Source organism: Streptomyces humi, from assembly GCF_001005085.2.
In the GTDB taxonomy this organism is placed as follows: domain Bacteria; phylum Actinomycetota; class Actinomycetes; order Streptomycetales; family Streptomycetaceae; genus Streptomyces; species Streptomyces humi.
The window spans coordinates 1-57,671 of record NZ_LBMU02000048.1; the positions used below are offsets into that span (position 1 = coordinate 1).

The 57,671-nt window shown below is 71.8% G+C and carries 46 protein-coding genes and 2 pseudogenes; 16 read left to right on the forward strand and 32 right to left on the reverse strand.

Features of this window, described 5'->3' with window-relative positions:
- Positions 1 to 59: 59 nt before the first annotated feature.
- Entirely contained in the window at positions 60 to 299 is a 240-nt protein-coding gene (locus tag AAW13_RS22180; RefSeq protein WP_071659643.1) for a ferredoxin, read from the reverse strand.
- Positions 300 to 615: 316 nt separating this feature from the next.
- On the opposite strand from AAW13_RS22180, the gene AAW13_RS22185 reads away from it, so the two are divergent.
- From AAW13_RS22185 to AAW13_RS22205, 5 genes are all read left to right on the forward strand, one after another.
- Positions 616 to 1,578: a cyclase family protein gene (locus AAW13_RS22185; protein ID WP_240528687.1), complete on the forward strand. Its 963-nt coding sequence runs from the start codon at positions 616 to 618 to the stop codon at positions 1,576 to 1,578.
- A gap of 114 nt (positions 1,579 to 1,692) precedes the next feature.
- Positions 1,693 to 3,273: a GMC oxidoreductase gene (locus tag AAW13_RS22190; protein ID WP_046726996.1), complete on the forward strand. Its 1,581-nt coding sequence runs from the start codon at positions 1,693 to 1,695 to the stop codon at positions 3,271 to 3,273.
- A gap of 165 nt (positions 3,274 to 3,438) precedes the next feature.
- Positions 3,439 to 4,278 carry an SDR family oxidoreductase gene (locus AAW13_RS22195; protein WP_240528688.1) on the forward strand — a complete coding sequence of 280 codons (840 nt, stop codon included), beginning with the start codon at positions 3,439 to 3,441 and terminating at the stop codon, positions 4,276 to 4,278.
- Positions 4,279 to 4,314: 36 nt separating this feature from the next.
- Complete coding sequence (locus AAW13_RS22200; RefSeq protein ID WP_046726995.1) at positions 4,315 to 5,760, forward strand: cytochrome ubiquinol oxidase subunit I; 1,446 nt, start codon at positions 4,315 to 4,317, stop codon at positions 5,758 to 5,760.
- The gene (locus tag AAW13_RS22205) at positions 5,757 to 6,797 is read left to right on the forward strand and encodes a cytochrome d ubiquinol oxidase subunit II (protein WP_046726994.1); all 1,041 of its coding nucleotides are present in this window, start codon (positions 5,757 to 5,759) and stop codon (positions 6,795 to 6,797) included. Before AAW13_RS22200 ends, AAW13_RS22205 begins: the two co-directional genes overlap by 4 nt.
- 40 nt (positions 6,798 to 6,837) lie before the next feature.
- Here AAW13_RS22205 and AAW13_RS22210 read toward each other — a convergent pair whose 3' ends face one another.
- Entirely contained in the window at positions 6,838 to 8,676 is a 1,839-nt protein-coding gene (locus AAW13_RS22210) for a glycoside hydrolase family 15 protein (RefSeq protein ID WP_046726993.1), read from the reverse strand.
- Between the two features lie 159 nt (positions 8,677 to 8,835).
- On the opposite strand from AAW13_RS22210, the gene AAW13_RS22215 reads away from it, so the two are divergent.
- Positions 8,836 to 9,426, forward strand: a complete 591-nt coding sequence (locus AAW13_RS22215; RefSeq protein WP_046726992.1) for a hypothetical protein — start codon at positions 8,836 to 8,838, stop codon at positions 9,424 to 9,426.
- On the opposite strand, the gene AAW13_RS22220 is transcribed toward AAW13_RS22215, so the two are convergent.
- Complete coding sequence (locus AAW13_RS22220; RefSeq protein WP_046726991.1) at positions 9,414 to 10,340, reverse strand: TolB family protein; 927 nt, start codon at positions 10,338 to 10,340, stop codon at positions 9,414 to 9,416. The two genes, AAW13_RS22215 and AAW13_RS22220, sit on opposite strands and share 13 nt — an antisense overlap.
- Before the next feature lie 384 nt (positions 10,341 to 10,724).
- Between AAW13_RS22220 and AAW13_RS22225 the strand changes: the two genes are divergently transcribed.
- The gene (locus tag AAW13_RS22225; protein WP_046726990.1) at positions 10,725 to 11,780 is read left to right on the forward strand and encodes a cation diffusion facilitator family transporter; all 1,056 of its coding nucleotides are present in this window, start codon (positions 10,725 to 10,727) and stop codon (positions 11,778 to 11,780) included.
- Positions 11,781 to 11,807: 27 nt separating this feature from the next.
- Here the strand turns inward: AAW13_RS22225 and AAW13_RS47635 are convergent, their stop codons facing one another.
- A complete protein-coding gene (locus AAW13_RS47635; RefSeq protein WP_240528689.1) occupies positions 11,808 to 12,512 on the reverse strand; it encodes an outer membrane protein assembly factor BamB family protein in 705 nt (234 codons plus the stop codon).
- A gap of 4 nt (positions 12,513 to 12,516) precedes the next feature.
- Positions 12,517 to 12,894: pseudogene (locus AAW13_RS47810) on the reverse strand (outer membrane protein assembly factor BamB family protein); the annotation flags it as partial.
- Here AAW13_RS47810 and AAW13_RS47640 point away from each other — a divergent pair.
- Positions 12,845 to 13,153, forward strand: a complete 309-nt coding sequence (locus AAW13_RS47640) for a hypothetical protein (RefSeq protein WP_240528696.1) — start codon at positions 12,845 to 12,847, stop codon at positions 13,151 to 13,153. The pseudogene AAW13_RS47810 and the gene AAW13_RS47640 overlap by 50 nt on opposite strands.
- Before the next feature lie 98 nt (positions 13,154 to 13,251).
- Here AAW13_RS47640 and AAW13_RS47645 read toward each other — a convergent pair.
- From AAW13_RS47645 to AAW13_RS22270, 9 genes and pseudogenes are all read right to left on the reverse strand, one after another.
- A pseudogene (locus AAW13_RS47645) lies at positions 13,252 to 13,983 on the reverse strand (serine/threonine-protein kinase); the annotation flags it as partial.
- 146 nt (positions 13,984 to 14,129) lie between these two features.
- A complete protein-coding gene (locus tag AAW13_RS22235; RefSeq protein ID WP_046726989.1) occupies positions 14,130 to 16,793 on the reverse strand; it encodes a SpoIIE family protein phosphatase in 2,664 nt (887 codons plus the stop codon).
- A gap of 110 nt (positions 16,794 to 16,903) precedes the next feature.
- Positions 16,904 to 18,547: an adenosine deaminase family protein gene (locus AAW13_RS22240; protein ID WP_046726988.1), complete on the reverse strand. Its 1,644-nt coding sequence runs from the start codon at positions 18,545 to 18,547 to the stop codon at positions 16,904 to 16,906.
- A gap of 103 nt (positions 18,548 to 18,650) precedes the next feature.
- Complete coding sequence (locus AAW13_RS22245; protein ID WP_052768434.1) at positions 18,651 to 21,782, reverse strand: FG-GAP repeat domain-containing protein; 3,132 nt, start codon at positions 21,780 to 21,782, stop codon at positions 18,651 to 18,653.
- A 113-nt stretch (positions 21,783 to 21,895) separates the two neighbouring features.
- A complete protein-coding gene (locus AAW13_RS22250) occupies positions 21,896 to 23,848 on the reverse strand; it encodes an outer membrane protein assembly factor BamB family protein (protein WP_052768433.1) in 1,953 nt (650 codons plus the stop codon).
- Positions 23,849 to 23,859: 11 nt separating this feature from the next.
- Positions 23,860 to 25,443 carry a VWA domain-containing protein gene (locus AAW13_RS22255; protein WP_046726987.1) on the reverse strand — a complete coding sequence of 528 codons (1,584 nt, stop codon included), beginning with the start codon at positions 25,441 to 25,443 and terminating at the stop codon, positions 23,860 to 23,862.
- Positions 25,444 to 25,546: 103 nt separating this feature from the next.
- On the reverse strand, positions 25,547 to 28,135 hold the full coding sequence (locus tag AAW13_RS22260) for a hypothetical protein (protein ID WP_046726986.1): 2,589 nt from the start codon (positions 28,133 to 28,135) through the stop codon (positions 25,547 to 25,549).
- 29 nt (positions 28,136 to 28,164) lie between these two features.
- Complete coding sequence (locus AAW13_RS22265) at positions 28,165 to 29,451, reverse strand: hypothetical protein (protein ID WP_052768432.1); 1,287 nt, start codon at positions 29,449 to 29,451, stop codon at positions 28,165 to 28,167.
- A gap of 198 nt (positions 29,452 to 29,649) precedes the next feature.
- The gene (locus AAW13_RS22270) at positions 29,650 to 31,521 is read right to left on the reverse strand and encodes a hypothetical protein (protein WP_046726985.1); all 1,872 of its coding nucleotides are present in this window, start codon (positions 31,519 to 31,521) and stop codon (positions 29,650 to 29,652) included.
- Positions 31,522 to 31,980: 459 nt separating this feature from the next.
- On the opposite strand from AAW13_RS22270, the gene AAW13_RS22275 reads away from it, so the two are divergent.
- Complete coding sequence (locus AAW13_RS22275; protein ID WP_046726984.1) at positions 31,981 to 33,768, forward strand: SpoIIE family protein phosphatase; 1,788 nt, start codon at positions 31,981 to 31,983, stop codon at positions 33,766 to 33,768.
- A gap of 43 nt (positions 33,769 to 33,811) precedes the next feature.
- Positions 33,812 to 34,033: a hypothetical protein gene (locus AAW13_RS22280; RefSeq protein ID WP_046726983.1), complete on the forward strand. Its 222-nt coding sequence runs from the start codon at positions 33,812 to 33,814 to the stop codon at positions 34,031 to 34,033.
- Between the two features lie 125 nt (positions 34,034 to 34,158).
- Here the strand turns inward: AAW13_RS22280 and AAW13_RS22285 are convergent, their stop codons facing one another.
- The 3 genes from AAW13_RS22285 to AAW13_RS22295 form a co-directional block, all read right to left on the reverse strand.
- Positions 34,159 to 35,568, reverse strand: a complete 1,410-nt coding sequence (locus AAW13_RS22285) for a HupE/UreJ family protein (protein ID WP_079178911.1) — start codon at positions 35,566 to 35,568, stop codon at positions 34,159 to 34,161.
- Positions 35,568 to 36,614 (reverse strand): DUF3500 domain-containing protein, encoded by a 1,047-nt coding sequence (locus AAW13_RS22290; protein WP_240528690.1) that lies wholly within the window; start codon positions 36,612 to 36,614, stop codon positions 35,568 to 35,570. Before AAW13_RS22290 ends, AAW13_RS22285 begins: the two co-directional genes overlap by 1 nt.
- Before the next feature lie 438 nt (positions 36,615 to 37,052).
- Positions 37,053 to 37,931 carry a LysR family transcriptional regulator gene (locus tag AAW13_RS22295; RefSeq protein ID WP_046726982.1) on the reverse strand — a complete coding sequence of 293 codons (879 nt, stop codon included), beginning with the start codon at positions 37,929 to 37,931 and terminating at the stop codon, positions 37,053 to 37,055.
- 632 nt (positions 37,932 to 38,563) lie between these two features.
- Between AAW13_RS22295 and AAW13_RS22300 the strand changes: the two genes are divergently transcribed.
- Positions 38,564 to 39,193 carry a response regulator transcription factor gene (locus AAW13_RS22300; protein ID WP_052768444.1) on the forward strand — a complete coding sequence of 210 codons (630 nt, stop codon included), beginning with the start codon at positions 38,564 to 38,566 and terminating at the stop codon, positions 39,191 to 39,193.
- A gap of 46 nt (positions 39,194 to 39,239) precedes the next feature.
- Here the strand turns inward: AAW13_RS22300 and AAW13_RS22305 are convergent, their stop codons facing one another.
- The 11 genes from AAW13_RS22305 to AAW13_RS22350 form a co-directional block, all read right to left on the reverse strand.
- Positions 39,240 to 39,773, reverse strand: coding sequence for a DinB family protein (locus tag AAW13_RS22305; protein WP_046726981.1), 534 nt, complete (start codon positions 39,771 to 39,773; stop codon positions 39,240 to 39,242).
- A gap of 45 nt (positions 39,774 to 39,818) precedes the next feature.
- The gene (locus AAW13_RS22310; protein WP_167391724.1) at positions 39,819 to 41,102 is read right to left on the reverse strand and encodes an MFS transporter; all 1,284 of its coding nucleotides are present in this window, start codon (positions 41,100 to 41,102) and stop codon (positions 39,819 to 39,821) included.
- A gap of 252 nt (positions 41,103 to 41,354) precedes the next feature.
- Positions 41,355 to 41,591 (reverse strand): cytochrome C oxidase subunit IV family protein, encoded by a 237-nt coding sequence (locus AAW13_RS22315; protein WP_046726980.1) that lies wholly within the window; start codon positions 41,589 to 41,591, stop codon positions 41,355 to 41,357.
- A gap of 3 nt (positions 41,592 to 41,594) precedes the next feature.
- Complete coding sequence (locus tag AAW13_RS22320) at positions 41,595 to 42,185, reverse strand: cytochrome c oxidase subunit 3 (protein ID WP_046726979.1); 591 nt, start codon at positions 42,183 to 42,185, stop codon at positions 41,595 to 41,597.
- Positions 42,182 to 42,898 carry a hypothetical protein gene (locus AAW13_RS22325; protein WP_046726978.1) on the reverse strand — a complete coding sequence of 239 codons (717 nt, stop codon included), beginning with the start codon at positions 42,896 to 42,898 and terminating at the stop codon, positions 42,182 to 42,184. The genes AAW13_RS22320 and AAW13_RS22325 overlap by 4 nt, the downstream gene beginning before the upstream one ends.
- Before the next feature lie 94 nt (positions 42,899 to 42,992).
- Positions 42,993 to 43,997 carry a DUF4331 family protein gene (locus AAW13_RS22330; protein ID WP_046726977.1) on the reverse strand — a complete coding sequence of 335 codons (1,005 nt, stop codon included), beginning with the start codon at positions 43,995 to 43,997 and terminating at the stop codon, positions 42,993 to 42,995.
- Between the two features lie 486 nt (positions 43,998 to 44,483).
- Positions 44,484 to 45,989, reverse strand: coding sequence for a GMC family oxidoreductase (locus AAW13_RS22335; protein ID WP_046726976.1), 1,506 nt, complete (start codon positions 45,987 to 45,989; stop codon positions 44,484 to 44,486).
- A gap of 250 nt (positions 45,990 to 46,239) precedes the next feature.
- Positions 46,240 to 47,109 (reverse strand): LysR family transcriptional regulator, encoded by an 870-nt coding sequence (locus tag AAW13_RS22340; RefSeq protein WP_046726975.1) that lies wholly within the window; start codon positions 47,107 to 47,109, stop codon positions 46,240 to 46,242.
- Positions 47,110 to 47,360: 251 nt separating this feature from the next.
- Entirely contained in the window at positions 47,361 to 47,498 is a 138-nt protein-coding gene (locus tag AAW13_RS45990; RefSeq protein WP_167391725.1) for a hypothetical protein, read from the reverse strand.
- A 25-nt stretch (positions 47,499 to 47,523) separates the two neighbouring features.
- Entirely contained in the window at positions 47,524 to 48,318 is a 795-nt protein-coding gene (locus AAW13_RS22345; RefSeq protein ID WP_046727137.1) for a M15 family metallopeptidase, read from the reverse strand.
- A gap of 20 nt (positions 48,319 to 48,338) precedes the next feature.
- Entirely contained in the window at positions 48,339 to 49,586 is a 1,248-nt protein-coding gene (locus AAW13_RS22350) for an MFS transporter (RefSeq protein WP_046726974.1), read from the reverse strand.
- Between the two features lie 526 nt (positions 49,587 to 50,112).
- On the opposite strand from AAW13_RS22350, the gene AAW13_RS22355 reads away from it, so the two are divergent.
- Positions 50,113 to 50,958, forward strand: coding sequence for an alpha/beta hydrolase (locus AAW13_RS22355; protein WP_046726973.1), 846 nt, complete (start codon positions 50,113 to 50,115; stop codon positions 50,956 to 50,958).
- A gap of 165 nt (positions 50,959 to 51,123) precedes the next feature.
- Here the strand turns inward: AAW13_RS22355 and AAW13_RS22360 are convergent, their stop codons facing one another.
- On the reverse strand, positions 51,124 to 52,179 hold the full coding sequence (locus AAW13_RS22360) for a hypothetical protein (protein ID WP_046726972.1): 1,056 nt from the start codon (positions 52,177 to 52,179) through the stop codon (positions 51,124 to 51,126).
- 491 nt (positions 52,180 to 52,670) lie between these two features.
- Between AAW13_RS22360 and AAW13_RS22365 the strand changes: the two genes are divergently transcribed.
- A complete protein-coding gene (locus AAW13_RS22365) occupies positions 52,671 to 53,066 on the forward strand; it encodes a hypothetical protein (protein WP_046726971.1) in 396 nt (131 codons plus the stop codon).
- A 587-nt stretch (positions 53,067 to 53,653) separates the two neighbouring features.
- Here the strand turns inward: AAW13_RS22365 and AAW13_RS47445 are convergent.
- The 3 genes from AAW13_RS47445 to arsM form a co-directional block, all read right to left on the reverse strand.
- On the reverse strand, positions 53,654 to 53,779 hold the full coding sequence (locus AAW13_RS47445) for a hypothetical protein (protein WP_276207597.1): 126 nt from the start codon (positions 53,777 to 53,779) through the stop codon (positions 53,654 to 53,656).
- Between the two features lie 222 nt (positions 53,780 to 54,001).
- The gene (locus tag AAW13_RS46885; protein ID WP_240528691.1) at positions 54,002 to 54,271 is read right to left on the reverse strand and encodes a hypothetical protein; all 270 of its coding nucleotides are present in this window, start codon (positions 54,269 to 54,271) and stop codon (positions 54,002 to 54,004) included.
- A gap of 196 nt (positions 54,272 to 54,467) precedes the next feature.
- Complete coding sequence (gene arsM, locus AAW13_RS22380) at positions 54,468 to 55,361, reverse strand: arsenite methyltransferase (protein WP_046726969.1); 894 nt, start codon at positions 55,359 to 55,361, stop codon at positions 54,468 to 54,470.
- Between the two features lie 108 nt (positions 55,362 to 55,469).
- On the opposite strand from arsM, the gene AAW13_RS22385 reads away from it, so the two are divergent.
- Genes AAW13_RS22385 through AAW13_RS22395 form a run of 3 tightly spaced genes read left to right on the forward strand, consistent with a single transcriptional unit; the run spans position 55,470 to position 57,061 of the window.
- Complete coding sequence (locus AAW13_RS22385; protein ID WP_046726968.1) at positions 55,470 to 55,862, forward strand: ArsR/SmtB family transcription factor; 393 nt, start codon at positions 55,470 to 55,472, stop codon at positions 55,860 to 55,862.
- Complete coding sequence (locus AAW13_RS22390) at positions 55,862 to 56,608, forward strand: aquaporin (protein WP_046726967.1); 747 nt, start codon at positions 55,862 to 55,864, stop codon at positions 56,606 to 56,608. The genes AAW13_RS22385 and AAW13_RS22390 overlap by 1 nt, the downstream gene beginning before the upstream one ends.
- Before the next feature lie 24 nt (positions 56,609 to 56,632).
- Positions 56,633 to 57,061, forward strand: a complete 429-nt coding sequence (locus tag AAW13_RS22395; protein WP_046726966.1) for an arsenate reductase ArsC — start codon at positions 56,633 to 56,635, stop codon at positions 57,059 to 57,061.
- The last annotated feature ends 610 nt before the right edge of the window (positions 57,062 to 57,671 follow it).

Sequence of the window (57,671 nt, forward strand, 5' to 3'; positions counted from 1 at the left end):
CGCCCCGACGACCACGATCCGGCCGTCGCGCTTGAACGCACGCAGGCTGTCGGCGCTGGTCATGACGTCGACGCCGCCACCGGTACGTCCCGCCCCGCCGGCCGTCCCTCCAGCCGGTCGACCAGGATCGCCTGCACCGGGCAGGCCGCCGCGGCGCGCAACACCCGCTCGCGCTGGGCGTCGTCGGGGTTCGGGTCGTACATCAGTGCCTCCTCACCATGCATCCGGAACGCGTCCGGAGCCAGGAACGCGCACTGCGCATACCCTTCACATCGGGAAAGATCAACGACGACTCGCATCCCGACCTCCGCGGGGTCTGCAAGCTGCGGACCCGGAAGCCGGCGCCCCGGTGGTGACGGGGCGCGTCGTGGGTCTCCGCAGGAAGAAACGGGGCATCGCGCTCAGCGCGACCGGGGGCGGCCGGACCCGCCCGCACCTGCTGGCATTCCTCGCGTTCAGGCTATTCCGCGCGCACGTCACCCGCACTCCGGGGCACCGCGTCCGGCGTTCCGCCGATCGGCGCAGTGCGCCCCCGCCCGGCGTGTGGCGCGGCCGTCCCGGTGGTTCGGTGTCGGGAGGAACGTCGACGCACCGACCGGAGCAGGAGGTGTCCCGGTGGCCCCGGACCCGCCCGTACCCTCGCCGCCCGCGACCGGGCGGACCCTGACCGAAGCGGCCTTCCGCGACCTGTACCGCCGGCTGCGGAGCCGGGCCCGGGACGGCGGCGCGGGACCTCGGGGCGCCCTGGACCGGCTGACACCGGAGCACGTCGTCGCGGCGGCCGCCGAAGTCCGGTGCGGGCGGACCGTGTCGCTGGCCGCGCCCGTCGAGACCCGCACCGCCCCGGACAGTTCGCAGCCCGCCACCCACCGGATGATCGCTCCCACCCACGACGAGGCCGGCGCCCCCGGGCTCGTGTTCGCCCGCGACCGGTTCGCCATGAACGTGCACAACGACGTCGACAGCCACCTCGACGCGCTCTGCCACGTGATCTTCGACGGCGAACTGTACGGCGGGGTCCCGTCGAGCACGCTGACCCCGGACGGTGCCGGAGCGCTCTCGCTCGACCTGGTGCGGGACGGTCTCGTCGGCCGTGGTGTCCTGCTGGACGTCCCGCGGCTGCGCGGGGTGCGCTGGCTGGAGCCCGGCGACCAGGTGACCGCCGGGGACCTGGCCGCCGCCGAGGCCGCCCAGCAGACCACGGTCGGACCGGGTGACCTGCTGTTCGTGCGGGTGGGCCACCGCCTGCGGCGCCGCACCCTCGGCCCCTGGGACGTGACACGGGACCGGGCGGGCCTGCATCCGACGGCGATGGACTTCCTCGCCGAGCGGGGCGTGGCGGCGCTGGGCTCGGACGGCAACAGCGACGCCGCGCCCAGCCCGGTCGCCGGGGTCGGGTTCCCCGTGCACGTGCTGGCCGTCAACGCCATGGGGCTGCACCTGCTGGACTGGCTGGACTTCGAGGAACTGGTACCGGTCTGCGAGGAGCAGGGGCGCTGGCACTTCCTGTGCGTCGTCGCCCCGCTCAGGCTCCCGGCCGCGACCGGCTCACCGGTGAACCCGGTCGCCGTCATGTGACGGCCCCGGGGGCGCGGCCCCGCTCCGGGTGCCGCGCCCCGGTACGGCGCGTACGTTCGGAGGAAGGGAGAGCCGCACCGGCCGCGGACCAGGCGAGCAAGGACGGTGGTTGCCATGGACGCCCTGCCCCCGTACGACGTGATCGTCATCGGTACCGGTGCCGGCGGCGGCACCCTGGCCCACCGTCTGGCGCCGTCCGGCAAACGGGTGCTCGTCCTCGAACGCGGCGGCTACCTGCCCCGCGAACGCGACAACTGGGACTCCACCGCCGTGTTCGTGAAGGCCAAGTACCGGGCCCCGGAGTTCTGGCTGGACCGGCACGGCAAGGAGTTCCCGCCCGAGGTGAACTACTACGTCGGCGGGAACACCAAGTTCTACGGCGCGGCCCTGTTCCGGCTGCGCCCCGAGGACTTCGGCGAACTCCGCCACCACGACGGCGTCTCCCCGGCCTGGCCCATCGGTTACGACGACCTGGAGCCGTACTACACCCAGGCCGAGCACCTCTACCTGGTGCACGGCCGGCACGGCGAGGACCCCTGGGAAGGGCCGTGCAGCGCGCAGTACGCGTATCCGCCGGTCGAACACGAGCCGCGCATCGAGCAGTTGAGCATGGACCTGGAGAAGCAGGGGCTGCACCCCTTCCACCTGCCGATCGGGGTGAACCTCACCCAGGACGAGGACGGCCGGGCGGCCCGCTCCAGCGTCTGCATCCGCTGCGACCGCGTGGACGGCTTCCCCTGCCTGGTGCGCGCCAAGTCCGACGCCCAGGTGATCTGTGTGGAACCGGCCCTGGAGCACCCGAACGTGGACCTGGTCACCGACACCCGGGTGACCCGGCTGGAGACCGACCCCACCGGGCGCAGCGTCACCTCCGTGGTCGCCGAACTCCCGGGCGAGCGGGAGGCCCGGTTCTCCGCCGACGTCGTGGTGGTGGCCTGCGGTGCCGTCAACTCGGCCGCCCTGCTGCTGGCTTCGGCGAACGACCGGCACCCGCACGGCCTGGCGAACAGCTCCGACGTGGTCGGCCGGCACTACATGCGTCACAACAACCTGGCGCTGATGGCCGTTTCGGAGGAGCCCAACGACACCCGCTTCCAGAAGACGCTCGCCCTGCACGACTGGTACCTGGGCGCGGACGACTGGGAGTACCCGCTCGGCGGGATCCAGATGCTCGGCAAGTCGGACGCCGAGCAGATCCACGGCGAGGCCCCGCGCTGGGCCGGGGCGGTCATGCCGGACATGCCGTTCGAGGTGCTGGCCCACCACGCCGTCGACTTCTGGCTGTGCGGCGAGGACCTGCCGCTGCCCAGCAACCGGGTGACCCTGGAGGACGACGGGCAGATCCGCCTCACCCTCGACGAGGGCAACAACATCGCGGGCCTGAAGCGGCTGCGGCACAAGCTCCAGCACCTGCTCGGCCATCTGGGCATGCACGAGCACCAGCTGCTGTCCCACAGCATCTACCTGCACAAGGGAATGCCGATCGGCGCCACCGCGCACCAGGCGGGCACGGTGCGCTTCGGCACCGACCCGGCGTCCTCCGCCCTGGACGTCCACTGCAAGGCCCACGACCTGGACAACCTCTACGTCGTCGACACCAGCTTCTTCCCGAGCATCGGCGCGGTGAACCCGTCCCTGACGGCCATCGCGAACGCCCTCCGGGTGGGCGACCACCTGCTGGAGCGACTGGGCTGAGCCCGCGCGGGCACCCGGCCCCCGACCGGGCGAACATCCTCCGCCGGGCAGCGCAACGCGGTCCGCGGCCGCGTGCCGCCGTCCCTTCCCGGTGTTTCCCTGAGCCCTGGATCTGCGGGCGACGGGCCCGGCGGAGGCGGGAACGCAGTGGAGGAGCAGAACATCGTGAGTTCCACCGAGGGGGCACCCGCGAGCGTGGTCCCCGCACACCTGCTGAAGGGCCAGAAGGCGCTCGTGACCGGCGCGAACTCCGGCATCGGCAAGGCGACGGCCCTCGCCCTGGGCCGGGCCGGCGCCGATGTCGTGGTCAACTACGTGGCCGGCGGCGACGAGGCCGAGAAGGTGGTCGCCGAGATCAGCGGCCTCGGGGTGAAGGCGGCCGCCTACGAGGCGGACGTCTCCGACGAACAGCAGGTCGTCGCCATGATGGACCGGATGGTCCAGGAGTTCGGCACGATCGACATCCTGGTCGCCAACGCCGGGCTCCAGCGGGACGCCCCGTTCACCGAGATGACCCTGGCCCAGTGGCAGAAGGTCCTGGACGTCAACCTCACCGGGCAGTTCCTGTGCGCCCGCGAGGCGACCAAGGAGTTCCTGCGGCGCGGTGTGGTGCCCGAGGTGTCACGGGCGGCCGGGAAGATCATCTGCATGAGCTCGGTGCACCAGATCATCCCGTGGGCCGGGCACGTCAACTACGCCTCCTCCAAGGGCGGGGTGCAGATGATGATGGAGACCCTGGCGCAGGAGCTCGCCCCCAAGAAGATCCGGGTGAACGCGATCGCCCCCGGGGCCATCAGGACCCCCATCAACCGCGGCGCCTGGGAGACCCCCCAGGCCGAGCAGGACCTGCTGAAGCTGATCCCCTACGACCGGGTCGGCGACCCCGAGGACATCGGCTACGCGGCCGTCGGCCTCGCCTCCGACCTCATGGACTACGTCGTCGGCGCCACCCTGTACGTCGACGGCGGCATGACCCTCTTCCCCGGCTTCGCCACCGGCGGCTGACCCACTCCATCTGCGCCGGCCCCGGAGAGACGACACATGCACACCACGGCCCTGCTGCTGGCGGACGTACCGGCGCAGACCCTGCCGGCCAGATCCATGATGGCCTTCACCCTGGCCTCCCACATCATCCTGGTGCCCCTGGGGGTGGCGCTGCCGCTGATCACACTCGTCATGCACGGCCACGGCCTGCGCCGCGGCGACGCCACCGCCCTGCTGCTCGCCCGGCGGTGGTCGGCCGTGATGGCGGTGCAGTTCGCGATCGGCGTGGTCACCGGCACGGTGCTGTCCTTCGAGTTCGGGCTGCTGTGGCCCGGCATGATGGGCCGGTGGGGCGATGTGTTCGGCATCGGCTTCGGTGTCGAGGCATGGGCGTTCTTCCTGGAGGCCGTCCTCATCGCCATCTACCTCTACGGCTGGCGCAGGCTGCCCTCCCGGACCCACTTCCTGCTCGGGCTTCCCCTGCCGCTGGTGGCCCTGCTCGGCGCGTTCGGCATCCTGGCCGCCAACTCGTGGATGAACACCCCCCGGGGCTTCACCCTCGACTCCGCGGGCAACCCGGTCGACGTGAAGATCTGGAAGGCGGTCTTCACCCCCATGTTCGGCCCGGAGTACTGGCACTTCGTCTTCGCGATGTTCGTGACGGCGGGCTACGTCGTGGCCGGCGTCTACGCCGTCGGGTGGCTGCGCGGCCGCCGCGACCGCTACCACCGGCTCGGCTTCACGATCCCCTTCACGCTCGCCGCGGTGTGCACGCCGGTGCAGTTCATGCTCGGCGACTCCATCGCCCGGCAGGTCTTCCACAAGCAGCCGGTGAAGTTCGCCGGCATGGAGATCGTCTGGAAGACCGCCACCCACCAGCCGGAGTACCTGTTCGGCCGGCTGCACCCGGACGGCACCGTCTCCGGCGGCATCAGGATCCCGCAGCTCGACTCCGTCCTGGCCGGCTTCCGCCCCGACACCCAGGTCACCGGACTCACCTCGGTCCCGGCCGACGACCGGCCGACGGCCACCCAGGCCACCATCGCCCACTTCGCCTTCGACACCATGGTCGGGATCGGCTCCCTGCTGCTCCTGCTCGCCCTCTGGTACGGCGTCCTGTGGCTCTGGCGCCGCCGGCTGCCCGTATCGCCGTGGTTCTTCCGCGCCGCGGCGTGCGCGGGCGTGGCCTCCGTGGCCGCCGTCGAATGCGGCTGGATCACCACCGAGGTGGGCCGCCAGCCGTGGATCGTCTACCAGAACATGCGGGTCGCCGAAGCGGTGACGGCGACCCGCTCCACCAGCCTGTGGATCATGTTCGCGGTGGTCGTCGTCGTGTACGTCTTCGTCTTCGGGTCGTTCCTCGCGGTCCTGCTGAAGATGCGCACCCGCTGGCGGCTCGCCGACGCGCGGGGCGGACCGCGACCGCCCGAGGAGACCCCGCAGCCGGAACTCCCGGAGACGGACACGCCGTACGGTCCGCGCTCCGCCGGGAGCCGGCTGTGATCGCCGGGGTCGTCGCCGTCGTCCTGCTGCTGGTGATCGCCGCCTACGCGAGCGGCGGCGGCACCGACTACGGCGCCGGTTTCTGGGACCTGACCGCGGGCGGCGCCGAGCGCGGCAGCCGGCCGCGGTGGCTGATCGACCACGCGATGGAGCCGGTCTGGGAGGTCAACAACGTCTGGCTGATCTTCGTGCTGGTGATCATGTGGACCGGCTTCCCCGTCTTCTTCCAGCAGGTCTTCGTCACCATGTGGCTGCCGCTGGCGCTGGCCGCCGTCGGCATCGTGCTGCGCGGCGCCGGCTTCGCCCTGCGCAGGCCCGTCCGGCGGCTGGCCGGGCGCCGCCTGTACGGGGCGGTGTTCGCGGTCTCCTCCCTGCTGACGCCGTTCTTCCTCGGTGCCGCCGCCGGCGGGGTGGCCTCGGGCCGGGTGACCGCCACGACCACGGCCTCCACGGACGCCTGGGCCAATCTCACCTCGCTGCTGTTCGGCCTGCTGGCCATCGCCACCACCGCGATGCTCGGCGCCGTCTTCCTCGCCGCGGACGCCCGCCGTTTCGACGCGCCCGACCTGGACCGCTACTTCCGCCGGCGGGCCTTCGGCGCCCTCGCCGCCGTCGCCGTCCTCGCCGTCGTCACCCTGTTCGTCACCCACGGGGACGCGCACCACGTGTGGCACGGCCTCACCCACGGCGTCGGTCTCCTCTTCGTGATCGTGGCGGCGCTGGCCACCCTCACCACCGCATGGCTGCTGACCCGCCCTTCGGGTGCCTGGTCGCGGGTCACGGCGGTCGGTGTGGTCGCCGCGTCGGTCATCGCCTGGGGCATGGCGCAGCGCCCCTACCTCGTCCCGACCTCGCTGACCGTCTCCGAGGGCGCGGGCGCCCCCACCACCCTGCGCTGGCTGGCGCTGGTCACGCTCGTCGCCGTCGTCCTCGTCGTCCCCGCGGTGGCCTTCCTGTACTGGCTCGACACCCACGGCGAACTGGAGGGCCTCACCGACACGGACCTCCGCCAGGGGCCGCCGACAACGCCCCGGTAGGGGCGCGCTGCCGGACCGGAGCCGACTTCGCTCGGCGTGCTCAGCGGGCGTCCAGGGCATCGTTGAGGGTGATCGCCGAGTCGATCAGGGCGAGGTGGGTGAACGCCTGCGGGAAATTGCCGAGTTGGCGGCCCGTCGGGTCGATCTCCTCCGAGTACAGGCCCAGGTGGTTGGCGTAGCCCATCATCTTCTCGAACGTCAGCCGCGCCCGGTCGGTCCGGCCGGCGCGCGCCAGGGCGTCGACGTACATGAACGTGCACAGCGAGAAGGTGCCCTCCGAGCCGCGCAGGCCGTCGGGCGAGGCACCGGGGTTGTACCGGTAGACCAGGCTGTCGCTGACCAGTTCCTGCTCCATGGCGTCCAGGGTCGAGGCCCACATCGGGTCCCCGGGGGTGAGGAACCCGACCGTCGCCATGCGCAGCAGCGAGGAGTCCAGCACCTCGCTGCCGTAGTGCTGGACGAAGGCCTGCCGGTCCTCGCTCCAGCCCCTGGCCATGACCTGCTCGTAGACGGCGTCCCGTTCGGCCTTCCAGCGGTCGGCGCTGGAAGGCCACCCCGAGTCCTCGGCGAGCCGCAGCGCGCGGTCGAACGCCACCCACGACATCACCCGCCCGTACGTGAAGTCCTGGCGGCCGCCGCGGGTCTCCCAGATGCCCTCCTCAGCCTGGTCCCAGTTGTCGGCGAGCCACTCCAGATCCGTCCGCAGCGAGGTCCAGCCCCCGTGCCCGACCGTGAAGCCGTGCTGGTGCGCGAAGTAGATGCTGTCCAGCGCCTCGCCGTAGATGTCGAGCTGGAGCTGGGTGGCGGCACCGTTGCCGATCCGGACCGGGGCGGAACCCGCGTACCCCTCCCAGTGGTCGAGGATCCGCTCGTTCAGGTCGGAGGAGCCGTCGACCTTGTACATGATGTTCAGCGGGCCCGTGTTCCCCTGCCCGCCGGCCCGCTCCCTGACCCGGTCGCCCAGCCAGATGATGAACGCCCTGGCCTCCTCCGTGAAACCCAGTCCCAGCAGGGCGTACACGGAGAACGAGGCGTCCCGGATCCAGGTGAAGCGGTAGTCCCAGTTGCGTTCGCCGCCCAGCTGCTCCGGGAGGGCCGCCGTCGGGGCGGCCACCAGGGCGCCGCTGGGGGCGAAGGTCATCAGCTTCAGGGTGATCGCGGACCGCTCCACGACCTCGCGCCAGCGCCCCGTGTAGGTCGACTGCGCCAGCCAGGAGCGCCAGAACCCCACCGTCTCGGCGAAGAGCCGCTCGTGTTCGTCCCGGCGGACCTCCCGGGGCGGACCGTCGGCGCCGATCTCCAGGACCAGGCCGCGCTGCTCGCCGGCCCGCAGGGTCAGCGACACCTGGAGGTCGGCGTCCCGGTGCGTCAGCACGTCCGAGAGCCGTTCGTCCTCCGGCTCCCGGATGGGGTGCACGGTGAGTTCCGTACCGTCCTCCGCGACGAACACCGCACCGTGCGGGGTGAGGTGCACCTCGTGTTTCATCAGCCCGTAGTCGAACCGCGGGGCCACCTCCACGTCGAAGGTCATGGTGCCCCGCACACAGCGGACCAGCCGGACCAGCCGGTGCCTGCGGGTGGCCGTCGTACCGGTGACCGGCATGAAGTCGACCACCTCGCCGGCGCCCGCCTCGGTCATGAACCGGGTCACCAGGACCGCCGTGTCGGGCAGGTACAGCTGCTTGGTCGCATGCGTGGGGTGGGCCGGGCGGACCGTGCAGTGGCCGCCGTTCTCCTTGTCGAGGAGCGCCCCGAACACACTCGGCGAGTCGAACCGCGGGGCGCAGAACCAGTCGATCGCGCCCTCGGTGGTCACCAGCGCGGCGGTCTGTAGGTCACCGATCAGTCCGTGGTTCTCGATGAGCGGGTAGTCGTCCATCGGGGTGCCCCTTCCGGTGTGCGAGTCACCCGAACGCATCCCCTCGATCAGGGTATGCCGGAGCCTTTGCGCCGGCTCGTCGGACCGGGTCCCCGCACCGGGATCGACTCGCGGGGGCCGCGACGGCCACCATGGGGTGTGCGATTCGATTCCGTTCCCATGCCCGCGGCCGTCGAGGCCAGGCCACGCGACAGCCGTGGCTATCCGGTGCCCGCCATCACCCCGTGGGAGGACGACGAACCCCGGTTCGCGCTCACCGACTACGGGCGCAGCGCCGAGTGCGCGCGCGGGCGGCTGTGTTCGGTCTGCGACACGCTGATGCCGAGAGGACCGGTGTGGCGGGTGGTCGGTGCCGCGGAGAGCGACGCGATCCGTGACGCGCTCGCGGCCGGGCGGCCGTACCGCAACACGGCGGCCACCCTGGAGGCTCCGGGGCACCGCGCGTGCATGCTCTACGCCTCGATGGTCTGCCCGTACCTGGCGCGCCCGAACGCGCGGCGGGGGCTGACGGCGGAGACCCCGGACGACATGACCGCTCATGTCGTCCGGGGTGCCGTCCGGGGTGCCCTGGGTGCCGTGGTGGGCTTCGGCGACTACGAGTTCGCCGTCACCAGGACCCGGGTGCTGTTCCGCTTCCTCGACGTGGTCGAGTACCTGCCGCACGACACGGCCGACCAGCATCTGCCGGAACTCCGGGCCGAACTGGCCCGGTCCGGCGGCAGGCCGGGCGGGGGCGGTCAGCCGCGGTAGGCGGGCAGACCGGTGTGCCCGGTGACCTTGACGGGCCTGCCGAAGCCGTGGGCGGTCTTCGTGATGGTGTACGTGCCGGCCGGGGTGCGGAAGGCGATGGTTTTGCCGTTCGGCGACCAGGTGGGCTCGGTGCAGTCGGTGGTGGCGCCGGGGGTGACGTCCTTGACGGTGGCGGTGGAGCCGCCGAAGTCGTCGACGAAGAGGTGGTCGTGCCCGTGGACGGAGCGGACGAACACGACCTCCTCGTCGTCGGGGGCGAGGTCGGGCTCGGAGCCCTTGGTCAGCGCGCCGCCCTGCTGCCGCAGGTAGTCGTCGCGGATGTAGACCTCGCCGTTGCGGGTGTTCTCGTAGACGGCCGTGCCGTAGCCGCCGCCGACGTTCGGCCAGGTGTTGTCCGTCTGCGGGACGGCCCCGTCTCCCGGGTCGCCGTTCAGGCTGATCTTCGCCGGCCTGCCGTGACTCGCGGTTGCCTTCACGCTCTCCAGGACGGTGTGGCCGTGGACCCTGGCCGAGAAGATGAGGTTGTTCTTCGCGGGGATCTGGTTCGCCCGGTCGGCGGCGGTCACCTGCCAGGTGGGGTGGGACCAGGTCTGGCCGCCGGGGTTGACGGCGACGGTGACGCGGTGGCTGCCGTCGGGGTCGGAGACGACCAGGTTCCCGTGTCCGTCGACGAAGGCGGCCCTGCTGCCGCTGGGGTTCCAGGCCAGGTCTCGGACGGTGGTGCCGAAGTCGATCGACCTCCCGCCGACCCAGACGTGGCGGGTGCCGTCGCTGATGGTGAGTCCCCTGGGCACGGTGACCCGCTGGGTGGACGAGGCGGCCGTCGCGGTGGCGGCGGTGCAGCACAGGGTGAGCAGGGCGGCGGCGGCCGCGGTGGTGACGGCCGCGGTGCTCCGGCGGTGACGAGCGGACATCGGGGTTCCCCCAGAACGTGGTCGACGCTGCGATGGGAGAAGTCTTTCCGCGGCCGGTGACGGTGCTGTGCGGCCACCGTCACAGCTGTGCAATAGCGGGTGACCCCAGGTCAAGAAGACGGTAAGAACCACCGCCGCCCGTGCGACGCCGAGGCGGTCCCGTCCGTCCGGACCGCGGCCCGCACAGCACCGGTGCGCCGGCCCACGCCTGGGAACCGTCACCCCCGGAGGTCTCCCGGCACCCCGCCGTCCCGCGCGGAACACCGCAGGTCAGAGCCGTACTATCGGAGATGACAACGGTCACCGGTGCAGCCTTTGGCGATAGCGGTGGCCATGCGTTTCACTGCGAGCCTGACACCCGGCACGAGGGGGAAGGCGGACGCCATGGGCGCTCACGAGCACGAGCACGAGCACGGACATGCCGGCCAGGCACACGGTCACGGCGCGGGCGGGCACGCCGGGCACTCCCACGGTGTCTCGGCGGACGCCGACCGCCGCTGGCTGGCCATCGCCCTCACCCTGATCACGGTGTTCATGGCCGCCGAGGTCGTCGTCGGTGTCGTCGCCAGCTCCCTGGCGCTGATCTCGGACGCGGCGCACATGCTCACCGACGCCGCGTCCATCGTGCTCGCCCTCGTGGCGATGCGGCTGTCCGCCCGCCCCGCCCGCGGCGGCTTCACCTACGGCCTCAAACGCGCCGAGATCCTCTCCGCCCAGGCCAACGGCCTCACCCTGCTGCTGCTCGGGACCTGGCTGGCCTACGAGGCGGTACGACGGCTGATCAGCCCGCCCCAGGTGGAGGGCGGCCTGATGCTGGCCACCGCGCTCACCGGCATCGTCGTCAACGTGGCCGCCACCTGGTGCATCTCCAGGGCCAACCGGAGCTCCCTGAACGTCGAGGGCGCCTACCAGCACATCCTCAACGACCTGTTCGCCTTCATCGGCACCGCGATCGCCGCGCTGATCGTCGTCCTCACCGGCTTCGCCCGCGCCGACGCCATCGCCACGCTCGTCGTGGTCGCCCTGATGTTCAAGGCCGGCTACGGCCTGGTCCGCGACTCCGGCCGGATCTTCCTGGAGGCCGCCCCGGCCGGCCTCGACCCCGACTCGATCGGCGACCAGCTCGCCGGGCAGTCGCAGGTCGTCGAGATCCACGACCTGCACGTGTGGACCATCACCTCCGGTGAGCCCGCCCTCTCCGCCCACGTCCTGGTCGAGCCGGGTGGCGACTGCCACGCCGTCCGCCGCACCCTCCAGCACCTGCTGCGCGACCGGCACGGCATCACCCACGCCACCCTCCAGGTCGACCACCTGGGCGAGGACGCGGACGGCGCGGAACTGCTCCAGATCACCGCCCCCTCGACGGCGCCGGCCGAACCGGCCGAGCACTGCGACGACGCCCACGGCCCGGTCCACCGCCCCGGCCCGCACGAACACTGACGGCACCGGCGAACCGTGCCGGGCCGGTCAGCCGGCGGGGCCGTCCGGGCTCCGGGAGAAGGCGGTGTCGCCGGCCGTCGCCACGATCGCGTCCCCGACGAGCAGCACGGTCGGGGGGTCGCCCTGCGCCTTGTCACCGGGGTCGTCCAGTGCGGAGGTGCGCCAGACCTCCGCTCCGGTACGGCTGTCCAGTGCCAGCAGGCGGCCGAAGCGGTTGGCGAAGTAGACCCGCCCGTACGTCGTGGACACCGCGGGCGCGGACAGGCTCTCCACGTCCGTCACCTTCTGCCAGAGCTGTCTGCCGCTGTCCGCCGAGACCGCGGTGACCAGCCCGTCGGAACGGACGAAGTAGACGACACCGTCCACCAGGGTGGCCGCGCCGGTCAGCGGATGCGCCAGCGGTATCCGGCTGACCTGCCCCGTTCCCGAGGCCACCCGCAGCAGCGCGTTGTACGGCCGTTCGTACCCGGATTCGTACACGTCCTTCGCCGTCTGGGGGGCCAGGAACAGAGGCTGTCCGCCGACGGCGCCCAGCGCCCGCGCCTTCTCGGGCAGGGTCGCGGTCTCGGTCAGGCTGCCGGGGCCGAGCCGCATCAGGTCGACGGGGGCCTGGTCGGGCTCGGTGCCCTTCGAGCACAGGGCATAGGGGACCCCGCCCGGCGCGAACGGCGTGCAGTACTCGTCCAGCGCGGGCGCCTGCCACAGCTGTCCGCCGGAAGCGCCGTAGGCCACGAACGCCGAGTGGTCGGCGGACAGCGTCAGCAGTCCGCCGTCGTACAGGACCGCCTCCTCGGATGCTGATGTCGCGTTGCCAGCGCCGCTTCCCGGTGCCGGCGTCGAGGGCCACCACGCGTCTGCTCGTGTCGTCCGGTTCCTCGTACATGTAGACCAGCCCGTCGCGGACGCCGATCGGCCGTACCCCCTCCGGGCGGGTACCGGCCCGCCACAGGGTGCGGCCGGACGCGGCGTCGATCCGGGCGGCCGTGAAGCCCGTACCGCCGCAGAAGAGGGCGGTTCCCGCGGTCACGCAGCCGGGGCTCTGGTAGTCGAGGGGGACGCCCTTCGTGTCGTACCGCAGCTGCTTCTGCCACGGCCGCCAGCCGTCGGGCAGCACCGCGGCGCGGGCGGGGGACGCGGTGGCCGTCCCGGAGGCGGTGGCGGTGTCGGGACCGGACGCGAGGGCCGCCATGCCGACGATGCCGAGAGCCGCGACGGCCAGGGCCGCGCCGAGGCCGGTGAGCAGCATCCGGGTGCGGCGCCGCCCGCCGGTGCCGGTGGTTCCGGTGCCGGTGGTTCCGGTGCCGGTACCGGCCGAAGAGGGGGCGGCGGGGGCGGAGGTGAGGGCGGTGGCCGGGCTCCGGGCCGCGGTCTGACGCCTGGGTCGCGGGGGCCATGCCGCCGGCAGTTCCTGGAGCATGCGCTGGACGTCCGTCAGTTCCGGCCGCGCGGTCGGGTCCTTGTCCAGGCAGCGCTCGACGACGCCCAGGAGCGCCCCCGGCACCCCGCCGAGGTCCGGGGTCCCGAACACCACCTGATAGCCGGTGATGTACGGGCTGTCGGCGTCGAACGGCCCCGTGCCGACGGCCGCGAACACCAGCAGCGACCCGAGCGAGAACACGTCGGAGGCCGGGGTGACGTCCCGGGGAGAGGCCAGTTGCTCCGGCGACATGAAGGGTGGTGTGCCGATCATCCGCCCGGTCGTGGTGAGGCTCTGGTGGTCGGCGGCGCGGGATATGCCGAAGTCGATGACGCGTGGTCCGTCCTCGGTCATCAGGACGTTGCCCGGTTTGAGGTCCCGGTGCACCAGCCCCGCCCGGTGGATGTCGCGCAGCGCCTCGGTGAGGCCCAGCCCGAGCGCGCGCAGTTCCCGCCCGCTCAGCGGACCGTCCTTCTCGACGACCTCGGCGAGGTTGAGCGCCGGCACGTACAGCGTGGCCATCCACGGCCGCTCGGCGTCCGGGTCGGCGTCCACGACGGGCGCGGTGAAGGCGCCGCTCACCCTGCGCGCCGCCGCGATCTCCTGCCGGAAGCGCGTCCGGAACTCCTCCTCCTGCGCGTACGGCCCGTGCACGAGCTTGACCGCGACCTGCCGTCCCGAGGCGGAGACGCCCAGGTAGACGACCCCCATGCCGCCCGCCCCGAGCCGGCCGAGCAGGGTGTACCCGCCTATGGACTCCGGGTCCCCGCTGCCCAGGGGCGTCATCGCCGAACATCCTTCCCAGCGCCTGCCTGCCTCACGGTGATCAGACTAGGGCCTGTCCGACAGTTCCCGTCGTCGCCCGGAGGGCGGCGTCGCGAGGCAGACGGGAACTGTCGGACAGGCCTTAGGGGCTGCCGTCCCGGGGCGGGTCAGGGTTGGGTGGCGAGCCGCTGTTCGGTCCAGATGACCTTTCCCGCGGAGGTGTAGCGGGTCCCCCAGCTGTCGGCGAACTGGGCCACCAGGAACAGGCCGCGGCCGCCTTCCTCCATGGTGGTGGCCCGGCGCAGGTGCGGAGAGACGCTGCTGCCGTCGGAGACCTCGCAGACCAGGCTGCGGTCGTGGATCAGGCGTACCCCGATGGGGCCGGTCGCGTGCCGGATGGCGTTGGTGACCAGCTCGCTGAGGATCAGCTCCAGGGTGAACGCCTCCCCGTCCAGGCCCCAGTCCCGCAGGAGGTCGGCGGCCGCGGCACGGACCTTGGCGACCGCCGACGGGTCGGACGGCACCTCCCAGGAGGCGGTGTGCTTGTCGTCGAGCAGCCGGGTACGGGCGACGACCAGGGCCACGTCGTCGTGCGGCGGTCCGGGCAGCATCGTGTCCATCGCCGCCCGGCACATCTGGTCCGGGGTGCGGCCCGCCGGTTCGACGGCGCGGCGCAGGCGTTCGATGCCCTCGTCGATGTCACGGTCGCGGTCCTCGACCAGGCCGTCGGTGTAGAGCACGATGCTGCTGCCTTCGGGCAGGAGCACCTCCGTCATCTCGTACGGCAGCCCGCCCAGTCCCAGCGGCGGGCCGGCCGGCACTCCGGGCAGGCGGGCGTGGCCGTCCGGGTGCACGAGGATGGGTTCCAGGTGCCCCGCCCTGGCCATCGTGCACCGCCGGGAGACCGGGTCGTAGATCGCGTACAGGCAGGTGGCGCCCGTGAGCGTGGGCGCCCCGCCGGCCTGGTCCCGGTCCTGGTCGATGCGGGTGACCAGCTCGTCCAGGTGCCAGAGGAGCTCGTCGGGCGGCAGGTCGAGCGTGGACAGGTTGTGGACGGCGGTCCGCAGCTGGCCCATGGTGGCGGCGGCGTGCAGCCCGTGTCCCACGACGTCGCCCACCACGACGGCGACCCGCGCGCCGGGCAGGGGGATGACGTCGAACCAGTCGCCGCCGACACCACCGAGCCCGGCCTCGGCCGGCAGGTAGCGGTGCGCCACGTCGACCGCGTTCTGCTCCGGCAGGACGTGCGGCAGCAGGCTGCGCTGGAGCGTGACGGCCATGGTGCGTTCCCGTGTGAAGCGGCGCGCGTTGTCGACGCTCACCGCCGCGCGGGCGACCAGCTCCTCCGCGAGTGACAGGTCCTCGTGGGTGAAGGGGGTCGGCTCCCTGGACCGCCAGAAGGTCACCACCCCGAGGATCGCTCCGCGGGCCCGCAGCGGTGCGGTGATCATGGAGTGCACGCCGTGTGCCACCAGACTGCGGGCCCGGTCCGGGTCCTGGGCCTGCCAGCCGGAGAACGTCGCGAGGTCGGCCTCCAGCACCATCTGACCGGAACCGAAACCCGTCGCCTGAGGGGTGGCGGGGGCGAAGCGGATGAGCGCGCCGGGCCGGTAGAACGGCACGTCGGGCCGGACGCCGCGCAGTGCGGCACGGCGCAGCACCGCCGCGCACAGCGGATCGGGTTCCTCGCCGCGCAGCACCGCGTCGGCCAGGTCGACGGTGACGTAGTCGGCGAACCGGGGCACGGCGAACTCCGCCAGCTCCTCGGCGGTGCGGGTCACGTCGAGGGTGGTGCCGATGCGTATTCCGGCCTCGTACAGCAGCCCGAGCCGTTCCTGGACCACCTCCACCCGGCCCATCAGCGCGCTGAGTTCGGTGGTGTCCCGCAGCGTCGCGACCCAGCCGCCGGGTCCGGGCGGCTGCGTGGGGCGCTGGCTGATGGCCAGCAGCCGGCCGCCCACCTCGATCACCTCGTCCGTGGTGGCCCGGCCCGACCGCAGGAGCTGTTCGGCCCCCTGGTCGAGTCCCAGCTCCGTGACGGCCCGGCCGTCGACGCCGGCCGCGAGCCCGAGCAGGCGCCTCGCCTCGTCGTTGGACAGCAGCAGCCGGCCCCGTGGATCGACGATGAGGACGCCTTCGCGCACCGAGTGCAGGACGGCGTCGTGGTGCTCGTACATGCGGGTCATCTGGAGCGGTCCGAGACCGTGTGTCTGATGGCTCAGGCGCCGGCCGATGAGGGCGCTTCCCCCGGTGGCCGCCGTCAGCACCAGGCCGGCGGCGGCCAGGACCAGCGGCATCTGCCGTCCGGCCGCCAGACTCACCTGGTGGATGGTGATGCCCGCGGACACCAGCCCGACGACCCTGCCCCCCGGGCCGGTCACGGGGACCACGGTCCGCACGGAGGCGCCCAGCGTTCCGACGGTCGTCTCGGTGACGACGCCGCCGTGCTGGGCCGCCGTGATGCTCCCGATGTAGTGCTGGCCGATCCGGGCGGGGTTCGGGTGGGTGTAGCGGACGCCCGAGGGGCTCATCACGACGACGAAGTCCACCCCGGAGCGCCTGCGGGTCTCCTCGGCCTGCCGCTGGAGCGGGGCGCCCGGACGGGCGTCCGTCAGCGCCTGCCGCACCGAGGGGTCCGAGGCGACGGCGCCCGCCACGGCGAGGGTGCGCCGCTGTGCCTCGCGCTCGGCGTCGTTCCGTGACTGGAGCAGGAGGGCGACGACCGCCGCCGCCACGAGAACCAGGACGACCACGGCCTGAAGGAGGAACATCTGGCCGGCCACGCTGCGTGTCCCACGCCGGGACCACAGCCGCCGGAGCAGCTGGTGCATACGGCTCATATAACACCAAAGGGGTAGGGCGACATCACCCCCCGGGCGATACGCCTTCACCCGTGGACGCCCTCCGTGTCCCCGCGCGCACCCTCGGCGAGAGCGGGTGACTACGCGAAGAGCTTCTCGAAGGAGGCGTTCGCGGCTTCCTGCCGCCACTGGACGGCCGCCCTGGGGCTGGTGGCGAGCAGGTGGCGGCAGGCGGTGCCCGGGGCGTGTCCGCTGCCGGGGAGCCGGCCGGCGCAGGCGGCGGTGGGGTGGTAGCCGTCGCGGGTGGGGTTGCCGCGCCACAGGCTGGGGCCGGGCAGGAACGCGTACTGGAGGGAGGCGCGGGCCAGGTCCTTGAGTTCGGGGTAGGTCAGGCCGTAGGTCTGGGCGGCGTACTGGTATTCGTGGGAGATGTCGGTGCGGGAGACGCCGGGGTCGTCGGTGGCCAGGACGACGGGGACGCCGTGGGCGCGGTAGGTGTCGAAGGGGTGGTCGGCGCCGCGGACGCCGAGGATCTGCGCGTTGCTGGTGAAGGGTACCTCGACGGCGGTCCCCCGGTCGGCCATCGTGCGGGCGGTCTGCTGCCAGTGGTCCTCGTGGACGAGGTCGACGCCGTGCCCGATCCGGTCCGCGCCGGCGATGTCCACGGCCTGGGCGATGTGGAACGCCAGGTCCTCCGGCTTGACCAGACCGGGCGTCAGCTCGCCCGCGTGCAGGGTGACATGGGCCTTCGGGTAGACCGTGCGCAGGTACCGCACCATGCGCATCTGAAGGCCGTAGCCGGCCAGCGAGCTGTCCCAGTCCTCGGGCTGCACGAGGTTGACGGCGACGAACCGGGAGTCGCGTTCGGCCAGCCGCATGCCGAGCGCCAGCTGCGTGAAGACCCGCTCCGGCGAACTGCCGCGGTTGACCTGGGAGATCCAGCGCACGGTCAGCGCGCAGCCGGGGCGCGGACGGCTGGTGCCGCAGCGGGCGGCCGTACGGAACTCGGCGTCGCCGTCGTCGGCCTCCTTGCGCGCGTCGGCCACCACCTTGTCGAGCCGGCCGCCGGCCACGAGCTTGGCGTGCAGCGCGGCCAGGTCGGGGTCCCAGCCGACCTCGGCGGCCAGCTGCCGGGCGCCGTCGGAGGCCGGGGTGACCATGGTCTCCAGGTAGGACTGGTTCTGCGCCGCGACCGAGTCGGCGACCTGGGCGAGCAGCTTGCCGCGATGCCGCCAGGGCACCTCGCCGAACTTGTTGAACGTGTCGAAGAAGTGGTCGTGCCCGCTCTGGCCGGGCGGGAAGTCCTGCATCGACCAGGCCCGGACGATCGCGTCGTGGAAGGCGCGGTCGGTACGGGCGTCGGCGGCCGGCCGGGCCCCGGGACCGCACGGCGGCACGACCGCGGTCAGCGTCGCCGTGTCCACGCACAGCCCGTCCTCACCGGCCAGCTCGATCAGGTACTCCGTCCTGACCGCACCGGACAGGTGGTTGTGCAGGTCGCCGCCCTTGGGCAGGTGCCGGAAGAACCCGCGCAGCAGCCGGGGCTCGTTGCGGATCGAGGCCAGGTAGGCGGCCGTGCGCGCCTCGGCGGCGGTCGTCGGACGGGGCACCCCGGGGCGGGCGGCGGCCCCCGGCTGCGCGGTCCGGACGGGAACGGCCCCGGTGCGCGCGGCCGCGGACGGCGCCGCCGACAGGGACGCGAGACAGAGCAGGGTGCCGAGCCCGGCGGCGAGCGCCGGGCGGCGGGAGCGGTGCGCGGCGCGGAGGCCGTCGTAGGTCGTCACCCAAGGATGATCATCAAACCGGATCGGCTACGACCGCCCAGCCACGCGCGACGCACGCGGGCGCCACCCGGGCGGCCGTAGCCACGCCGTTCCCCCGGCGGCCCTACGAGAGGGACCGGTAGCCGCTCCAGCCGGTCGCGATCTGGGTCCGCGCGCCGAACGAACCCTTGCCGTCGCCGTTGTTGCGCCACAGCTTGCCGCCGGTGTCGCGGGAGACCAGGTCCGCCCTGCCGTCGTCGTTGATGTCACCGACCCCGACGATCGCGTTGTACGAGCCGCCCCAGTTCGAGAACACCTTGGCGCGGGCCGCGAAGGTGCCGTCGCCCTTGCCGTTGTACCGGTAGAGGTTGTCGGACGTGTCCTGGGCCAGGAGGTCCGCCCTGCCGTCGCCCGTGATGTCGCCGACGCCGACGATCTTCCTGTAGCCCTTCCAGTTGTCGTACAGCTTCACGCGGGCGGAGAGCTTGCCGGTGCTGGTGCCCTTGTAGAGGTAGACCGCTCCGGTGGACGAGTTCCGCGCGATCAGGTCCGGACGGCCGTCCCCGGTCACGTCACCGGGCGAGGTGAGCACGTTGTACTGCGTCCAGCCGCTGGTCCCGAGGCTCGTGTACGACGTCGACGGCTTGACCGGCGCACCGCAGCCCGGCTTGTACAGCCGCAGCGCGCCGCTGCCGTAGCGGACCAGGACGTCGTTGCAGCGGTCGCCGCTGAGGTCGTCGAAGGGGACCGCCATGACGGTGGTCGGCCAGCCGGTACCCGTGTACTTGTCGCCGAACCTCCCGGTCCCCGTGCCGCTGTGGAAGGTCAGGCCGCCCGAGGAGTTCAGGGTGAGCAGGTCGCCGCGGCCGTCCGGGCCCTCCGGGCTGACGAAGTCGCGGCGCACCGCGGCCCCGCGCTGTAGGAAGCCGTCGCCGCTGGTCACGGTGGAGAGCGTGGCGGTGCCGAGGCCGATCGCCCGCAGCGTCCAGGTGAAGTGGCCGTTGGGGAAGTAACCCCCGCTCGCCGTCCGCCCGTTCCAGGTCGCCGTCACCCGGGCCGGGGTCGCGCCGCCGGTGAGGGTGCGGGTGACCTTGCCGTTCGCGCCGCTCTGGACCGACGTGAGGTTGAGCGACCAGGAGGTGACCGGGCGGGACAGCACCCAGGCACCCTCGAGGGACGTCCCCGGGCCCACGTAGCTGCCGACCGACGTCTCGAAGGCCGACACGGCGGACGGGGCGATGCCCGTGGTGGTGACGTGGGTGCGCTCGTAGTCGTCGAACCAGCCGACCAGGCCGGTGTACTCGTCGACCGTCCACCGGTAGCGGCGGTCCACGGTCAGGCCCTTGCCGGCCAGGCCGGAGGCGATCGTACGGGTGGTGCCGGTGGCCGCCTCGGTGAGCACCAGCGTGCCCGTGGCGTGGTCGTGGCGGACGGTGAAGCCGTCGCCGAGCAGCACGTCACCGGGGGCGACCGCCCGCGCCGTACCGGCCCGGGTGTCGTACACGCCCGCCGAGTCCGTTCCGCAGGCCCAGTACACCCAGCGGCCCGCCGCCTGGAGTTCGCCCGGCACGCAGGCCAGCCCCGGGACGGTCACCGTGGTGAGCGTCTTCGCCAGCGGGATGCTGTACGAGGTGAGCCTGCCGGCGGTGGTGGTGGCGCTCCACAGGGTTGAGCCGTTCAGGGCGGCGGCGCGCACGGACCGCTTCAGCTTCTGGCCCTGGCCGAACTCGCCGACGTACTGCGCCGGGGCGCTGCCGCCGGAGTCGAAGACGGCGTAGTCGTCGGAGACGTCGACGATGTGGCCGCCCCGGCCGCCGAAGTCGAGGTAGTGGCCGCCGACCTCCACCAGCCGGTCGTCGCCGAGGCTCTCGCCCTCGTCGGTGCCGCCGTTCGCGTCGAGGTAGACGTCCTGGGCGTCGAGGTTCCCCCACAGCGCCGAGCACGTGGTGCCCTCGTACGGGCAGAGGGCTTGGTGGATCGAGCGGCTCGCGGTGGCCTCGGACGCGGTCAGCGAGCCGGAGCCGTCGGTGGTGAGGGTGCGCACGGACGTGGTGTCCGCAGTGGCGTCCGGGTCGTCCTCGGCGACCCGCAGGCTGCCCCGGCTGAGCGCGATGCCCGTCTTGGCGTTCTCGATCGCCGGGGACTGCTGGACCTTCGTGAGGCCCAGCGTGCCGTCGGCGCCCTGGGCGGCCCGCCGCACCCACCAGTCGGTGGCGTCCGTGCCGCCGGTGACCAGCGCGCTGCCGTCGCCCGCCGCCAGCGTGTACTCACCGGCGCTCGCCAGGACGGTCCGCTGCACCGAGGGATCGTCGACGTCGACCGCGAGCAGCCGGGAGCCGAGCTCGCCGGAGGACAGCGGCAGCAGCAGCCAGTGGCCGGCCAGGACCGGGGCGCCGTCGAGCGCGCCCGGGCCGGCGGGCAGCGTGACGACCTGCTCGGCGGCGGTGAGGTCGGTGCGGGACTTCAGGTGCAGTTCGGCGGTGCCGGGCTGGTACCAGCCGACGCGGTCCTCGCTCATCACGTAGCGCCCGGCGTCGGGGGCGTCGGGGAACAGGGTGGTGCTCACGGCCGACGCGATGTCGATGTAGTGGAGCGTGCCGAAGGTGCGCTCCGCCACGAACACGCCGGCGGAGTCCGCGGCGAGCACGTCCTCGGTCCCGACGTTCGTCGCGTCACCGGTGACCTTGCGGGTGCGCCACCCGCCGTCGGCGCCGTCGGGCCTGTCGATCAGGGAGTTGGTGGTGACGACCGTGTCGCCGGCGAGGGCCCGGTAGTAGCCCTGGCCGTACTGGGTCGACCCGTTCCAGCTCACCTTCCTGGAGGTGGCCGTCGCCGGGTCCCACAGGGTGGCGTACGCGTCGTTGGCCGTGGCCGGCAGTGCGACCAGGTCACCGTCCGAGCCGTACCAGGCCGTACGGCACGCGGAGCCGATGCTCGTGCAGCCGGTGCCCGGGGTGTACACGCCGGCGGCGTTCTCGACGGTGACGGTCCTGCCGGTCGCGTAGTCGGTCCACAGCATCCCGGTCCTGCCGGTCTGCCGGTGCAGGAACCCGGTGCCGCCCGCGACGTACGGGCGGTCGGTGCGCGGTGTGGCGGAACTCGGGTCGACCAGGGTGACCGCGGTGGTGTCGGCCTCGGTCGCCTCCGCGGAGCCGCCGCCCTCCGCCAGGACGACGACGGACGCGGCCACGACCGCGACCACGAGCGAGGAGACGGCGGCGGCAGGCCCGCCCCGTCTCAGGGCGTGTCTGCCCACGTGATGTTCCCTCCCCCACGAGGGTCCGGCCCTCGTACAAGTGGCCGGATCTTACCTGACTCTTACCAACGGGCGGTGCGGGGCGACGCGCACGGGACCGGCGCTCCTCCTGGTCACAGGGGTACGCCGTGCACCTCGCCGCTCGTCGTCGCCGCGTACACGGCGCCCTGTGCCGGGGCGCAGGCCAGGGCGAGGACCTGGCCGCGCATGTCGAAACTCTGGAGCGAGGCGCCCTCCAGGCCGTCGACGACATGCAGGCGTCCCTGCCAGCCGCCCCACACCACGGTGGTCCCGGTGGCGCACAGCGCGAAGACCTCGTCCCCTCCGGGGCCGGCGCTCCGCCACCGCTCCGCCCCCGTGGCGAGGTCGCGGGCGTGCACCACCCCGGCCGTGTCGCCGACGACCACCGAGTCCCCCACCCGCACCGGCGCGGCGACGACCGGCGCCCCCAGCCGTACCCTCCAGCGCGGCGTGCCGTCGGCCGCCGCCACGCAGTACAGCGCGCCCCGCGTGTCGGCGAGGTACACCGCGTCCTGCTCCGGCAGGGGTGCCGCCCGCACCGGCGCCCGCAGCGCGAGGGGCGCCGGCCAGGCCGCCCTGCCGTCCTCGTCGTCGAGGGCGTGCAACCGGAGTCCGTGGTCGATGAGCGCGTACACCCGCTGCCGGCCGACCGCCAGCGCGGTGGTGTCCGGCAGCGGCTCCCCCCGCCACCACACGCGGCGGGTGTCGGCGTCGAAGTGGTGAACCCTCCCCCCGGCGTCGACGAGCAGCACGTTGCGGCCGTGCAGCAGCGCCGGAGCCGCCACCCGGTCCTCCGGCTCCGGCACCGACCAGCGACGCGTCCGGGAGACGGTGTCCCACGCCTCCAGTCGCCCGGCGGCGTCCCGGACGAGGATCACCCGCTCCCCCGCGCACAGCCGCACCGGCGGCCGGAACCCGACGTCGGTGCGCTGCACCGCGCCCGTCCCCGGGTGCAGCCAGTGCAGCCGGCCCGCGCCGTCGGCGGTGGCCACCGTGTCGTCCCCGACGGCCACCAGCGCGTGCGCCCACTCCCCCACCCGTCGGCTCCAGCTGCGGCGGCCCGGCCGGAACGGCACGGTGAGGTCGGCCTCGTTGTCCGCGTCGCGCAGGAACTCCGTCAGCCGGGTGCGGTGGGCGTCCAGTTCCCGCCGGACCCCGGCCGGCAGCGCGAGGGCACCGACCTCGCCCAGCGCGGCGCGCAGTTCGCCGAGCGAGGGCCGGTCACCGGCGCGTACGGCGAGACAGGCGGCGACCGCTCGCCCCGCCCGGCCCCGCGGCAGCCCGGACAGATCCGCCGCCCGCCCGGCGGGGGCACGCGGTCCCGGGTAGGGCGCGTGCCCGGTCAGCAGGTACAGCAGGACCGCCGCGATCCCGAAGACGTCGGTGGCCGCGTCCGTCTCGGCCAGGCCCCCCAGCTGTTCCGGCGCGCAGTAGTGGGGGTTGCCGAAGGCCTGGTCGAGGGGCCGGGTCAGCTGCTGGCCGCGGATCCGGGTCAGACCGAAGTCGATGATCCACGGCCCGTCCGCCGTCAGCAGCACGTTCCCCGGGTGCAGGTCGCGGTGCCACACACCCTGGTCGTGGGCCGCGAGCAGGGTGTCGACCAGGTCGGCCCCGACCCCGTAACCGGTCTCGGCCGGCAGCGCTCCGCCGTGCGCCGCCATCACCTGGTGCAGGGAGGGCCCGGGGATGAACCGGGTGGCGATGGCGGGCGGCCGGCCCGCGTCGAACTCGAAGGACAGCAGTTCGGGGATGCGGGCGCCGGCCCCCCGCAGCAGCGCCTTGCTCTCCTGGTGGAAGCGCTGGAGGTGCTGGGCGTTGCCGGAGTACTCCTGCTTGAGCAGTTTCACGGCCGCCAGCGTGTACGGGTCGCCGCCCGGGTCCACGGCATGGTCGACCGCCCGTCTGCCGAGGTAGATGTGGCCGAAGCCGCCGGTGGCCAGCCGGCCCAGCAGCCGGAACCCGGCGGCCTCGGCGGGGTCGGACCGCTCCAGGGCGACGATCGGGGCGGGGCGCGGCTGCGGGACCACCGGCGCGGCGGGGTTCACCTGCGCTCCCGTCACCGGTCGGAGGTGTGGGAGAAGCCGATCCCGCACAGGACGGTCGACTTGCCGAGCTCGCACTCCCCGCTGTCGGCGAGGCGGGGGGCGTTGGCACGCAGGGGTTCCCGTACGCACTCCACGGCCAGCACCCCGCGCCCGGCCCGGCCGCGCACCTTGACCCGGGCGCGCACCTGGGCGACCTCGACGTCCTTCGTGAACAGCCGCCCGCCCAGCGGATGGTGGACCCGGTCCCCCGAGCGCAGGTCCGTGATGACCAGGGTCCCGGACAGCAGCGGGTTGCGCCGCCGGTACACCAGCGATCCCGCCAGGATCCCGCCGAGCACCAGTACGGTCAGCGCCGGGTACAGCCACCCGGGCGGCGTGCCGGGCACCTGGCCGTGCAGCCGTACCCGCGCCGGAGCGGGGGCGGCGAGCCGGAACCCGGGGTAGCCCAGTGCCCCGCGGACCGTGGGCGTCCACGGCGACGCCACCTCGGCGGAGACGGCCAGCCCGGTCTCGAAGTCCTCGGTGGAAGGGGCGAGGGCGGCCCGCGGGTCCTGGTGCCAGAGCAGGGTGAGCCGGTAGCTCCGCCGCTCACCCGGTGCCAGGGTGACGGCCTGGTCCGGCAGTCCGACCGAGGCCACGGCCGGACCGCCGCCGTCGGTCCCGGCGCGCAGCCGGACCCGCAGGGGCACGTGACGGGCGGTGGAGGTGACGGTGAGCCGTACCGTCTGCCGCCGTGCGCCCTCCCGGTCGCCGGTGCCCAGGTCGAGCGCGCCGGTACCGGTGCCGGAGGCCCCGTCGGTCACGGCCAGCCGTACCCCCGCGCCGGCGTCGTCGCGCAGGGCGCGGACCGCCTTGTCGGTCCGCACCCGGTCCTTGGCGCTGTTCAGCTGCGTGCCCAGGGCGGCCGCCCCGACCGGGAGGATGCGCGGCGTCGCCACGACCGCGCCCAGGATGTCGGAGACGTGCGTGTCGTCGGCGAGCGGCAGCCCGTAGCCGACCACCGTGCGGTCCGCGCCGAGCGCGCGGTAGCGCGCGCCGAGCCTGCGCCAGCTCGGCGAGCCCAGTTCGGCGTAGTCGCTGTCGGGGGCGTTGACCGCGCCGTCGGTGAGCAGCAGCACCGCCGCGACCGGCGTACGGCTGTCGCGCAGCTGGTCGGCGGCGGTCTCCAGGGCGCTGCCGGGGTCGCTCGCGGTCTCCGTGGCCCGCGCGGGCAGGTCGTCGACGGCGTTCCGCGCGCCGGCCGCCGGGCCCAGCGGGTGGACGACCCCGACGGAGCGCCCGAAGGAGACCAGCGCCACCTGGTCCGAGGGCGCGAGTCCCGCGAGGAACGTCCGCAGCCGCTTCTTCACGGTGTCGTACTGGGTGGCGCCGTCGGGGCCGCGGTCCTGCATCGAGGACGAGGTGTCGACCAGGACGACGTACGAGGCGGGCACGTCGTCGACGTGCAGGGAACGGCAGATGTCGTCGGGTGACGGCACCGCGGACGCGTCGTCGGCCGACGCGGACCCGCCGGCGCCGAGGAGCAGCGCGGCGGCGAGGAACAGGGCCGTGGCGCTCGCGCGTGCGCGCGGCGCGGACGGAACGGATGTGATCATGACGTGCCAACTCTTCCTGGGCGGGGCCCGGTCGGGACTCACGGGTGGTGAACGCCCCTGACAGGGCGCGGGGTCCGGGGACGGACGGGCGGTGGCGGGTCGCTCAGCGGCGGGTGAAGTGCAGCGTCCTCAGCACCTGCCGACGGCGCCTGACCTCCTCGCGCAGCTGCTCGTTGCGGCGGATGGCGTCCATGGCGCTCTCCTCCTGGCCCGACAGCTGGGCGTCGGCCGCCTCGAAGTACGCGGTCCACAGCCGCTCCCCGAGCCGCCCCCACAACTCCCTCTCCAGCAGCTCTCGTTGCTCGGAGCCGGCCGGGTCGCCCTGTTGCCGGTAGGCCTCGCGGTAGGCGTCCAGCAGTTCCAGCACCGCCGTCCCCGGGTTCGGCCGGCCGTCCGCCCAGGCGGCCAGGGGGCCGCAGAGCTGGGCCCGGGTCGCGCCCTCGCGCCGGGCCGAACGCAGCCTCCTGCCGAACTCCTCGGCGCTCAGCGTGCCCTCCCGGGCCGCCTCGCCCAGGGCGTACAGGCGCAGCGTGCCGCCGATCTGCGGTACGTACTGCGTCAGCCGGTCCAGCCAGGCGGGCTCCTCGCCCCGGGCCCGCCAGCCCGGCGCCGCCAGCAGGTCGGAGACGGCCTCGGCGGTGATGCCCCGCAGTGCGGCGTCCGTCGGTTCCTGCACCAGGCGTTCGGTCACGGCCCGCGCCGCCGCTCCCGGGCGGCGCCCGGTGGCGGGGTCGAACCGCAGCAGGCACCGCAGCAGGGTCTTCGCGGCGGTCCTGCGCCGGTGCTGGGACAGCGCGTCCAGGTGCTGTTTCAGCGTGTCGGCATAGCGGTCCATCCCCGGTCTGGTCAGCGTCTCGGCGTCGTCCGGCAGCGCGCTCGGCGCCTCGCCGGCCAGCGCGCACAACAGGTCCCAGCGGGCCCGCGCGGCCAGGCCGAGGGCGGCGCGCGGTCCGGCGGCCAGGGTGGCCCGCAGCCCCTCCGGCTGGGTGCGCGGACCGCGCAGGCGCAGCACCCGGCCCGGTCCGTTGGGCCCCAGCGCGTCACTCAGATCGTCGAAGAACGACGAGGTCAGCAGGGTGTCGCCGCGGTGACAGGCGACGCCGAGGCCCAGCAGCCGCGCGGCCTCGTCCGGGTGCTTGGCGGCCCACCGTGCGGGCCGCGGCTGCCAGACGGTGGTGTCCGGCCGCAACAGGTCGTACAGCAGGGCCAGTTCCCCGGCGGCGCCGGTGCCCAGCCACTCCAGCCAGCGGCGGACCGAGCGGGCGGGCTCCGGGGTGCCGGCCGCGCCGTCCAGCAGGATCCAGGTCAGCTCGGGCCGGGTGGCCACCGCACCCCGGGCGAGGGGCATGGTGCCGGGCGGGAACGGCTCCAGCGACGGCAGCAGATCCAGGGTGGCCGTGACGTCGACGTCCTCACCGGATCCGTCGGCCGGGTCCATGAGGAAGGCGATGGCGCGGTCGACGACGTCGAGGTTGGTGCCTTCCACGCGGGTGGCCCGCAACAGGCTGCTGACCTTCTCCTGCACGGAGCTGAGAGAGCCGGTGCGCAGGTCCTCGCGCAACCGCTTCAGGAGCGTGTCCGCCACCTGGGGATCGCTCAGGTACGGCGGCAGCAACGACAGGTCGGTGGAGGTCCCGGACAGCTTGGCCCGGGCCATCATGCTGCCGGTCCTGCGGTGGGTCCGCGGATCGCGCAGGAATTCGTCGACCACGTCGTCGGCCACCGGGCCGCCCCGCAACACCTCGGCCTCGACGTGGAGTTCGTGGTCCATCGCACACAGCAGCCGGTGTGCCTGCTGGGCCGTCGGCAGGCCGGCGTGCGCGCCCTCGGGCAGGGCCGTGCAGCGCGCCAGATGGTCCAGGACCGTGTGTCCGCCCCGGGACTCCCAGGCGTGGATCAGCAGGTCGTGGTACTGGCGCGCCACGGGTGACAGCCGCTCGACGCCCACCGCGCCGCCCCAGGGCACACAGTCCCGGCCGGGGGCGGCGCGCCCCCAGGACAGGCGGATGCGGTGGTTGGCGCCGGAGGAGGTGGCGGTGGCGGCCGACAGACAGGTGCGCAGCGCGTACGGCAGCATCGCGGCGATGTTGTCGAGCAGCCGCAGCCGTTCCAGCGGGTCGTCGTCCGGGGCGCCGGTCACCACCACCGGCCCGTCCAGCAGCAGGGCGGCGACCGCCGCGTGCCAGTGCAGCAGGGGGTCGCTGGCCGAGACGAACTCCTCGTCGAAGCCGTTCATCAGGTGTTCGTCGGCGGACAGCGGCAGGCGCACGGGGCCGTGCGGCGTGCCGGACTCGCCGCCCGCGGCGATCCGGGACAGCCCGGTCCGGCCGGCCAGCGCGGCGCGGGCCAGAGCGCTCCAGCCGAGGCCGTGGCCGGCCGCCTCCTCGTAGGGGACCCAGAAGTGGGTGACGTGGTTGATCGGCCGGCTGTGCACGTCGGCGGTCTCGGTCCGGTCGAGGACGAAGACCCCGAGGGACAGCCGGTGGTCCGGGTTCGTGCTGGGGCCGACCGTGACCCAGGGCAGCCGGTCGGCGGGCGAGGGCGTGCCCGGGGACCAGTGCTGGATCGCCCTGGTGTAGTAGCTGCTCCACTCCGGCGGCCAGGCCGCCATCACCTGGAAACCCTGCGGGCTGTGGGGACGCTTGCCCCAGACCGCCCAGCCCGCGGTCAGCCCGGCGCCGTCGGACGACATGGGCGGACCTCCCTCTCTCGCTCGGGACGTCATCGCTGCCGGGACAGGCCGCGCAGGAACAGGAAGGGCTCCATGACGTTGACCGGCCGCGGCGGGGCCACGAACCGGACCTTGTCGTCGACGGCGTTGACCAGCGAGGGGTTGTCGAAGTCGAAGCCCCGGTCCGGGTCGACCCAGAAGCCGACGGCGCTGCACACGAAGTAGCCGACGCGCTCGGGCACGAAGTAGCGGCCGATCTGGTTCCTGATCTCGCCGAGGCTGCCGTGCGGGAAGCGGTCGCACAGGTCGTCGAAGAGCCGTTCGGCGTCGATGGCCTCGGGCTGGCCGGTGCGCGGGTTGAGCCGTACGTTGCCGTGCTCGCAGGCGAACCGGAACACGTCGTCGTCGTCGAACTTGGCCAGGCAGACCGCGATGCTGTGCGGCAGCCGGTGCCCGTCGCGCTGCCCGCGGATGGCGATCTCGGTCGCCACCCCGTCCAGCACCTCGGTGAAGAAGTCGGCGCTCTGCCGCTCGTCCTCGTCCACGGGCCCGTCCGCACCGTTGACCCGCCACTCGCGGGCCGCGTCGAGGACGTACACCATGGCCCGCGAGTCGGCCAGGTCGGTGACCAGCCGCGGCCCCATCAGGGCGCCCATGTCGGAGCGCAGGTCGAAGGCCTCGCCGGGCATGTCCCGCAGGCGGACCCGGAACTCGAGCACGTCCCTGGCGGGCTGCCCGCCCCGGCGCCACCGCCGTCGGCCGGCGGACCTGCTCGCGTAGGGGGTGCCGCCGACGTCCCCGACCAGCGTCAGCCGGACGGGCAGCTGCTCGTCCTGGGTGGCGCTGGGGAAGACGCGTTCACGGTAGAAGGTGTGGGCGAGGTCGCTGAGGTACTGCTTGGACGAGTGGTCCTCGGGAAACACGTTCCACGAGCCGTACACGGGGTCCATCAGCGCCCGGGTCAGCGCGGCCAGCAGGGTCGACTTGCCGCTGCCGATGCCGCCCCACAGCGTGATGGTGGGCCCGCCCGGTTCGCTCTCCTCGGCGGGCGGCGGATCGGCGGTCTCCTCACCGGCCTCGGGCCACTTCACCGGCGGCTCACCGCCCGGCCCCGGCCGGGTGCGGGGCAGCGAGGGTGACGGCTGTTCCGCGCCGTCGGCCACCCGCGCGTCCTCCTGCACGGGGAAGGTCGTCGGCGGCGGGGCGGGTGCGGGTGCGGGGCCGGGCAGCGCGGGGTGCTGGTCGAACGCGGCGTAGAGGCTCTTGCGGCCACTGTCCGCGCGACTGCGCCCGCTCTGGCGTGGCTCGGACTCGGTGACGTCGTCCCGGTCGTTCATGTCTCCCCCTGGTTCAGCCTGGTCAGGACTTTCTCCGCGGCGTTCTGCCGTGTTGTTCGACTGCGCGCCGACGTGCGTCGCTCTTCGTTTCCTCGTGCCGCTTCGTGCCGTCTTGATGGCGCAGGGCGTCCGGCGCGGTGCCGGGGGCCTGATGCCACAGGACGTCCGGCGCGGTGCCGCGGGGCGCCTCGGCGGCGCCTACGGCAGCCAGCTCTCCGGGGGGCCCGACGCCAGCGCGAGCCCCGAGGGTCCGGCGTCGTCCGTCCGGGAGCGGGTGTCGGGCAGCAGGCCCGTGACCACCCGCCGCGGGTCCTCGTGCGCGTCGAAACAGCCCTGGGTGCCGATGTGGGCCCAGGCCTGGCGGGCCCAGCGGGCCACGAGCGGTTCGCCGTCGTCGTCCATCCAGTCCGGCTCGTCCACCAGGGCCAGACAGTGGAGCCGCTGCTCGTGCCGGAGCCGGGTCAGCGTGGTCCCCCAGTCCAGCCGGTCCGGGCAGACCCGCACGGGTGCCCGTCTGCGCACCGCCTGGGGTGGGCGGCTGTGCGGGTGCGGCGGGCGCGAGCCGACCACGATCAGGCCGCGCAGGCTGCCGGGGCGCCATCGGTCCTGCCAGGAGCGCAGTTCGTACGGGACGTGTTCGAGGCCGGTGGCGAAGTCGTGGTGCAGCGGGGAGGGCTCCCACTCGTCCAGGATCCGCAGCGCCGCGGTGACGGGGCGGAAGCCCGTGCGGTAGTGCAGGGGGCTGGTGTCGCCGGGGCCGGCCAGCGGCAGGTGGTCCCGGTAGCCGATGAGCGCGACCCGCAGCGACTCCGGGTGGCGGCTGCCGTCCCGTACCGCCTCGACGACGGCCTTCGCCCGGCGGACGCGGGTGGCCAGCTGGGCCGCCCCCTGCCGGCGGCGGACCGCGGTCTCCACGGCCAGGACCAGGTCGAGCGGGAGCGGTGGCGCGAGTCCGCGCGGCAGCCTGCCGAGGAGCGTGCTCCAGACGGTGGACTCGGGCCGGTGCCCGCCGTCGTACAGGAGCCGGACCCGGCCGGGCCCGTCCAGCCGGTAGCGCAGCGTCGCCGGTCCCGCCGCCGGGAGCAGCAGCCGGTCGGCCCGGACGGCGTGCCAGTCGGCGGGGGCGTCCCCGACGGCTCCCGTGACGACGACGGCACAGGCGCGCGGTTGTTCCCCGCCGTCGGACGGGGCCCGCACCCGCACCTCGGCGAGCGGCCCGGCGGACCGCGCGCCCGGCACGGTGGCCGTGCTCCCCGCCGGGAACAGCGGCTGCCGCACCACCCGCACCGCTCCCGTGGACGGCTGGACGTGCGCGGCGGCGAACCACAGGGTGCGGCGCAGCGGGGCCGGGGCGAGCAGGTCGTCGGGGCCGCCGGCCGGCCACCCCGCCGGGAGACGCAGCCACAGCAGGGGCGTGTGCGGAGCGAGCCGTTCGACGGCCCGTTCCAGGCAGGTCCAGCCGGCCGCGCGTACGGCGACGACGACCGGTGTGCCCCCGCGGTCCGGGGGCTCCGGCAGCCGCCGCAGGGCCTGTTCCAGCGTCCGGCCCAGTGGCCGGTCGATCTCCTCGGCCGTGGGTTCCCCGGACGCCAGCTCGAAAAGGCGTCGTATTCGGCCGGCCGCTCGGTTTCCCGCTCCGGCGGAGGAGGTGTCACCGGCCGGCGGGGCACCCCACTCCGCTTCGAAAAGAACGTCACTGCTCGGAAAAGCGTCACCCGTGTCACCCGTGACCCGACTGACCCTTATTTTCTCGCAGCCGAATTCCACGAAAACCGCCGCCGCCATTTCCCCGCCGGCGAGTGCGGTGGCGAGCCACCCCCGTCCCGCCGGCGGAAGGTGCCGCCGTTCCTCCTCGCGGACCTTCCGCAGCGCCGCCCGCCAGTGCTCGGGCGGGTGCCGGCCGACCTCGGTCAGCTGCTCCCTGACCATCTGTTCGACCTGATCAAACGCCTGCTCGTACCCCGGTTCGGCCGCGGCCGCCCCCGGCGTGCCCAGCGCCCGCACCACCCGGGCGGCGGCGGTCAGGGTGTCGTCACGGCCGGACCCCTCATTGTCCTGCTGCGTTCTCACGTGCCCCCCAGGGCGGAACGGACCGCGGCGCGCGGAACGCCCTGCCCACACATAAATCGAACGAATGACGCCCCGCCGGATTCAGGGGGCGCACAAATGCACGAATACGCTATGATGCGATTTGTGTGACGGTCGTGAAGATACACGAAATTCCGCCACCGCTGGAGATTTCGGTGATTTTCCCGAGGGGCATGGAAGCGGAAAACGGACCAGTACGGCGGTGGCGCCCGCCGGGACCTCGGCGAGCTCCACGGTCAGGTGGGAGGCGGTCTGCCCGGCCCGGTGGTCGAGGCTCGACGTGGTCGGCCGCGCGGGTCCGCCACAGTCCTCGGTGAGGTGTCACGCGGATTCTCGGCGACACGGGGCACTCGGGAAAGCAGGGCACAGGAGGGCGGGGCGGCAGGCCACGTGGCACGAGCGGCGGCAGGGCGGCGGCTCGATCACCCGGGAGGCGAGGACATGGCGGCAGCGGAGACGCCCGACACCGGCCGGGGGCAGCCCCGGGCCGTACCGCCCGCCCAGCTCACCGGCGCGCTGGAGGCCATCGGGGCCGGAGCCTACGTCGCGGACCAGCAGGGCCGCATCCTCGCGGCCAACACCCGCGCCGCTCGCCTGCTGGGCCGGCCCGTCGAGGACCTCGTCGGCCACGACGCCCACGACCTGCTGCACCGCGGGCCACAGGGCCAGCCGCTGCCCACGACCCAGTGCGGCATGCGCAGGGCGTTCCACGACGGACGCCCGGCCCAGTCCGACGAGGACTACTTCGCCCACGCCGACGGCTCCCTGCTCACCATCTCCTGGCTGCTCACCCCCTACGCCGTCGGCGACCACGACACCGGCACGCTGGTCGTCTTCCACACCCCCCACCGAGAACACCCCGCCGGCCCGCACCCGGAACGGGCCACCGCGCCGTTGAGCGAGCTCCAGCGTCTGGCCCTGCTGGCCGAGACCACCACCCAGCTGACCTCCACCCTCGACGTCGACGAGGCGCTGCGCCGGCTGGTGGCCCTGGTCGTGCCCCGGCTGGCCGACTGGGTCGTCATCGACCTGATCACCGAACGGGACGAGGTGTGGCGCACCACCGTGGTCGAAGCCGACGGCGACACGCTGACGCACCACGAGGACCTGGAGGGCCCCATGCCGCCGGTCCCCGAGGAGTCCCCGATGCCCCTGTCCCGGGCCCTGCGCGGCATCGCCTCCACCCTGGCCGGCCCCGAGACCTACCGGCGGGCCCCGGATTCCGGCATCACCTTCGAACAGCACCGCCTGTTCGACATCACCGGCATCCGCTCCGCGGCCATCGCCCCCATCCGCAGCACCCGCGAGGTCCTGGGAGCCCTCACCCTGGGCCGCGCGAGGAAACCCGGGAACTTCACCGCCACCGACCTCCCCCTGATCGAGGACATCGCCCGCCGGGCCGGCCTCGCCCTGGACAACGCCCGCCTCTACCAGCGCCAGCGCAAGGTCGCCGAAACCATGCAGAACCACCTGCTTCCGCAGATGCCGCAGGTACCCGGACTGCAACTGACCGTCCGCTACCTGCCCGCCCCGGACGCCTCACAGGTCGGCGGTGACTGGTACGACGCCTTCGCGCTCTCCGACGGCGCCACCGCCCTGGCCGTCGGGGACGTCGTCGGCCATGACCTGGAGGCCGCCGCCGGCATGGCCCAGCTGCGCAACATGCTCCGCGCCTACGCCTGGTCCCAGCGAGAACCCCCCAGCCGGATCGTCGAACGACTCGACGAGGCGATCATGCACATCACCGACGTCAGCATGGCCACCCTCGTCCTCGCCCGGGTGACCGACGCCGGTGACGGCCACTGGCGGCTGTCCTGGACCAACGCGGGCCACCCCCCGCCCCTGCTCATCACCCGCGACGGTCTGGCCCGCTATCTCACCGACGGCCACGGACTCCTGCTGGGCACCGGGACGCATCTGCCGCGCACCGACGAGACCACGCTCCTGCCGCCCGGATCCACCCTGTTGCTGTACACCGACGGCCTGATCGAGGCACCCGGCCTCAGCCTCGACGACGGCCTGAAGCAACTGCGCCAACACGCCGCCGCCCTCGCCCACCGTCCGCTGACCGCCTTTCCCGACCAGCTCCTGCGCCGCATCCACCCGCCCGGCAAGGACGACGTCGCCCTCCTCGCCCTGCGCACACCCCCGCAAGCGAACCCCAGCCACCGCACGGCAGGACCGGGCGCGACCCGGCCCTACGGCGGTCTGCCCGGTGATCAATTGTGAGCGAGGCTGCCGCCGACCCGGTCCGTGGGCACATACTGCACTAATGACAAAGCCCGCTGCATCGAAGCGTCATCTGCCCACCAGCCCCTTCAAAGCCCCGGTCACCCCGACCCCCCGGCACTTCGCCGTGGGCGACCAGGTCACACACGACGCCTACGGCCTCGGCCGGGTGATCGGCGTCGAGGACGGAATCGCCGCACTGGTGGATTTCGGCTCGGAGCAGATGCGGATCCTGAGCCCGTACACCAAGATGACCAAGCTGTAGGACCCGCTGTGCCCTGTCCCCGCCAGGTCAGCCCGGCTGTACCGCTCCGGCATCGCCACCTGGAGCGGGTCCAGCAGGGGCAGACCGGCTTGACGAGGACCGGCCCGGTGGCGGCCGAGGGCGGCTCAGCGACGTGAGATCGCCTCGGCCTCGGCGGTGAACACGGGGGTGTCACCGGTCCTGCCCCCGGTACCCGCCCCGCCACGGTGGGTGATCAGACGGAGCGTGGCGAGCAGGGCGGTGGCGGACAGTACGAGGAGCGGTTGCGACGTGTGCGTTCCCGCGCTGTCCGCGGCGCGGGCGACGGGGTTGGGCAGGCCCGAACGGTCGAGCAGCCAGCCGACGGCCAGGCCCGCGGTCGACAGCGCGCAGGCAGTGCGCACGGCGGCGTGCCTGCGCAACCGGACCAGGCAGACCAGGCCCGGCAGGGCGAGCAGGACGAGGATCAGCTGCATGCATTCGATGCCGAGGTTGAATCCCGCCAGGCTTAGGCTCAGTTGAGTGGTGGACAGCTTCATTTCGGCGAGGGTGAGGGAGAAGGCCAGGCCGTGCCCGAGACCGAAGACGCCGGCGATGACGGCCTCGTGTCCCGGGAAGAGCGGACGGACGGCGTGGACGGCCCCGACGAGAATGCTGAAGGCGATGAACGCCTCGACCGGCTGGGCCGGGATGTCGAGGCGCCCGAACGCGCTCACTGCCAGCGCCAGGGAATGGCCGAGGGTGAACGCCAAGGTGGTGCGGGCGATCCGGCCGAGGGCGGTGCGGGTTCCCACCGATCCGCGCCAGCGGTTCCCGGCCGCCCTGAGCGGCGCGGGCAGCAGCAGGATGAGCAGGAACAGCAGGTGGTCGGTGCCTTCGAGGATGTGGGAGGCGCCGAGCCGGAACATGGCGTAGGTCCCGCTCCAGACACTGCCGCCGTCCAGGTCGACGGTGAGGGGCGCGATGGTCATGCTCCGGGTGTCGATACGGATCACACCGACCTGGGTGGCCGCGCCTTCCTGCTCCTTGCCGGCCACTCGGCCGGCGGCCCAGTCCTGACGGACGGAGACCAGGACGGTGTGGGTGACGACCTGGTGGACGATGACGTCGTAGTCCAGGACGAACCGCCGTACGTCCCCGCCGGGAGGCGGTGTGAGGGTGGCCTGGACGGTCAGCTCGCGGTAGACGCCGGTGGCGGTCTGCTCCGCCCGGCTCAGTGCCATGCCGCCGAAGGTGACGGCCCATGCCGTGCCTCCGCGGGTGGTGGGGTGGAGGTGGGCGGCCAGGTAGCGGCGGACCGCGGGGATCCGTACCGCCAGTTGCTTCGCCGTGGTGGTGTCGTCCAGGGCGATGCCGCTGGCGCGAGAGAAGTCGCTGAGCGGGAGGTCCAGTTCGGCGGCGACCGAGGTCTCGTGCACGTCGAGCAGGAGCACCGAGTGCGGCATGGGGTGCGCGGCGGCAGGCGGCGCCGCCAGGAGCAGCGCCGCCACCACCGCCACCGCGAGCCCGGCCGTCATGCGTAGCGCCGATGACGGCGAGAGCGGTGAGCGGTTCATCAGAACGAGAACTCTCCGCCGTAGTCGGTGGTGTGGTCCCGGTAGACGGTGTGGTAGTGCACCCCGCTGTAGACGACGCCGTTCTGGCAGATGAACTCGATCCAGACGCCGGGTCCGTCGATGCGCACGTAGTCACCCTGACTGCTCAGGGCGCTGCTGCCCGAGTACGAGACATAGGTGCCGGCGAGTTCCGACCGGTAGGTGGTCAGCACCGAGGCGGCGGTCGTGTCGTCCGCGACGTTGACCCACGGGGTGATGGCCGCGAGGACGAGCGCCTGCTGGGCGCTGGAGAGTCCGCTGACCGCGAGGCCCTGCTTGGCCGTCGGGAACTGGCCGTCCTTGCCCGGTCCCAGCAGCACGTCGCTGTACGACGTCGAGAGCTTGGCCTGGGCGAGCTGGCTGCTGCTCAGGCCGCCGAGCATGGCGAGCATCGCGTTGCGCATCCCGCTGAGCGGTGCGTACGTGGTGCCGTTCGAGGTCCAGCTCGACGGCTCCACGCCGACGAAGTACGGAGTGGTGCCCTCGACCTGTCCGTCCGCGTAGGTGAGGTTCACCGCGAGGTGGTGGCCGCCGAAGTGGAGCTGCCAGGTGCCGGAGGTGCTCGGAGTGCCGAGGAACGCCAGGTAGTAGTTGCCGCTGCCGTAGCCGCCGGCCTTCTGCCCGAGGTAGTCGTCGGCGGCCAGGATCTTGGAGACCTGGTCGTAACCGGTTCCGCTGCCCGTGCCGGTGGCCGCCTGGACCACCGCCTTGGCGGCGGCGAGCTGGGTGCTGCTGAGCGTGCTGAACTGGATGCCGACGCGGCAGGAGGAGCCGCACGGGAGGTTCGACCAAGCTGTGGCGTTGGCCTCGGTGAGGCTGAGGAGCACCTTCGACTTCTGGCTCGTGGACAGGGTGTCGAGGAACGTGTTGGCCGCGGTGACCACGTCGGAGACCGCCGCGGTCGACACGGCCGCGGTCGCCGACGTGCTGGACGAGTCGCTCTGGGCGGTCGCGGCGTCCGCGTGGACGTAGGCCCCCGTGAGGAGGAAGGCAGTGGCCGCCGCCAAGGCCACGCCCGTCCGCTGCCATCTTCCCGTCAGTTCGCTGCGTGTGCTGTTCTGTGGCACCTTGACGTTCCCTTCGGTAGTAGGCCGCGGGACTCCCGATCTTTGTCATGTATCTGACAATCCACAATCCATCCTGTCGGCTCGGACTCGTTCCGGGCCGGAGAGGAAATCGGGAAGCCCCGTGCATCGTCCGGATACGCTGGAGCGCAGGAAACGCTGCTGTGCGTGGCTTCTAGAAACAATCTGAGCAACCTGTGAGTTCACCCAGGAAACCTGAAGTGGCTGCTCCAGGCCGCCCTCCCGGTCCCGAACGGTCGAACAGCGCCCGCATCCGCGTCCACGACGTCCGTCACACCGGGCACACCCGCCCGACCCGCTCGGGAGCACCTTCACCTGGGCGCGGGGGGACGCCGGGCATCACGGCCTGCCGCCCGCGCGTCAGTCCGGGCCCGGGCCGAGCATGCGCCGCGAGAGTTCGGCGAACTGGAGGAGCTCGGGCATGGTCCGGTGCTTGGAGTAGGCCAGGGCGACCATGCGCGGTGCGACGCCCTCCAGCGTCAGGTAGACGACGTCGTCACGGCGGTAGAAGCCGGCCGTCCCGGCCGGCATGACATAACACCCGGAGCCGAAGGCGACGGTCTGGAGGCATTCCTCGATCGTCGCCGGGAACCGTCCCGCGCCCCCCGGCGGCGCCACCGGATCGAGTGGGACACGTCCACGCCATTCGGGTACGTCCCGCGGATCCTGCAACAGGGTCATGTCCCGCAGGTCCTCGACGTGCACCGCCTTGAGTTCCGCGAACGGATGCTCACTGGACAGCGCCACCACACGGGGCTCCGGGAAGAGCGGGACCACCTCGAACATGCCCTCGGGCAGCGGCAGACGGACGTAACAGACGTCGACCCGCCCGTCGAGCAGGAAGTCGACCTGGTCGGTGATCGAGGTGTGGACGACATCGATGTCCAGTTGCGGCGCCATCCGGGCGAACTCGCGCACGATGGGCGTGACGATGACACCCGGCATGAAGCCGATGGTGAACTGGTTCACCTCCCGGTTCGCCGTCCGCACCCGCTGCTGCACCGCCTGCGCCATCGCCAGCATCGGCCGGGCGTCCTCCAGCAACTGGTGCCCCGCCCGCGTCAGTACGGTGCCCTGCCGGTCCCGCAGGAAGAGGACGACGCCCAGATCCTCCTCCAGCGCGCGGATCTGACGGCTGAGCGCCGGCTGCGTCATGTAGAGACGGCTCGCCGCCCGCACGAAGCTGCACTCCTCGGCCACGGCCACGAAGTAGCGCACCCGGCGTATGTCGAGATCCATGCGGATCATCGTAGCCACGCCCATCACGGCATATGCCGAAACGGCTTCAGAATCGAACAGATAGGCATTGGCGCGGTCACCCTCAACCGGTCCACCATGGTCGGACCGGCGGAAAAGGCCACAACGTCGCCCGCCGCCACGGCAGTTGTGCACGATGCCGGGCACGCCAGGACTGTCGGCCACCGTCGTGGTCCGGGGACGCACACCGCCGATCGAGAGCAGCCGCGCAGCGACGGGCTCTTCGCGCGTCAGGCGGGGACGCGGTCACATGACCGTCTCCTCGCGGGAGCACGCCCACGCCTTCCGGGGCGGACGCACCCCACGAAAGGAAGCACCATGGGATCACGCCGCCACCGGGGCGACGCCACGCCCTCCACCGGACGCGCTCCGAGCGTTCCGGCATCCGGCGGCACTCCACGGCGGTCGGTTCTCTCCCTGGTTCGTGCCTGTCCCTCATGACCGGAAGATCCGGGAGAAGCAATCCGATGGAAGTCCCGCCGCGGCTGGTGCCGATGCGGCGCCAGGTCGAACCGGACCGGCGTCCCACGACCAGCCCGACAAGCACCGGCTCACCGGGTGGCAGACGTCCGCACGACGCGGCCGGACCGGGCCTGCGGCCGCACGCCGATGCCATGAGACGGCTCCCCCCGGCCCCGGTGTCGGTGGCCGTCGACGCCGCGGACCCGGTGACACACGCCGGACTGGCGGCCGGGCTGAGCCGCGGACCGGAGGTGGCGCTCACCACGGTGAGGGAGGCGGACGTCGTGGTGGCCGCGATCCGGACAGCCGACAACTCCACGCTGGAGACGCTGGGCAGTCTGCCCATGCCGCCCCCGGCACGGATCGTCCTCGTGGTCAGCGACGGCTGGTACGCCGACCTGACGGTGGCGGCCCGCAGCGGGATACGGGCCGTGCTCTGGCGGGCCGAGGCGCAGCCGCAGTCCCTGATCCGTGCCGTGCTGGCGGTGGCCGCCGGCGAAGCGCTGCTGCCGTCCGCGGTACAGGGCGAACTGCTCGACCAGGCGGACCGCCTCCAGCGCAACGTGCTGGTGCCCAAGGGCCTGACGCAGTCCGGCCTGAACACACGGGAGATCGACGTGCTCCGGCTGGTCGCGCAGGGCCTGGACCTCGCCGAGATAGCCGACACGATGTGCTACTCCGAACGCAACATCAAGAAGATCCTCTACGGAGTCATCAACCGCCTCGGACTGCGCAACCGCGTCCACGCGGTGTCCTACGCCATCCGCAACAGACTCATATGAACCTGCCTCGAGGCTGTCGCGCGCCGCGTCCGCAGCCCCATGTGCCTCACTCGCCGGTCTCACCGTCGATGAGCTCGCGCGCGACGTCGAGGTGGCCGACGTGACGGGCGTACTCCTGGAGCAGGTGAAAGAGGATCCGCCCGAGCGTGGGCGCTTGCTCGGGCGCCGCGAATCGGCCTCCGACACGCGCCTTGTCGTTCAGGGCGGCGTTCCTCACGAGGGAGTCGGAGACAGCCACCTCCGCTTGATAGGCGGACATGACCCGGGCAGTGGAGGTGCCGGCGGCGACGGTCCACTCTTCGGCGTCTCCGCCGGGTGGATGGGCGGTGACGTCCTCGGCGCCGAACCCCCAGCGCAACCAGCGGCGTTCGACCCAGGACAGATGCTGGACCAGGCCGAGCGGCGACCAGCCGAGCGGTTCGACCGGCGCACGGAGCTGGTCGTCGGACAGTCCGGTGAGCTTGCGCATCAGGGCCTCGCGGTACCAGTCCAGGTAGCCGAGGAGTAGCTCATGGGCATCGGAGACGTCGACGGCCGGGCCGTCGAGGGGCGCGGGAACCTTTTCCGAGGGCTGCTGCATGCCGGGAACGTAGCGTCTCGTAAGCCCCGTTCAGAGGGCTGAGCCTCATTGCGAGAGAACCGTGGTGCTTTCGGGCTGTTCGGACGGGTCGTCCTGGCCGCTGAACGACAGCAGGCGCGAGGGAAGAAGCCACAGGCAGGCAAGGGTTCCGCCGATCGCGCCGGCCCACAGCGCCACGGGGATCCCGGCTGTCGCGGCGATGAGGGCGCCGGTGACCGAGCCCAGCGGACGCAGGCCGAAGCTCACGGTCTGGTACGCGCCCCGGGTCCCCGAGCGAAGGTGAGGGGGCACCACCAGCGCGAACACCGAGCCGACGGAGATGTCCTGGACGGATTCGCCGACGCCGCCCAGCAGCGTCGAGGCCAGGACCAGGGCGAAGACGAGGCTTCCGGTGGCGCCGACGGCGGGGATCACGAGGAGCGGGGCGTGCGACAGCACGCAGCCGACCAGGAGCATCCGGCCCAGACCGATGCGGTGGGCGAGCCGGGAGGCCAGGGCCGCGCCGGCGAGTCCGCCGATGGCCTGCACGCTGAACACGAACCCGACCTGGGCACTGGTCAGGGACAGCTGGTGGACGTAGTACCAGACGAGCACCGACAGGAAGAGCATGTTGAAGAAGTTGCCGGTGGCGGTGACCGCGAGTGCTGTCCTGATCAGCGGGTTTCGCCGGATGAAGGCCAAGCCTGTGCGCCGGTCGCGGCTCTCGGGGGTGCCGGGTTCGTGGCGGCGCTCCGCCGGGCGCAGTCGGAGGAGGAACAGGGCGGCCGTGACGGCCGTGGCCGCGTCCACACCGACAGCCGCCGGGACACCCGCGAGTTGGACCAGGAGACCACCGAGGGAAGGTCCGGCGAGGATCGCGGCGGTCTGGCCCGTGTAGGAGGCCGCCTGCCCGGCGACGTAGAGCTCGGACGGCAGGGTGGTGGCGAACAGACCGCTCTCGCTGACGTTCGACAGCACCGAGCACAGGCCGATGACGGCCAGGACGACGGCCAGTTGGACGAGCGAGAGCAGGCCGAAGGCCGTTGCGATCGGCACGCTGCTCAGGGCGGCGACCCGCAGGAGGTTGGCGCCGGCCAGGAGCCCGCGGTGGTGTCCCGTACGGTCGGCGAAGGCACCGGCCGGCATGGCCAGGAACAGGCTCGGGAGCCAGATCACGGCCGACAGGACGGCACTTTGGACGGCGTCGGCGCCCAGGACCTCGATCGCGGCCAGCGGCAGGGCCACCGAGGAGATGGCATCACCCAGGGCCGCCAGGGTGGTGGCGGACCAGAGCTTTCTGAACGCGGAACGGCGCAGCGGCGCCGGCACCGAAGGTCGAGGGGCCCGCAAGGTATTGGATCCTGTTTCTCGCGATGACGGATGTTGCGCGGAATGTGCGGCCGCTCCGGACCCGAACAAGTACCGGAGCGGCCGATGAATTCACCAGGAGTGCTGCTTCTTCATTTTTTTCACCTCCACCGCTCGTGAACTCCCCTCCACAAGGGAGTCGCTGGGAAAATTATTGAGGAAGTCGACGCGTATCGCCAATGCCGATATCGTCGCCTGCCATGCCGAATTGGCCTGGCGAATTGTCCGGCGATTTCAGAGGAATACGTAGAGGCTGAGCAGAGTGGCGCCCGTGGCCACGACGTAGACCTCGAAGGCGCCGCGGAGGGCCGCCGGGGCGTCGCGCAGCTCCATGAAGTGCAGGCCGACCAGGCGTACCTTGACCAGCGCGATCGCGACGACCGCGCAGCCGATCAGGGTCGACGTGCTGCCCTCGATGCCCAGCAGCCAGCTCGACAACGTGGCCAGGACGAGTACCGGAAAGACCCACATGTGTCACGCCACCAGGTAGAAGAGCGGGAAGAGGACGAGCCAGAGCAGGTCCACCATGTGCCAGTACGCGGCCGCCCCCTCGGCGGCCAGCAGCCGGCCCCGGCTCGGAGCCGGCCGACGGGACAGGACGATGAGGAACGTCAGCGCGCCGATCCCGATCGCCAGGTGGGCCAGGTGGATGCCGGTGAACACGAAGTAGTACATGAAGAAGTCGTTGCTGCTCGGTGTGTGTCCGTCGTGGATCACGAGCGCGTATTCGACGCCCTTGACGGCGGCGAACCCGAGCGCGCACAGGAGCGCCCATGGCAGTGTCCGTGCGGGTCCGCCGGATCGGAGCTGCCGTAGCCCGCGGGCCACCAGCGCCGAAGCGATCAGCAGGAGCAGGGTGTTCAGGAGTCCCAGGTCTGGATGGAGGGCCTGCTGAGAGGCCCGGAACATCCTCGGTTGCCGGCCGTGCAGTACCGCGACGAAGCCGAAGAACACCGAGAACATGATCATGTCGCCGAGGAGGAAGACCCACAGTCCCGCCTCTCCGGGGATGTGGCGGTGCCGCTGGGGCGCCGGGTGTTCGGTCCGGGCCGCCGTGGCGGTCATACCGCGGGTTCCAGGTCGGCCGGGGCCCGGTCGTCGTCCACCCGGCTCGCGGCCCGCACCATCAGCGGTGTCATGACGAGGAACCAGGCGCCGAAGGCACCGGCCGCGACCCAGAACGAGAGGATGCCGTTCCAGGCGAAGGGGCCGGTCTTGAAGAAGGTCAGCAGGATGCTGGGCAGGAAGAGGAAGGCCATCCAGAAGTTCAGGTACGCGGCCCAGCGCGGCAGGAGCGGCGTGGTGCGCTTGTCGGCCAGGATCGCCACTCCGACCGCGACGGCCTGCCCGACGGCCGGAAACGCGTTCATGACCAGGGTGATCCAGGCCGTGTCGTTGAGCGCCATCGTGATGTCGGGCGAACGGTCCGGCCGGTAGGCCGTCGCGGTGAAGATCAGGACGGGTACGAAGATCGCGGCCACGTTGGCGGCACCGCAGACGAGTTGGGTGGCGGCCAGCGGAGCCAGCCGCGAGTCGATGCGCCGGATCAGGCTCGACAGCGCGGCGACGAAAGGTGCCGTCGTCACCGCGCCGACGAGCATGACCACGAGGCCGGCCCGGATCGAGTTGGCGTGGTCCGTGTAGAAGGCCGTCACCCGCTCCGCCGACCAGCTCGGCGCCATCGGCGGTATCCAGTGGGCGATCAGCAGGGCGGCGAAGAACAGCGCGATGAACACGTAACCGAAGCTCGCGCAGGCGGTCAGGATTCGGCGGGACATGGAGGAATCTCCTGGTTCCGGAAGGGACGGGTACGAAGCGGGCTTCGCCGCACGGACCTGAGGACGTGAGGGTGGGACTGCTGTCCTGGCGGCGTCAGGCCGGTGCGCTCAGGTACGGGAACACGGCGCGCAGCATGCCGGTGGCGTGGCCGGCGTCCAGGCCCATGGGGACGGGCGCGTTCAGCACGATCTCGAACATCGTCTCGGGGGCGGACTCGGTGAGCCCTCTGCCGTTGCGGGCCTTCGCTCCGAAGTCGGCCTCGGTGCCCACCTGGTAGCGCAGGACGTCCGGGAAGACGGCGTCCCGTGTCGCGGCGCCGTAGCCCTCCGGGTCGGCGTGCGTGCCGTTGGCGGCCACGAGACCCGCGACCTTCCGGCGTACGAGGTCTCCGTAGTGGGCGAGGTCGTCCCGTGGATCGGTGGCGTTGTAGTCGTCGAAGCCGGCCTCGGTGACGTCGAACAACGTGCTGACGAGCGGGGTCGCGCACCGGTTGATCTGCATCCAGCCGCCGTGGTGGTCGTCCAGCGCGGTGGTGGCCCAGACCCCGATCGTCCCCCGTCCGAGGAGTTCGTCCGGGACTTCGAGGACGACGGCGGTGACGTTGGTGCCGGCGAACAGGTTCGAGGCCCGTTGCGGGTCGAACGCGGACAGGTCCACCGCCGTACCGTTCCGGAGGGCGGTCAGGACCGCCGTGACGACGGTGCCGTCGAGGTAGAACGGGTCTCCGGCCCGGCCGACGAAGACGTTGACGCCGTCCACCGTGGTGACGATCTCCTGCGTCCTGCCGGTGGCGACGAGGGCTCCCGAGGCGTTGCGGTCGGCGGTCTCGGCACCGTCGAGCCGGTCGAGCACCCAGCCCTGCCGGCCGTCCGCCTCGGTGGCGAGGAATCTGAACCGGAACGTCAGGTCCTGCACCGCGTCGTCGTCGGTGTCGATGTGGAACTCGTACAGCGCCTCGGGGTGGAAACCCTTGTCGGCCGAGACCGGGTTGGTGTTCATGACGAAGACCGTTCCGGTCCTTCCCCTGAACAGGTAGACATCGCTGATGTCCAGGCGTGGGTCCTGTTTCGCGGCAGCTGAATCCTGGTGGTGGGACATCGATCGGCCTTCCGTGAGGGCAGAGCGGGACAGGGCACGGCGAAGCCCCGCCGGCTCGGCGGATGTTGTGTGCACAGCACATGGGGGTGCGGTTCTGCGACCCGGGGAAGTCGCCGCGGTACCGGCGGTCTCGACCGGCCGGGCGCGGCTCGTGGCGCGGTGTTCGTTCAGCACTCCGGCTCGACGACCGCCGCGCTCAGGTGTGGGTCACGTCGAACATCCTGACCCGGGGCGGTCATTCGTCGCCAATGCCGATCCGGCGGGCCGGTATGCCGGTTCGGCATCAGCCCACTTGCGCGCTCGTGTCACGGCCGGGAGGTCGCCGAATGCGGGATGGATCACACGGGACCCCGCCGCGTCGCACGCGTGACGTCCGTACGGGGTGAGTTGCGGGGCAGCCGGCACGTGAGTGCGTAGATCACCGCACCGACGAGGGTTTCATCCACCAGGCGCCACAAGAACTTCACGGTCACCGCTCCTTGATGTTCAGGGCCGTCGTGCATCGCGTCGGATGGTGTCGGCGGCCCGTTCTGCGACAGCCAGGACGGTCGCGTTGACTCCGGTGTTGGGAATGGACGGCAGCACCGAGGCGTCCGCGACACGCAGACCGTCGACGCCGTGCACCCGCAGGTCCGGGTCGACGACAGCGAGGTCGTCCGTCCCGATCCGGCACGTGCCGACGGGGTTGTGGAAGGTCGCCGCGTTCCCGCGGATGTGGGCGACGAGGTCGTCCCCCTTTCCCGGAGCGGTCTCCCGAGCACCCCACCGGCCCCAGGCGGGCATGCCGCCGATCTCCCGCGCGATGCCGAGGGCCGCGAGCATGGCCGACACGTCAGCGCTGTCGGCCAGGTAGTTCGGGTCGATCAACGGCAGCCGGCCCGGGTTCGGGCTCCTGAGCCGGACCGTTCCCCGGCTCACGGGCGCCGTGTGGGCGAAGGCGAGCGTGTGTCCGTGTTCGGGTGTCCCGGCGCCTGCAATGTCCGCCGGAGCGTCGAGCAGCATCAGCTGGACGTCCGGCACGGCTGTCGCGCCGCTGTGCACCAGGGCACCGACCGTGCTGAAACCATGGCTGGTGGTCAGTTGCCGCTCCGCCTCGAAAACCACCGGGCACTGGAGGTGATCGTGCAGATTGGCGCCGACTCCGGGGAGATCGGCCAGCACCGGGATCCCGACATCACGCAGATGTGCCGCGGGGCCGACACCGGAGAGCAGCAGCAGGTGAGCGGAGCCCACCGTGCCGGCCGCCACGATCACCTCGCCGCGCGCCTCGGCGCGTTCCACTGTGCCGAAGGACGTGTATTCCACGCCGGTGCAGCATCCGCGCTCGATCAGCAGGCGGCTGACGTCCGCCTCCGTGGCCAGGTGCAGATTGGGCCGGTCGAGTACCGGCACCAGATAGGCGTCCGCGGCGCTCTGCCTACGGCCGCCCGCCCCCGCCAGGTCGCACCAGAAGGCGCCGTGCTGCCGTGCACCGTTGATGTCGTCGGTGAGAGCGTGACCGGCCTCGGTGAGCGCGTCGAGGAAAGTGAACGAGCCGTCGTCGAGCTGGGTCGTCGGCGCCGCCCACACCGGCCCGATGACGCCCCGCAGGGCGGGGTCGCGGCCCATCGCCGTCTCCGTCCGGCGGAAGTACGGCAGCAGCTCGGTGTGGCTCCAGCCCTTCGCACCGTTGTCCGCCCAGGCGTCGTACACGGCACGGTGCCCGCGGACGTGCATCATCGCGTTGACCGAACTCGATCCTCCGAGGACCCGCCCGCTGGGCCAGTGATGGCTGCGCGACAGCGTCCCGCGCTGCGGGGTCGTCCAGCGCGACCAGAGGATCTCCTTGGCCGGGATGAGCGGGAACCCGACCGGGAGGTGCATGGCCGGCGGCCCGAGCGCCGTGCCGGTCTCCACGAGAAGCACCTCCGCCGCCGCGTCCTCGGACAGCCGCGCCGCGAGCACACAGCCCGCCGTCCCGCCGCCGACGACCACATAGTCGTAGGAAGTCATCTCGTGTCCGGCACGAGTAAACCGCGATGGCACATCATCAAACCCTCTTCTTTCAGAGCGAGTTGCTTCTGCCGGAGAGCTTCGCTGGCCACGGCTCGGCGCGCCAATGCCGATTACCCGAACCGTCATGCCGATCGGACATGGCGACAGGACAGCGCGATCTCGCCCGCCGACGCGTGCGCCTCTGTGCCGAACCCGGCGCCGCTCTGTGCCGAACCCGGCGCCGCTCTGTGCCGAACCCAGTGCCGCTCTATGCCGAACCCAGTGCCGCGATCACGATCCTGGCGAACTGGTCGATGGACGGCATCTTCCGGTTCTTGGTGTACGCCAGCGCCACCATGCGCGGGGCGACCCCGGTGAGCTGGACGTAACGGATGTCGGGGCGACGATAGAAATCGGCGAGGCCGGCCGGGACGACGATGAATCCGGTGCCGGACGCGACGGCTTCCAGGCTCTCCTCGATCGAGGTGGGCCGTTCGGCTTCCGGACGGTTGCGCGCCGCCGCGTCGAAGTCGGTGCCGCGCCACTCCGGTACGTCAGCGGAGTCCTGGAGCAAGCGGTACGGCGTCAGTTCCGTGATGTGGACGGTCCGCGCCCGGGCCAGCGGATGCTCGTCGGAGAGCGCCGCGACCCGCGGCTCGGGGAACAGGGGAACGATCTCGAAGGTGTCGACCGGCAGCGGTAACCGGACGAAGCAGACGTCGACACGACCGTCGAGCAGATAGTCGACCTGGTCGGTGGGTGCCGTGTGCAGCACCTGCACATTGACCTCCGGCGCCAGCGCCCGGAACCGCCTGACGATCGGCGTGACTATGACACCGGGCATGAAGCCGATGGTGAAGTGGTGCCCCTCCCGGCTGGCGAGCCGGACCCGCCGCTGAAGAGCCAGCGATGCCGCGAGCAGGGGCCGTGCGTCCTCCAGCAGCTGACCGCCGGCCCGGGTGAGCGCCGTACCCAGCGGGCCGCGCTGAAGCAGCGACGCTCCGAGATCGTCCTCCAGGGCACGGATCTGTCGGCTCAGTGCGGGCTGCGTCATCTTCAGGCGTTCGGCACCACGTACAAAACTGAGCTCTTCGGCAACCGTCACGAAATAGCGGAGACGTCGGAGGTCGATATCCATGACGCCATGTTAGTCACGCCGCTTTTCCTGTCGAACTGCGATCCGAAAAAGTGTCTTGGGCTTTGGCGATGCCCGACCGGCATGACTTCCGCGCGAATCGGCATTGGCGCCGCCAGACGTATCCGACCATGATTGACCGACATAACGGGGCCGCTCATCGGCGTAGGGCCGCCCTGTCATGCGCGCAGCCCTGCCCGCATTCTCCGCCGCTCGGCGCGACAATCGGCAAGCCCCGGATTTCATCACCGGAATCACCGGACGAGGGGTGTTCCGGGACGCCGGACCCAGCGCCCGTCCTGGGTGACGCCGACCGGCAGGACGCCGAAGAGGAGTACCACCAGGGGTCCGCGGCGGGATCCGGACGGTGGGGAGGCGGGGTGCTCGGTCATGGCTCCTGCTTCCTTCGCCGCGCGGTCAGCCGGTCAGCGAGGACCGGGAGACGGGGAAGTCGAAATACGTGGCCGGGTAGGGCTCGGCGGCGAAGGTGAAGTGCCACCATTCCTCCGCGAGATTCACGAAGCCGAGGGACTCGAGCTCGTTCTTGAGCAGCAGCCTGTTGCGGTGCTGGACTCCCACGACGCGCGGGTCGAGGGTGTGCGCGAGCGTGTCGAAACAGTCGTACCCGGTGCCCATGTCGATCGAGTTGTCCGGGAACCTCTGCGCCGCCGGCGCGTAGCACGGCTCGAGCCTCTCCCCGGGAACGTAGGGACGCGTCGGGTGGACCGGCAGTTTCACGAGCGTGAGGTCGATCGTGCTGCCCCGGCTGTGCCCCGACTTCGCCGCGATGTACCCGTCGGTGAAGAGGTCGGCCTTGTCCACCCGCGGGTAGAACTCGTCCTTCATCTTCAGGTCGGTCAGGTCCTGGGCCCAGTCGACGAACTGGTCCACCGCGCGCTGCGGCCGGTAGCAGTCGTACACCTTCAGCGTGTAGCCCTGCGTCAGGAAGTACCGCTCGGCCTTCGCCAGGGCCTGCGCCGTCGGGGCCGTGACGATGCACAGCGGTTCGACATAGCCGTTGATCGGCGTGCCGATGAAGTCATGAGGCGTGGCGTAGCGGATTTCCTGAAGAATCGCGGGGGCCACATCGTGGAGCGCCACGAAATCGGCGGGCGCTTTGCTTTCCGTGTCGTCGGCCCGCGCGGTGACCGACGCGCTCGTCACCGTGACGAGGACAGCCGCCAGAAATGCCAGCAGCACCGGGAAGCGCATGCGCGCGTTGTTGATGACCACTATGCCGTACCCCTATTCGATATGTGGGGGGAGAGTTTCCCCAGACCCACGAACGGTGTCAACGAGAGCGCCATGACGAAAATACCGAAGAACAACGTGCAGTGCAGGAGCCCGTATTCGCCGACGAGCAGACCCACGACCAGTACCGGAACGCACATCGACGTATAAGTGATGGTGTAGACGGCGGCCATCAGCCCCGCCCGTTCCACCGCGAGGACGTTCGCCGTCACCAGACGGAGGCCGCCCTGGAACGCGGGACCGAATCCGGCGCCGGCCACCGCGGTCCCCACGTACAGGGCGGTGGCGGAGTCGCGGTGCGCGGCCAGCAGCGTGACGGCCACTCCCGTCGTCAGCAGCAGGCAGCCGCCCAGAGCCGTTCGGCCGGCGTCGGCATGCCGGGTCAGCAGCACGGCGGGAACCGCACTGACGGTCAGCAGGGACACGATCAGGCCGTCGGCGGTCGACGACGCGGATCCCGTGATGCCCTGGACCAGATCCGGCCCGAGGGACAGGTAGAAACCGCCCAGGGCCCAGACGGCCACGAACACGGGTGCGGTGACGAGGAGGGCCCGCCGGCTCGACCGGGGAGCGCGGATCCGTGGTCGCAGCGACGGCCAGGCTCCCGGCCTCGGCGACCTCGACTCGGGCAGGAAGGCCAGCCCCGGCATCTGCACGGCCAGTGCACTGAACAGCAGCGTGTACACGCTGCCGAGGTGAGCCGGGATCAGGTCCATGAGCAGGCTCGTGCCGATCGTCCCCAACGCCATGCCGACGAGCGGAGCGATGCTGACGAACAGGGGGCCCCACCGCGTGGTCACGTCGAGCAGGGCGGCACCCAGCGCGCTCGTCGCGGCACCCGTGGCCAGTCCCTGGAGCGTCCGGGCGAGGATCAGCGAGGTCACGCCGCCGGCCTGGAGGAAAAGCAGCATGGACAGCGCTTCGAGGGCGAGCGCGGCGCCGATGACCGGGCGTCGGCCGACATGGTCGGAGAGCGCGCCGACGGTGAGGAGCGCGACCAGGACACTCAGGCAGTACACGCCGTAGACCACGGTGACCGTGCCGGAGGAGAGGTGCCAACTCGCCCGGTAGACAGGGTAGAGCGGAGTGGGCGCACTGGAGGCGACGAGGAACGTGGTGAGGACGGTCGACAAGAACACGGCCGACCGTCGGCGGGTGACCGCGTCGTCGGCCCGTCCACTGGGCGGTCTGGCCCTCGCCTCGGACCGGGCAGGCAGCTCTTCGGGCATCGTTGTTCGACTCTCCGTACGGGATGGGCGGAGTGGGACACCGGAGCGGCATCCGCTGGGCGCACGTCACTTGGCCTGTCGCTGCGTTCCGGGGTCATCGCCCCGGAGTCGTCGCCCCCGCGACGCGCCACGGCCGACCGCGGAGCGCGGTGCACACCGGCGACGCGACGCGTCACCGCCCGCACATGCTCGTCGTCCGGTCACGGCGATGACGGCCACCCACTGACGACCGTGCCCGTTCGTACCCGTCGTGGTGTCCGCACCACCGCGCTGTCGGCGGCTCCCTCCGCTTCGGGCATCAGGAATTCAGTACTGGAAATGCCGATGAAAGGCGGGCGGTTCCACCGGCTCATGCCGGTTCGACATGGAAAGAAGCAGGATCGGCATTAGCCCTCCGCCGCCACGGCCGCCATAGTCGATTCCGCGAGGCGCCGCCGGCCGCGACACATTCGGTTTCCATGCCCCTGCGGAATGCGCCGCTTCCCCCTGCCTTTTGAGCATCACAACCCGAGAGGAACAACACCACATGAAGTCCACCGCTCGAATCAAAGCGCTGGCCGCCGCCGGGTTTGTGAGTGGCGCGGTCGTGGCCTCGCTGGCCGTGACGAACGCGAGCGCCGTCACGACCACCGAGAACGACCACGCCGTCGCCTCGCGGACGGCGCACCGCGCGAAGCCGACGGTGGTGCTGGTCCACGGGGCGTTCGCCGACTCCTCCAGCTGGCACAGCGAGATCGGCTACCTGCGACGCCACGGCTACCCGGTCCTCGCGATCGACACCCCGCTGCGCGGCCTGGCCTTCGACAGCGCCTACGTCGAGGCACAGGTGAAGTCCGTCAAGGGTCCCGTCGTGCTGGTCGGCCACTCCTACGCGGGCGAGGTCGTCAGCCAGGTCGCCGCGAGGACGTCGAAGGTCAAGGCCCTCGTGTACGTGGCGGCCCTCATTCCGAAGGCCGGAGAAACCGCAGGCTCGCTGATCGGGCAGTTCCCCGGGTCGCAGCTCATTCCGGAGAACTTCCGCACGGTTCCCCTGCCCGGCGGTGACACCGACGTGTACCTCAAGGCCGACAAGTTCGGGACCGTCTACGGAAACGGGCTGTCGAAGTCGGACGTCCAGGTCGCCTCGGTCACTCAGGAACCGGTCGCCCTTTCGGCGTTCACCGACAAGGCGACGGTGAATCCGCCGGTGAACACGCCGAAGTGGGCGGTCATCTCGACCGAGGACCACGCCGTACCGACGGCGGCCCAGAAGTTCGAGGCGAACCGAGTGGGCGCCCACATCATCTACACCCGCTCGGGCCACGACGTTCCTTCGATCAGCCCGGGAGCGGTCGACCGAGCCGTCGTCGCCGCCGCCGGCTCCGTCCACTGACCAACCCCCTCAGCGGGGGCCCCGGTTGACCGGCGCGGGCTTCCGGCGGCCGCGTCAGGGCCTCCCCCGTCGCCCAGAACCGGATGCCGGGCGCCCGCCGGGGTCTACCGCCTTCCTCGTCGTGCGGGTGCACAGGCGGCGGATGCCCGCACCCCTCGTCGAGGCCTACCCGGCCAGGGCGCCGGACGGCGCCCCGGCCGGGCCCGCGTCTGTGTCGAGCCGCTCGCGCAGGCAGGCGAGCAGGACGCCGACCGGCGCCAGCGCCACGGGCAGGAGCAGAAGCGCTACCGCCACCGGGGTGATGATCACGAGGACCCCGGTCACCCACACGTTGTCGTCGGTGGTGGCCAGCATGAGCAGCCCCGCCCAGTGCGCCACGTACGTCCCGAGCCACTTCAGCACCGTGAAGGCGGCGACGACCGCGACCGTGCCCAGCAGGCAGACCCCGGTGGTGCGCAGCCGTGCCGTACGGGTCAGCGTCCAGGAACGGCGCATCGCCGCCGTCGCCGATGAGCGGTCCGCCACCCGTACGGCGGTGGCCAGTGAGAAGCGGGTCAGGAGGACGAACCCGAGGGCCCAGATCACGACGGGCAGGATCCGGCCCACCAGGATGAACTGCGGGGTCGCGGGATCGTGGTACGTGGGCCACACCACCCCGGGCACCATCTCCAGCTGGATGGCGGCCAGGACGAGCAGGCCCGCCAGCCCCGGGACGAGGGCGCACAGCAGCGTCAGCAACTGGACGCGGAGGGCGGCCCCGAGGTGCGGACGGGAGCGGCACCACAGCGCGCGGAGGGTGAGAGCACCGGGGGCCGTGACGGCGTCGGCGCCCGACGCCGCGCGTTCCCGCGCGTACGCGGCGGTCACGGCCTGGGCGGTGAGCAGCCAGGCGACCAGGACCACGGCGACGAGGAGCAGCAGCGGGTACACGCCGAACGCGACCTTGACGAGGCTGCTCCACTGGTCGGCGTAGGCGACGTAGGAGTCCTCGTTCTCGATGGAGGACTCGGCGTCTCTCCTGGCCGCCAGGAAGAGCCCCCACGACGCGGCGAACCCGGCTGCCACGGTCCCCCCTCCGACAAGCAGCGCCGCGGCGCCGGCCACGGCCGCGGAGCCGAACACGGGCCGCCGCTCACGGCCGGTGATCCGCAGGGCCTCGGCCACGACGGGAGCACCGGCCCGGCGCCCGTCCGAGCCGACCCCAGAACCGCCGCCCGCCATGTCCGCACCGTTTCTCCGCACCGTTTTCCGGACCCTTTCTCCTCGTGCCTTCCGGTGACGCCGGATCACACGGTGTCCGAACAGGCCTACCAGGCCGACGAGTTCGAGGTCGTGCCGACTTCATCTTCGCCGACGCCGTGGGGGCCGGCCGCCGTGCAGGTGCGCGTGTGCCTCGCCGTGGACCAGAGCAACTGCCCCCACGGGAAGTCACGATAATCGCAGTTCTGCAATTACGCTGATCTTTTCGCAGAAGCGAATGATTTTTTGACTTTGTCCGTTTGCGGGCGATTCCACTGCTTACATGATCATCTTACTTGACCTTGAGTATTGCTTTGTTATTCACTTACCGGGTTCACATCGCCGCCAAGTCTCTGGCCTGGCCTGGTGCGACGGCTGTTATCCGAAAGAAGTTGCGCCATCAACGATATGGGGCGCGACGGGGTGCGGACGGCACCAGGTGCTCATACAGAGACCGAATCAGGGGGAAAATCATGCTCAGTCTCCGCAAGGCCTTCACAGTGGCTGGACTGGCCACCGGTGCGATGGCGCTCGCCCTCACGGGAAACAGCGCCTACGCGGCGGGGTCCGCCTACCTGCTCTACACGACGGATGACAATCCTGGGGGCGACCTGGACTGGTGGGGCGCCTATTCGGGTACCCAGGACAAGTGGGTCGTGTGTGACAACCAGGCTGATGGCTATGCCGCCAAGGGCACTGTGACCTGGTCGGGTGGCTCGACCACCCTTTATGCCAAGTCGAACGGTGACTGTACCTACTCCCCGGACAGCTGGAACCTGGCCGAAGGGACGAAGGTCACACTCAAGGTGTGCCTGAACAACGCGGCGGAGGGCGACCGTTACTGCCACACCGCCACCTCGTCTGCCTGATCGGGGAACTTTTCAGGTATTCCCTTCGACGCATTTACCGGACAGCGCAAAGCGGCAAACCGTCGTGATTGCGTTTGACCACAATCAAAGGGCCGCCCTGTGAAGCCGACGCCCCCTTGTCCTGATCCAGGCAAGGGGGCGTCGTCCCTTGGCCCTGCGTTCTGGGGATCGCCCGCCGCCCCCGCTCGCAAATCCCGCTGACCGCCATAGGCCGGAAGAACCGGCCGGCCTCCGCCGCCGGGATGTCGGCCTCGGCAACCTCCACATCCGGATCCCCGTCGCCGAGCCGGAGCGGATGAACGGGCGGCGTGGAAGGCTAGTGATCACCATGCACAGCGAGAAGCCCCGAACTCGCGCGCTCTCGGCTCGGGAAGCGACGGCGCTCGGCCGGCCACATGGTTGTCACCCAGCGGTCATGTGGTCTCAGCGCCCGCCTCGCGAAGCGAGGTTCGCACCGCGGTCGACCGCTACCAAAGGCACGCGGTGGGCACGACGCCGTGATGCATGTCGACCGAGCGGCGGCGTCGCGACCGCACACAGCGACGTCGTGCTCCGGTCTCCCGGGCCTCCACCGATCCCGACTCTCCTCAGGTGAGCCCGCCCTGGCGGATGCACCAGAGGCACGGTCCCGCGAGCGCCACGGCCAGTCCGGTGAAGATCGCGGTCTCGATCCACTGGAACTTCCAGTAGCGGTCCGCGGGTTGCTCGGTCACCTGGACGTGGAGGTCCCCCCTTGGCGAGGCAGACGGGCATGTCGTCCAGCGACTGCTTCGCGCAATCCTGATACCAGGAAGTGCGGCCGACCTCCTTGCCCCCGAAGTCGAGCAGCGCGCTGGTCGACACCACCCAGGGCCCGCCCGGCACGGTCAGTCCTCCGATGTCGCCGTACCTGCCGATCTTCGTCATGCTGCGGACGATGATGCTCCTATTGGTGGTCAAGCGGTTTGGAGCCAGTTGCGGTAGGCGTGGGTGAGATCGTCGAGTCGGCGGGTTCCGTGTTCGATGTCGGAGGTTCTGGTCGGCCAGACCCCGAGGTACCGTACGGCGGCGGTGATGGTGATGTTCCTGGACTGCCGCAGCGGGCGTAGGTCGGCGATGCCGGGAACGTTGACCGTGCTGGTCAGGCAGCGGAAGATCTCGCGGGCGACGGCTCGTTTCAGGGGGCGGATGCTTTCCTTCTTCGTCCGTCCGGCGGCGCTCCGCATGCGCTCGGGGTTGCCTCCCGCCGTGATCAGCAACTGGGCCGCAGCACTCGACGGCGAAGCACCAGCGGAAGCTGGCGAAGGGGATCGACGCCGAGGTGCGCGCACAGCTCCGGGAAGCGGCGCCTCAGCGAGGCGTACGCAAGGCATGAGGCTGCGGCTGCGGCTGCGGCTTGCGGTGTCGTCTGGCAGTGCCTGTTCAGCCCTGGCAGCCGCATCCCGCAGCGGTCTTGGCTCTGGCCACCGTGGTCGAGGGGTCGTCGGCCTGCTCGTCCGAGGTGCAGCACGCGGAGACACCGCAGCACGAACCAGCTGTCGTAGCTGAACGGCTCTCCTCGACGGCGCCGGAGGGCTTGGCCGCGCGGACGATGGCGGAGTGCATGCCGTCGGCGACCGGATGCGTGGGGGTGATCTCGATGTCCGTGAACCCGGCGGCGGCCAGGCCCTCGCGGTACTCGGCGAAGGACAGAGCGCCGGCGATGCAGCCGACGTAGTCGCCGCGCTCGGCGCGCTGTTCGGGGGTGAGGGTGTCGTCGGCGACGACGTCCGAGACGCCGATACGGCCGCCGGGCCTCAGGACGCGGAAGGTCTCGGCGAAGACAGCGGGCTTGTCGACGGACAGGTTGATCACGCAGTTGGAGACGACCACGTCGATCGTGTTCGCGGGGAGCGGTATCGCCTCGATGGTGCCCTTGAGGAACTCCACGTTGGCCACTCCCGCCTTCCTCGCGTTGGCGAGCGCCAGGGCGAGCATCTCCTCGGTCATGTCCAGCCCGTACGCCCTGCCGGTCGGGCCGACCCGGCGGGCGGAGAGCAGGACGTCGATGCCGCCGCCGGAGCCGAGGTCCAGAACGCGATCGCCCTCGCGGAGTTCGGCGACCGCGGTGGGGTTGCCGCAGCCGAGGGACGCGGCGACGGCTTCGACGGGCAGGACGGCGCGCTCGTCGTCGGCGTAGAGAGTGGCGCCGAAGTTCTCGTCGACCTCGACCGGCTGCGGCCCGCAACAGGCGGCGGCACCCTCGGTCACCTGCACGGCTGCCGCGGCATACCGCCGCCGGACGGTCTCGCGCAGCTCGATGGACTGCTCGCTCATGACTCACTCCCAGGTGAGGCGGGGGCACGGCAGCACCCCGGAACGGCCTGTATTGACGTTCATTGATGCAACCTTGCGCCTTGGATCGAAGAACGTCAACATAGAGGTATGTCGAATCAAGAGCTTGAGGTGCTGGGCCAGGACACGGCCTGCTGCCCGGGGCTGACCTCCTCACCACTGGACGAGGACCAGGCCGCCGACCTGGCGAAGGTCTTCAAGGCCCTCGGGGATCCGGTCCGGCTCCGCCTGCTGTCGATGATCGCCTCACGCGGGGAGGGCGGCGAGGTCTGCGTCTGCGAGCTGACCCCGGCCTTCGACCTGTCCCAGCCGACGATCTCCCACCACCTCAAGCTCCTCCGGCAGGCCGGACTCATCGACTGCGAGCGCCGCGGTACCTGGGTCTACTACTGGGCACTCCCGAAGACACTCGACCGGCTCGCCACCCTCCTCACGACCCCGTCGACCGCGTCGACCGCGTCGACCGCGAAGACTCCGGCGTGATGGGCGCCCCGCTGCGACGCCGCGTCCTGGCCGAGGCCGTCGGTACCGCCGCACTGGTCGCGGTCGTGGTCGGTTCGGGCATCCAGGCCACCGAACTGTCCCGGGACGTCGGCGTCCAGCTGCTCGCCAACTCCCTGGCCACCGTCTTCGGACTCGGCGTCCTCATCACGCTGCTCGGCCCCGTCTCGGGCGCCCACTTCAACCCCGTCGTCACGCTCGCGGCCTGGTTCACCGGTCGGCGCACGGACGACGAGGGGCCCAGCGGGCGGGACGTCGCCGCGTACGTCCCCGCCCAGATCGCGGGGGCGATCGCGGGTGCCGCCCTGGCCGACGCCATGTTCGGCAAGCCGCTGGCGCGCTGGTCGACGCACGACCGCTCGGCCGGTCACCTGCTGCTGGGCGAGACCGTGGCCACCGCCGGCCTCGTCCTCCTGATCTTCGGCCTGGCCCGAGCCGGCCGCGACCGCTTCACCCCGGTGGCGGTGGCTTCGTACATCGGCGCCGCGTACTGGTTCACGTCGTCCACGTCGTTCGCGAACCCGGCGGTGACGATCGGCCGCACCTTCACGGACACCTTCGCCGGCATCGCACCCGCGTCGGTTGCCCCGTTCACGGCCGCACAGGCCGGTGGCGCGGTACTCGGCCTGGTGCTCGTGGCAGCGATCTTCGGCCGCCCGGCTCCCGCACAGCCCGACACACCAACGGTTCACGGCGAGTCCGAGCTCGCCGCACCCGCGCTCCCCTGACCCACCACCCAGGAAGACGTCACCATGCCCAGCGCTCCCGCCGCCGACCGCCCCTCCGTCCTCTTCGTCTGCGTACACAACGCAGGCCGCTCCCAGATGGCCGCCGCCTTCCTCGCCCACCTCGCCGGAGACGCGGTGGAGGTTCGCTCGGCCGGCTCCGCCCCCGCGGACACGGTCAACCCCGCCGTCGTGGAGGCGATGAGCGAGGTCGGCATCGATGTCTCCGCCGAGACCCCCAAGGTCCTGACCACGGAGGCCGTCCAGGCATCGGATGTGGTGATCACGATGGGATGCGGCGACACCTGCCCCGTCTTCCCCGGCAAGACCTACCTGGACTGGAAGTTGGACGATCCGGCCGGGCAGGGCGTCGACGCCGTACGCCCCATCCGCGACGAGATCGAGCACCGCATCCGCACTTTGCTCGCCGACCTCGATACGCAAGCCAGGGCCTGACACACCCCACCGCGTGAACTCCGGCTTTGCGCATGCGACTTCACCGAGACCCTTAGCGCTTGTGGCGCAGGCCACAGAAAATGCGTCCCGCCATTCGAGACAGTCGAGGCGCGAGGTGTCCAGAGTGACGCCCGAACACCCTTGATGCGACCACTTGACGTCGACTTAGGGCACGCGGAGGGCACGCAGCCCTCGAATTGGACTAGACAACAAACAAACCCCAGGCCGTTGACCTGGGGTTTCGATCTGGAGCGGGTGACGAGAATCGAACTCGCGCTCTCAGCTTGGGAAGCGAGGGCGCTTGCGAAGCCGGATGGCCTCTGACCTGGGCATACGTGCTCTGGCGTGACGCCCTGGAGCACAGGATCGCACCGTTGTTGACCGTGGTTTACCGGTCTTATGGGCACGCTATGGGCACGCCGTCGGGTTGGAGGTGCGGAGGCCCCCTCTTGGTGGCTGACGTGCGGCCGAGCCCTGGAAGTGAGTGTTTGCCTGGAGGCTGCCGTTGCGGGAGTACATGCGTTCTTGACGGGAGCGGAATCCGGCCAAAGCTCGCCCATGAGCGGCTGCTTGAGCACGTTGTCGCGTTTGTGATCTGGTGCTGTCCCGG

Excerpts from the sequence above, each read along its gene's own strand:
- AAW13_RS22180 (WP_071659643.1), bottom strand. The coding sequence starts at position 299 with ATGCGAGTCGTCGTTGATCTTTCCCGATGTGAAGGGTATGCGCAGTGC.
- AAW13_RS22190 (WP_046726996.1), top strand. The coding sequence starts at position 1,693 with ATGGACGCCCTGCCCCCGTACGACGTGATCGTCATCGGTACCGGTGCC.
- AAW13_RS22200 (WP_046726995.1), top strand. The coding sequence starts at position 4,315 with ATGCACACCACGGCCCTGCTGCTGGCGGACGTACCGGCGCAGACCCTG.
- AAW13_RS22210 (WP_046726993.1), bottom strand. The coding sequence starts at position 8,676 with ATGGACGACTACCCGCTCATCGAGAACCACGGACTGATCGGTGACCTA.
- AAW13_RS22215 (WP_046726992.1), top strand. The coding sequence starts at position 8,836 with ATGCCCGCGGCCGTCGAGGCCAGGCCACGCGACAGCCGTGGCTATCCG.
- AAW13_RS22220 (WP_046726991.1), bottom strand. The coding sequence starts at position 10,340 with ATGTCCGCTCGTCACCGCCGGAGCACCGCGGCCGTCACCACCGCGGCC.
- AAW13_RS22225 (WP_046726990.1), top strand. The coding sequence starts at position 10,725 with ATGGGCGCTCACGAGCACGAGCACGAGCACGGACATGCCGGCCAGGCA.
- AAW13_RS22235 (WP_046726989.1), bottom strand. The coding sequence starts at position 16,793 with ATGCACCAGCTGCTCCGGCGGCTGTGGTCCCGGCGTGGGACACGCAGC.
- AAW13_RS22255 (WP_046726987.1), bottom strand. The coding sequence starts at position 25,443 with ATGATCACATCCGTTCCGTCCGCGCCGCGCGCACGCGCGAGCGCCACG.
- AAW13_RS22260 (WP_046726986.1), bottom strand. The coding sequence starts at position 28,135 with ATGTCGTCCGACGGCGCCGGGCTGACCGCGGGCTGGGCGGTCTGGGGC.
- AAW13_RS22265 (WP_052768432.1), bottom strand. The coding sequence starts at position 29,451 with ATGAACGACCGGGACGACGTCACCGAGTCCGAGCCACGCCAGAGCGGG.
- AAW13_RS22275 (WP_046726984.1), top strand. The coding sequence starts at position 31,981 with ATGGCGGCAGCGGAGACGCCCGACACCGGCCGGGGGCAGCCCCGGGCC.
- AAW13_RS22280 (WP_046726983.1), top strand. The coding sequence starts at position 33,812 with ATGACAAAGCCCGCTGCATCGAAGCGTCATCTGCCCACCAGCCCCTTC.
- AAW13_RS22285 (WP_079178911.1), bottom strand. The coding sequence starts at position 35,568 with ATGAACCGCTCACCGCTCTCGCCGTCATCGGCGCTACGCATGACGGCC.
- AAW13_RS22295 (WP_046726982.1), bottom strand. The coding sequence starts at position 37,931 with ATGGATCTCGACATACGCCGGGTGCGCTACTTCGTGGCCGTGGCCGAG.
- AAW13_RS22300 (WP_052768444.1), top strand. The coding sequence starts at position 38,564 with ATGAGACGGCTCCCCCCGGCCCCGGTGTCGGTGGCCGTCGACGCCGCG.
- AAW13_RS22305 (WP_046726981.1), bottom strand. The coding sequence starts at position 39,773 with ATGCAGCAGCCCTCGGAAAAGGTTCCCGCGCCCCTCGACGGCCCGGCC.
- AAW13_RS22315 (WP_046726980.1), bottom strand. The coding sequence starts at position 41,591 with ATGTGGGTCTTTCCGGTACTCGTCCTGGCCACGTTGTCGAGCTGGCTG.
- AAW13_RS22320 (WP_046726979.1), bottom strand. The coding sequence starts at position 42,185 with ATGACCGCCACGGCGGCCCGGACCGAACACCCGGCGCCCCAGCGGCAC.
- AAW13_RS22325 (WP_046726978.1), bottom strand. The coding sequence starts at position 42,898 with ATGTCCCGCCGAATCCTGACCGCCTGCGCGAGCTTCGGTTACGTGTTC.
- AAW13_RS22330 (WP_046726977.1), bottom strand. The coding sequence starts at position 43,997 with ATGTCCCACCACCAGGATTCAGCTGCCGCGAAACAGGACCCACGCCTG.
- AAW13_RS22335 (WP_046726976.1), bottom strand. The coding sequence starts at position 45,989 with ATGACTTCCTACGACTATGTGGTCGTCGGCGGCGGGACGGCGGGCTGT.
- AAW13_RS22340 (WP_046726975.1), bottom strand. The coding sequence starts at position 47,109 with ATGGATATCGACCTCCGACGTCTCCGCTATTTCGTGACGGTTGCCGAA.
- AAW13_RS45990 (WP_167391725.1), bottom strand. The coding sequence starts at position 47,498 with ATGACCGAGCACCCCGCCTCCCCACCGTCCGGATCCCGCCGCGGACCC.
- AAW13_RS22345 (WP_046727137.1), bottom strand. The coding sequence starts at position 48,318 with ATGCGCTTCCCGGTGCTGCTGGCATTTCTGGCGGCTGTCCTCGTCACG.
- AAW13_RS22350 (WP_046726974.1), bottom strand. The coding sequence starts at position 49,586 with ATGCCCGAAGAGCTGCCTGCCCGGTCCGAGGCGAGGGCCAGACCGCCC.
- AAW13_RS22355 (WP_046726973.1), top strand. The coding sequence starts at position 50,113 with ATGAAGTCCACCGCTCGAATCAAAGCGCTGGCCGCCGCCGGGTTTGTG.
- AAW13_RS22360 (WP_046726972.1), bottom strand. The coding sequence starts at position 52,179 with ATGGCGGGCGGCGGTTCTGGGGTCGGCTCGGACGGGCGCCGGGCCGGT.
- AAW13_RS22365 (WP_046726971.1), top strand. The coding sequence starts at position 52,671 with ATGCTCAGTCTCCGCAAGGCCTTCACAGTGGCTGGACTGGCCACCGGT.
- AAW13_RS46885 (WP_240528691.1), bottom strand. The coding sequence starts at position 54,271 with ATGCGGAGCGCCGCCGGACGGACGAAGAAGGAAAGCATCCGCCCCCTG.
- arsM (WP_046726969.1), bottom strand. The coding sequence starts at position 55,361 with ATGAGCGAGCAGTCCATCGAGCTGCGCGAGACCGTCCGGCGGCGGTAT.
- AAW13_RS22385 (WP_046726968.1), top strand. The coding sequence starts at position 55,470 with ATGTCGAATCAAGAGCTTGAGGTGCTGGGCCAGGACACGGCCTGCTGC.
- AAW13_RS22390 (WP_046726967.1), top strand. The coding sequence starts at position 55,862 with ATGGGCGCCCCGCTGCGACGCCGCGTCCTGGCCGAGGCCGTCGGTACC.
- AAW13_RS22395 (WP_046726966.1), top strand. The coding sequence starts at position 56,633 with ATGCCCAGCGCTCCCGCCGCCGACCGCCCCTCCGTCCTCTTCGTCTGC.